This is a genomic window from Arthrobacter sp. B0316-1-20, from assembly GCF_059091865.1.
The window spans coordinates 1-55,756 of record NZ_JBNHHC010000024.1 but is presented as its reverse complement, the minus strand read 5'-3'; the positions used below and the strand labels follow the sequence as shown (position 1 = coordinate 55,756).

At 67.0% G+C, this 55,756-nt stretch carries 60 protein-coding genes (1 of these 60 cut by a window edge); 49 read left to right on the top strand and 11 right to left on the bottom strand.

Going from position 1 to position 55,756, the window contains the following annotated elements; genetic code table 11:
- Positions 1-484: the end of a proline--tRNA ligase gene (locus AC5RW2_RS28875; RefSeq protein ID WP_493964036.1), read on the top strand. 1,316 nt of this gene lie to the left of the window's left edge; the window shows 484 of its 1,800 coding nt (coding positions 1,317-1,800); its start codon lies off the left edge, out of view; it ends in the stop codon at positions 482-484.
- Positions 481-1,281 (top strand): sulfite exporter TauE/SafE family protein, encoded by an 801-nt coding sequence (locus AC5RW2_RS28870; RefSeq protein ID WP_493964037.1) that lies wholly within the window; start codon positions 481-483, stop codon positions 1,279-1,281. Before AC5RW2_RS28875 ends, AC5RW2_RS28870 begins: the two co-directional genes overlap by 4 nt.
- Before the next feature lie 69 nt (positions 1,282-1,350).
- Here the strand turns inward: AC5RW2_RS28870 and AC5RW2_RS28865 are convergent, their stop codons facing one another.
- The gene (locus AC5RW2_RS28865; protein WP_493964038.1) at positions 1,351-2,328 is read right to left on the bottom strand and encodes an aminoglycoside phosphotransferase family protein; all 978 of its coding nucleotides are present in this window, start codon (positions 2,326-2,328) and stop codon (positions 1,351-1,353) included.
- Positions 2,325-3,374 (bottom strand): DUF4439 domain-containing protein, encoded by a 1,050-nt coding sequence (locus tag AC5RW2_RS28860; RefSeq protein WP_493964039.1) that lies wholly within the window; start codon positions 3,372-3,374, stop codon positions 2,325-2,327. The genes AC5RW2_RS28865 and AC5RW2_RS28860 overlap by 4 nt, the downstream gene beginning before the upstream one ends.
- Before the next feature lie 127 nt (positions 3,375-3,501).
- Between AC5RW2_RS28860 and rimP the strand changes: the two genes are divergently transcribed.
- From rimP to rbfA, 5 genes are all read left to right on the top strand, one after another.
- Positions 3,502-4,116: a ribosome maturation factor RimP gene (gene rimP / locus AC5RW2_RS28855; RefSeq protein ID WP_494074804.1), complete on the top strand. Its 615-nt coding sequence runs from the start codon at positions 3,502-3,504 to the stop codon at positions 4,114-4,116.
- A gap of 1 nt (position 4,117) precedes the next feature.
- Entirely contained in the window at positions 4,118-5,101 is a 984-nt protein-coding gene (gene nusA / locus AC5RW2_RS28850) for a transcription termination factor NusA (protein WP_493952396.1), read from the top strand.
- A 76-nt stretch (positions 5,102-5,177) separates the two neighbouring features.
- Positions 5,178-5,534 (top strand): YlxR family protein, encoded by a 357-nt coding sequence (locus tag AC5RW2_RS28845; protein WP_493952395.1) that lies wholly within the window; start codon positions 5,178-5,180, stop codon positions 5,532-5,534.
- A gap of 162 nt (positions 5,535-5,696) precedes the next feature.
- Positions 5,697-8,552 carry a translation initiation factor IF-2 gene (gene infB / locus AC5RW2_RS28840; protein WP_493964041.1) on the top strand — a complete coding sequence of 952 codons (2,856 nt, stop codon included), beginning with the start codon at positions 5,697-5,699 and terminating at the stop codon, positions 8,550-8,552.
- 83 nt (positions 8,553-8,635) lie between these two features.
- Positions 8,636-9,097 carry a 30S ribosome-binding factor RbfA gene (rbfA, locus tag AC5RW2_RS28835; protein WP_493952393.1) on the top strand — a complete coding sequence of 154 codons (462 nt, stop codon included), beginning with the start codon at positions 8,636-8,638 and terminating at the stop codon, positions 9,095-9,097.
- A gap of 81 nt (positions 9,098-9,178) precedes the next feature.
- On the opposite strand, the gene AC5RW2_RS28830 is transcribed toward rbfA, so the two are convergent.
- Positions 9,179-10,300: a ScyD/ScyE family protein gene (locus tag AC5RW2_RS28830; RefSeq protein ID WP_493964042.1), complete on the bottom strand. Its 1,122-nt coding sequence runs from the start codon at positions 10,298-10,300 to the stop codon at positions 9,179-9,181.
- 218 nt (positions 10,301-10,518) lie between these two features.
- On the opposite strand from AC5RW2_RS28830, the gene truB reads away from it, so the two are divergent.
- The 7 genes from truB (at position 10,519) to AC5RW2_RS28795 (ending at position 17,658) form a co-directional block, all read left to right on the top strand.
- Positions 10,519-11,427 carry a tRNA pseudouridine(55) synthase TruB gene (truB, locus tag AC5RW2_RS28825; protein ID WP_493964043.1) on the top strand — a complete coding sequence of 303 codons (909 nt, stop codon included), beginning with the start codon at positions 10,519-10,521 and terminating at the stop codon, positions 11,425-11,427.
- Positions 11,427-11,798 carry a hypothetical protein gene (locus tag AC5RW2_RS28820; RefSeq protein WP_493952499.1) on the top strand — a complete coding sequence of 124 codons (372 nt, stop codon included), beginning with the start codon at positions 11,427-11,429 and terminating at the stop codon, positions 11,796-11,798. The genes truB and AC5RW2_RS28820 overlap by 1 nt, the downstream gene beginning before the upstream one ends.
- On the top strand, positions 11,795-12,268 hold the full coding sequence (locus tag AC5RW2_RS28815) for a hypothetical protein (protein WP_493964044.1): 474 nt from the start codon (positions 11,795-11,797) through the stop codon (positions 12,266-12,268). Before AC5RW2_RS28820 ends, AC5RW2_RS28815 begins: the two co-directional genes overlap by 4 nt.
- A 29-nt stretch (positions 12,269-12,297) precedes the next feature.
- Positions 12,298-13,299: a bifunctional riboflavin kinase/FAD synthetase gene (locus AC5RW2_RS28810; RefSeq protein WP_493952389.1), complete on the top strand. Its 1,002-nt coding sequence runs from the start codon at positions 12,298-12,300 to the stop codon at positions 13,297-13,299.
- 162 nt (positions 13,300-13,461) lie between these two features.
- Complete coding sequence (gene rpsO / locus AC5RW2_RS28805) at positions 13,462-13,731, top strand: 30S ribosomal protein S15 (RefSeq protein ID WP_136784120.1); 270 nt, start codon at positions 13,462-13,464, stop codon at positions 13,729-13,731.
- A gap of 310 nt (positions 13,732-14,041) precedes the next feature.
- Positions 14,042-16,282, top strand: coding sequence for a polyribonucleotide nucleotidyltransferase (locus tag AC5RW2_RS28800; protein WP_493952498.1), 2,241 nt, complete (start codon positions 14,042-14,044; stop codon positions 16,280-16,282).
- Positions 16,283-16,284: 2 nt separating this feature from the next.
- Positions 16,285-17,658: a M16 family metallopeptidase gene (locus AC5RW2_RS28795; RefSeq protein ID WP_493964045.1), complete on the top strand. Its 1,374-nt coding sequence runs from the start codon at positions 16,285-16,287 to the stop codon at positions 17,656-17,658.
- 74 nt (positions 17,659-17,732) lie between these two features.
- On the opposite strand, the gene AC5RW2_RS28790 is transcribed toward AC5RW2_RS28795, so the two are convergent.
- Positions 17,733-18,095, bottom strand: coding sequence for a MoaD/ThiS family protein (locus tag AC5RW2_RS28790; RefSeq protein ID WP_493964046.1), 363 nt, complete (start codon positions 18,093-18,095; stop codon positions 17,733-17,735).
- Positions 18,096-19,193: a GTP 3',8-cyclase MoaA gene (gene moaA, locus AC5RW2_RS28785; protein ID WP_493964047.1), complete on the bottom strand. Its 1,098-nt coding sequence runs from the start codon at positions 19,191-19,193 to the stop codon at positions 18,096-18,098.
- A 112-nt stretch (positions 19,194-19,305) separates the two neighbouring features.
- On the opposite strand from moaA, the gene AC5RW2_RS28780 reads away from it, so the two are divergent.
- The 10 genes from AC5RW2_RS28780 (at position 19,306) to AC5RW2_RS28735 (ending at position 26,517) form a co-directional block, all read left to right on the top strand.
- Complete coding sequence (locus AC5RW2_RS28780) at positions 19,306-19,710, top strand: TOBE domain-containing protein (protein WP_493952385.1); 405 nt, start codon at positions 19,306-19,308, stop codon at positions 19,708-19,710.
- A 1-nt stretch (position 19,711) separates the two neighbouring features.
- The gene (modA, locus tag AC5RW2_RS28775; protein WP_493964048.1) at positions 19,712-20,539 is read left to right on the top strand and encodes a molybdate ABC transporter substrate-binding protein; all 828 of its coding nucleotides are present in this window, start codon (positions 19,712-19,714) and stop codon (positions 20,537-20,539) included.
- A gap of 71 nt (positions 20,540-20,610) precedes the next feature.
- A complete protein-coding gene (locus AC5RW2_RS28770) occupies positions 20,611-21,444 on the top strand; it encodes an ABC transporter permease (protein WP_493952497.1) in 834 nt (277 codons plus the stop codon).
- Positions 21,441-22,493, top strand: coding sequence for a sulfate/molybdate ABC transporter ATP-binding protein (locus tag AC5RW2_RS28765; RefSeq protein ID WP_493952383.1), 1,053 nt, complete (start codon positions 21,441-21,443; stop codon positions 22,491-22,493). The genes AC5RW2_RS28770 and AC5RW2_RS28765 overlap by 4 nt, the downstream gene beginning before the upstream one ends.
- Before the next feature lie 112 nt (positions 22,494-22,605).
- Positions 22,606-23,817: a molybdopterin molybdotransferase MoeA gene (locus AC5RW2_RS28760; protein ID WP_493952382.1), complete on the top strand. Its 1,212-nt coding sequence runs from the start codon at positions 22,606-22,608 to the stop codon at positions 23,815-23,817.
- Complete coding sequence (gene moaC / locus AC5RW2_RS28755; protein WP_493952381.1) at positions 23,814-24,290, top strand: cyclic pyranopterin monophosphate synthase MoaC; 477 nt, start codon at positions 23,814-23,816, stop codon at positions 24,288-24,290. Before AC5RW2_RS28760 ends, moaC begins: the two co-directional genes overlap by 4 nt.
- Positions 24,287-24,820, top strand: coding sequence for a MogA/MoaB family molybdenum cofactor biosynthesis protein (locus AC5RW2_RS28750; RefSeq protein WP_493952380.1), 534 nt, complete (start codon positions 24,287-24,289; stop codon positions 24,818-24,820). The genes moaC and AC5RW2_RS28750 overlap by 4 nt, the downstream gene beginning before the upstream one ends.
- On the top strand, positions 24,817-25,245 hold the full coding sequence (locus tag AC5RW2_RS28745; RefSeq protein ID WP_493952379.1) for a molybdenum cofactor biosynthesis protein MoaE: 429 nt from the start codon (positions 24,817-24,819) through the stop codon (positions 25,243-25,245). The genes AC5RW2_RS28750 and AC5RW2_RS28745 overlap by 4 nt, the downstream gene beginning before the upstream one ends.
- Positions 25,246-25,261: 16 nt before the next feature.
- Positions 25,262-26,017, top strand: coding sequence for a 4-hydroxy-tetrahydrodipicolinate reductase (gene dapB, locus AC5RW2_RS28740; protein ID WP_493952378.1), 756 nt, complete (start codon positions 25,262-25,264; stop codon positions 26,015-26,017).
- Complete coding sequence (locus AC5RW2_RS28735) at positions 26,014-26,517, top strand: tetratricopeptide repeat protein (RefSeq protein WP_493952377.1); 504 nt, start codon at positions 26,014-26,016, stop codon at positions 26,515-26,517. Before dapB ends, AC5RW2_RS28735 begins: the two co-directional genes overlap by 4 nt.
- A gap of 31 nt (positions 26,518-26,548) precedes the next feature.
- On the opposite strand, the gene AC5RW2_RS28730 is transcribed toward AC5RW2_RS28735, so the two are convergent.
- Positions 26,549-27,733 carry a heparan-alpha-glucosaminide N-acetyltransferase domain-containing protein gene (locus AC5RW2_RS28730; RefSeq protein WP_493964049.1) on the bottom strand — a complete coding sequence of 395 codons (1,185 nt, stop codon included), beginning with the start codon at positions 27,731-27,733 and terminating at the stop codon, positions 26,549-26,551.
- 116 nt (positions 27,734-27,849) lie between these two features.
- Here AC5RW2_RS28730 and AC5RW2_RS28725 point away from each other — a divergent pair, with 116 nt between their 5' ends.
- From AC5RW2_RS28725 to AC5RW2_RS28695, 7 genes are all read left to right on the top strand, one after another.
- Positions 27,850-28,653, top strand: coding sequence for an alpha/beta fold hydrolase (locus AC5RW2_RS28725; protein ID WP_493952375.1), 804 nt, complete (start codon positions 27,850-27,852; stop codon positions 28,651-28,653).
- A 120-nt stretch (positions 28,654-28,773) separates the two neighbouring features.
- Positions 28,774-29,697, top strand: coding sequence for a 4-hydroxy-tetrahydrodipicolinate synthase (gene dapA, locus AC5RW2_RS28720; RefSeq protein WP_493952374.1), 924 nt, complete (start codon positions 28,774-28,776; stop codon positions 29,695-29,697).
- Positions 29,694-31,385 (top strand): ribonuclease J, encoded by a 1,692-nt coding sequence (locus AC5RW2_RS28715; RefSeq protein ID WP_493952373.1) that lies wholly within the window; start codon positions 29,694-29,696, stop codon positions 31,383-31,385. The genes dapA and AC5RW2_RS28715 overlap by 4 nt, the downstream gene beginning before the upstream one ends.
- Before the next feature lie 73 nt (positions 31,386-31,458).
- Positions 31,459-34,320 carry an FtsK/SpoIIIE family DNA translocase gene (locus tag AC5RW2_RS28710; protein WP_493964050.1) on the top strand — a complete coding sequence of 954 codons (2,862 nt, stop codon included), beginning with the start codon at positions 31,459-31,461 and terminating at the stop codon, positions 34,318-34,320.
- Positions 34,321-34,385: 65 nt separating this feature from the next.
- Positions 34,386-34,991 (top strand): CDP-diacylglycerol--glycerol-3-phosphate 3-phosphatidyltransferase, encoded by a 606-nt coding sequence (gene pgsA, locus AC5RW2_RS28705; protein WP_493964051.1) that lies wholly within the window; start codon positions 34,386-34,388, stop codon positions 34,989-34,991.
- The gene (locus AC5RW2_RS28700; protein ID WP_493964052.1) at positions 34,988-35,491 is read left to right on the top strand and encodes a CinA family protein; all 504 of its coding nucleotides are present in this window, start codon (positions 34,988-34,990) and stop codon (positions 35,489-35,491) included. The genes pgsA and AC5RW2_RS28700 overlap by 4 nt, the downstream gene beginning before the upstream one ends.
- Positions 35,492-35,614: 123 nt before the next feature.
- The gene (locus tag AC5RW2_RS28695; protein WP_493939756.1) at positions 35,615-36,052 is read left to right on the top strand and encodes a helix-turn-helix domain-containing protein; all 438 of its coding nucleotides are present in this window, start codon (positions 35,615-35,617) and stop codon (positions 36,050-36,052) included.
- Between the two features lie 105 nt (positions 36,053-36,157).
- On the opposite strand, the gene AC5RW2_RS28690 is transcribed toward AC5RW2_RS28695, so the two are convergent.
- Positions 36,158-36,640 (bottom strand): MarR family winged helix-turn-helix transcriptional regulator, encoded by a 483-nt coding sequence (locus AC5RW2_RS28690; RefSeq protein WP_493952369.1) that lies wholly within the window; start codon positions 36,638-36,640, stop codon positions 36,158-36,160.
- A 129-nt stretch (positions 36,641-36,769) separates the two neighbouring features.
- Between AC5RW2_RS28690 and AC5RW2_RS28685 the strand changes: the two genes are divergently transcribed.
- The 3 genes from AC5RW2_RS28685 to AC5RW2_RS28675 all read left to right on the top strand — a co-directional run bounded on the left by AC5RW2_RS28685 (position 36,770) and on the right by AC5RW2_RS28675 (position 38,793).
- Positions 36,770-36,991 (top strand): DUF3046 domain-containing protein, encoded by a 222-nt coding sequence (locus AC5RW2_RS28685; RefSeq protein ID WP_493952368.1) that lies wholly within the window; start codon positions 36,770-36,772, stop codon positions 36,989-36,991.
- A gap of 194 nt (positions 36,992-37,185) precedes the next feature.
- Complete coding sequence (gene recA / locus AC5RW2_RS28680; protein WP_493952367.1) at positions 37,186-38,238, top strand: recombinase RecA; 1,053 nt, start codon at positions 37,186-37,188, stop codon at positions 38,236-38,238.
- Positions 38,239-38,241: 3 nt separating this feature from the next.
- Positions 38,242-38,793 carry a regulatory protein RecX gene (locus AC5RW2_RS28675; RefSeq protein WP_493964053.1) on the top strand — a complete coding sequence of 184 codons (552 nt, stop codon included), beginning with the start codon at positions 38,242-38,244 and terminating at the stop codon, positions 38,791-38,793.
- 296 nt (positions 38,794-39,089) lie between these two features.
- Here AC5RW2_RS28675 and AC5RW2_RS28670 read toward each other — a convergent pair whose 3' ends face one another.
- On the bottom strand, positions 39,090-39,392 hold the full coding sequence (locus AC5RW2_RS28670; protein WP_493964054.1) for a hypothetical protein: 303 nt from the start codon (positions 39,390-39,392) through the stop codon (positions 39,090-39,092).
- A 9-nt stretch (positions 39,393-39,401) separates the two neighbouring features.
- Here AC5RW2_RS28670 and AC5RW2_RS28665 point away from each other — a divergent pair, with 9 nt between their 5' ends.
- From AC5RW2_RS28665 to dapF, 4 genes are read left to right on the top strand one after another with little or no spacing between them, the layout of a single operon-like run.
- Entirely contained in the window at positions 39,402-39,863 is a 462-nt protein-coding gene (locus tag AC5RW2_RS28665; protein ID WP_493964055.1) for an aggregation-promoting factor C-terminal-like domain-containing protein, read from the top strand.
- A 55-nt stretch (positions 39,864-39,918) separates the two neighbouring features.
- Entirely contained in the window at positions 39,919-41,439 is a 1,521-nt protein-coding gene (gene miaB, locus AC5RW2_RS28660) for a tRNA (N6-isopentenyl adenosine(37)-C2)-methylthiotransferase MiaB (protein WP_493952363.1), read from the top strand.
- A 5-nt stretch (positions 41,440-41,444) separates the two neighbouring features.
- Complete coding sequence (gene miaA / locus AC5RW2_RS28655) at positions 41,445-42,377, top strand: tRNA (adenosine(37)-N6)-dimethylallyltransferase MiaA (RefSeq protein WP_493964056.1); 933 nt, start codon at positions 41,445-41,447, stop codon at positions 42,375-42,377.
- Positions 42,374-43,306, top strand: a complete 933-nt coding sequence (dapF, locus tag AC5RW2_RS28650) for a diaminopimelate epimerase (RefSeq protein WP_493964057.1) — start codon at positions 42,374-42,376, stop codon at positions 43,304-43,306. Before miaA ends, dapF begins: the two co-directional genes overlap by 4 nt.
- Before the next feature lie 10 nt (positions 43,307-43,316).
- On the opposite strand, the gene AC5RW2_RS28645 is transcribed toward dapF, so the two are convergent.
- Entirely contained in the window at positions 43,317-43,928 is a 612-nt protein-coding gene (locus AC5RW2_RS28645; RefSeq protein WP_493952360.1) for a class I SAM-dependent methyltransferase, read from the bottom strand.
- Between the two features lie 428 nt (positions 43,929-44,356).
- Between AC5RW2_RS28645 and hflX the strand changes: the two genes are divergently transcribed.
- Positions 44,357-45,898 carry a GTPase HflX gene (hflX, locus tag AC5RW2_RS28640; RefSeq protein WP_493964058.1) on the top strand — a complete coding sequence of 514 codons (1,542 nt, stop codon included), beginning with the start codon at positions 44,357-44,359 and terminating at the stop codon, positions 45,896-45,898.
- The gene (locus tag AC5RW2_RS28635; protein ID WP_493964059.1) at positions 45,891-47,930 is read left to right on the top strand and encodes an ATP-dependent DNA helicase; all 2,040 of its coding nucleotides are present in this window, start codon (positions 45,891-45,893) and stop codon (positions 47,928-47,930) included. Before hflX ends, AC5RW2_RS28635 begins: the two co-directional genes overlap by 8 nt.
- Positions 47,931-47,998: 68 nt before the next feature.
- Here AC5RW2_RS28635 and lexA read toward each other — a convergent pair whose 3' ends face one another.
- Complete coding sequence (gene lexA, locus AC5RW2_RS28630; RefSeq protein ID WP_493952357.1) at positions 47,999-48,748, bottom strand: transcriptional repressor LexA; 750 nt, start codon at positions 48,746-48,748, stop codon at positions 47,999-48,001.
- 300 nt (positions 48,749-49,048) lie between these two features.
- On the opposite strand from lexA, the gene AC5RW2_RS28625 reads away from it, so the two are divergent.
- The 7 genes from AC5RW2_RS28625 to AC5RW2_RS28595 all read left to right on the top strand — a co-directional run bounded on the left by AC5RW2_RS28625 (position 49,049) and on the right by AC5RW2_RS28595 (position 53,704).
- Entirely contained in the window at positions 49,049-49,402 is a 354-nt protein-coding gene (locus tag AC5RW2_RS28625) for a LysM peptidoglycan-binding domain-containing protein (RefSeq protein ID WP_493952356.1), read from the top strand.
- Positions 49,403-49,473: 71 nt separating this feature from the next.
- A complete protein-coding gene (locus AC5RW2_RS28620; RefSeq protein ID WP_493964060.1) occupies positions 49,474-50,583 on the top strand; it encodes a histidinol-phosphate transaminase in 1,110 nt (369 codons plus the stop codon).
- Between the two features lie 57 nt (positions 50,584-50,640).
- Positions 50,641-51,258: an imidazoleglycerol-phosphate dehydratase HisB gene (gene hisB / locus AC5RW2_RS28615; RefSeq protein ID WP_493952354.1), complete on the top strand. Its 618-nt coding sequence runs from the start codon at positions 50,641-50,643 to the stop codon at positions 51,256-51,258.
- Positions 51,255-51,896, top strand: a complete 642-nt coding sequence (gene hisH, locus AC5RW2_RS28610; protein WP_493952353.1) for an imidazole glycerol phosphate synthase subunit HisH — start codon at positions 51,255-51,257, stop codon at positions 51,894-51,896. Before hisB ends, hisH begins: the two co-directional genes overlap by 4 nt.
- 2 nt (positions 51,897-51,898) lie before the next feature.
- Positions 51,899-52,060: a hypothetical protein gene (locus AC5RW2_RS28605; protein WP_169303872.1), complete on the top strand. Its 162-nt coding sequence runs from the start codon at positions 51,899-51,901 to the stop codon at positions 52,058-52,060.
- Positions 52,061-52,105: 45 nt separating this feature from the next.
- Positions 52,106-52,846: a bifunctional 1-(5-phosphoribosyl)-5-((5-phosphoribosylamino)methylideneamino)imidazole-4-carboxamide isomerase/phosphoribosylanthranilate isomerase PriA gene (gene priA / locus AC5RW2_RS28600; protein ID WP_493952352.1), complete on the top strand. Its 741-nt coding sequence runs from the start codon at positions 52,106-52,108 to the stop codon at positions 52,844-52,846.
- Between the two features lie 9 nt (positions 52,847-52,855).
- A complete protein-coding gene (locus AC5RW2_RS28595; RefSeq protein ID WP_493952351.1) occupies positions 52,856-53,704 on the top strand; it encodes an SseB family protein in 849 nt (282 codons plus the stop codon).
- A 99-nt stretch (positions 53,705-53,803) separates the two neighbouring features.
- On the opposite strand, the gene AC5RW2_RS28590 is transcribed toward AC5RW2_RS28595, so the two are convergent.
- Positions 53,804-54,223 (bottom strand): DUF1844 domain-containing protein, encoded by a 420-nt coding sequence (locus AC5RW2_RS28590; RefSeq protein WP_493939775.1) that lies wholly within the window; start codon positions 54,221-54,223, stop codon positions 53,804-53,806.
- Between the two features lie 338 nt (positions 54,224-54,561).
- Between AC5RW2_RS28590 and infC the strand changes: the two genes are divergently transcribed.
- Positions 54,562-55,536 carry a translation initiation factor IF-3 gene (gene infC / locus AC5RW2_RS28585; protein ID WP_493964061.1) on the top strand — a complete coding sequence of 325 codons (975 nt, stop codon included), beginning with the start codon at positions 54,562-54,564 and terminating at the stop codon, positions 55,534-55,536.
- A 145-nt stretch (positions 55,537-55,681) separates the two neighbouring features.
- A partial coding sequence (locus AC5RW2_RS28580) for a 50S ribosomal protein L35 (RefSeq protein ID WP_494074803.1) occupies positions 55,682-55,756 on the top strand: 75 nt, incomplete at its 3' end.

Here is a 55,756-nt window from a genome sequence, read left to right as displayed (position 1 = left end):
AATGGGCCACATCTTCCAGCTCGGCCGCAAGTACGCCGAAGCGCTGGGGCTGCAGGTGCTGGACCGCAACGGCAAACTCGCCACTGTCACGATGGGTTCCTACGGCGTCGGTGTCACCCGCGCGGTGGCGGCCCTGGCCGAGGCGAACCACGACGACAAGGGCTTGGTCTGGCCCCGCAACGTGGCCCCGGCCCACGTGCATATTGTCGCCACCGGCAAGGGTGAAGACATTTTCGAGGCGGCCAACAAGCTGGCCGAGGAGCTGTCCAGCGCCGGCGTCGAGGTCATCTACGACGACCGGCCCAAGGTGTCCCCGGGCGTGAAGTTCTCGGATGCCGAACTGATCGGCGTGCCCACCATCGTGGTGGTTGGCCGGGGCTTGGCTGACGGCGTGGTCGAAGTCAAGGACCGGGCCACCGGCCAGGCCGAAAACGTTCCGGTGGGCATGGCGGCTGCGCACTTGGCCGCCCTCGCCGGGAAGTGATTTCAGGACTCGAAGAACTGCAGCTTGCCACCCTCGCCCTCGTGGTGGTGGCTGGCTTTGCTGCGGGCTGGGTGGACGCCGTGGTGGGAGGCGGCGGCCTGATCCAGCTGCCGGTCCTGCTGCTGGTCCCCGGGATCAGCCCCGTCCAGGCGCTGGCCACCAACAAAATGGGGTCCATTTTCGGCACCACCACCAGCGCGGTGACGTACTACCGCAGGGCGCATCCCGACCTGAAAACGGCCCTGCCGATGGCCGGCATCGCGCTGGCGGGCAGTTTCGGCGGCGCCATCGTGGCCACCGTCCTGCCGGCCGAGGTCTTCAAGCCAATCATCGTGGTGGCGCTGATTGCGGTGGCAGTGTTTACCGCGCTGCGGCCGACGGCCGGGACCTTGACGCAGCTGCGGTACAAGGGCGTCCGGCACCTGGGCGCCGCGGCGGGGATCGGCCTGGTCATCGGTTTCTATGACGGACTGATCGGGCCCGGCACCGGCTCGTTCCTGATCATCGCGATGGTGGCGGTGCTTGGCTACAACTTCCTGGCCTCCAGTGCCAAGGCCAAGATCGTCAACATGGCGACCAACCTCGGCGCCCTGGCCTTTTTCCTGCCCAGCGGCGCGCTGCTGTGGGGGCTCGGGCTGGTCTTGGGCCTGGTGAACATGGCCGGCGGCTACGTCGGCGCCCGGATGGCCGTCTCGCAGGGCAGCAAGTTCATCAGGATGGTTTTTTTGTTCGTCGTGGCCGCGTTGATCCTCAAGCTTGGCTATGACGTGCTGCAGGAGAACGTGCTCGGCCGTTGAGCAGCGCCAGCCGGGCCGCGCCGGCCGGGCCACGGCAGCCGGGCCGCGCCGGGACGACCGCTCAGCCGCTCAGGCAGGTGCCGCCAAGGCGTGCGCCGCCGGAAGATCCGGCAGCGTCCTGCCGGCCAGCGTGGATGCGACCCAGAGCGAGCGCTCGGCGCCGCCGGTCGCGCGGTGCAGCAGGTAATCCAGCGCGTTATCCACTTCGCGCGCCACGGCCCATTCCCGGGCGGTGTCCGGGTTTAGTCCGGCCGCCTCGGCCAGGTCCAGGCACCGGGCGTTGAGATGCCGCCCGGCGTCGGCGGCAGCCAAATCTGCGATCCGGTTCCAGAGCATCGGCGCGACGGCGAATTCGGCGTCGCCGATCAGTGGCTTGGGGTCAATGGCGGCAAAGCAGTCCGGGGTGTCAAGCCGGGCTAGGATGTTCCCATAGTGCAGGTCGCTGTGCAGGAGCACGTCGCGGTCCTCGCGCCGGCCAACGCTGCCACGGACTTGGCAGACTTCCAAGGCACACTCCAGCAACCAGGCCGGGAACGGCTTGCCCAGTTCAAGCCAGCGGGCCGGGAGGGTGTCCGTCCATTCTTCCGCCAGGGCCGACACCTGGTCGAAACTGCCGGCCGGGCTCGGCACCTGGGGCCGCTGCAACTGTCGGACCAGTCCGCCCCAGATGCCGGTGGTCTCGTCCAGTGCAACTGCGGAGAGCGGGCGGGCCGCGTCCAGGCGTTCCAGCAACAGCACGAAGGGGCCGCGTTCGTCCAGCAGCCGGACGGCTCCGCGGCCGTCCCAGAGTTTGAGGGCCTGGGCTTCGCCGTCGGCCTCTGGATGCGGGAATGTCAGCTTCAGCACTGCAGGCGAACCATCGGACGCCAGCACGGGGAAGACGGCCGCAGTCTGGCCGAACCACGGCCCGCCGGGCACAACCCGCAGGTTCCAGTCCAGCATGGTCTGGGCATAGAGGCTGTTGAAGCCCCGCAGCCACTCCCGGCCGGCAGCGGAACCGGCTGCGCTGCGGCGCAGTCCCGGGGGCAGGTCAACGTCGGCGTTCACGGGGCGGTGGAAGGAGCAGCCAGTAACTCGTCGTCCAGGCCCGGCGCCGGCAGCACCACTCCGGCTGAGGCTGCGAGTTCGGAGGTCGTCTCGGCGAGCCCGGCCACCGCGTGTTCCCGGATTGTCCCGTCACTGAGAGCGACCAGATCGGCCAGCGGGGCGAGCGCAGCGCCTTCCGCGTCCTGAAGTGCCGGAAGCGGGTCGCCGGCGAACTCGTCACCCAGGACGTAGACCGGTTCGGGCAACGGCAGGTCAAGGCACTCGGCCGCCGCCAGCGACCGCCAGTGCGCCGCAGAGTCGGCATGCGCGGCCAGCCGTGCGGCGGCGGCCCCGCGCTCCGCGCCGGCGAGGCGCGGCAGCACCGTTTCGTAGGCGTAGGCCAAGCGTTCCTGGCTGAGTACGACGACGGCGATGGCCTCCGCCGCCGTCGGCGGAGCGGGCGTTGCCGACCCGCTTCCGTCATCCTCAGGGTTCGCCGCAGGACAACCGGCCGGTTCCAGCGGTATTTCCGGATCCTCCCAGGGCTGAGCCACGTCGGTTCCGCCGGGCAGCGTCTGCGCCTGGGCGTAGAGGGCAGAACCGATCGACGCGAGCAGCCGGGCGAGTCCCGGATCGGCCGTCCGGGCGTCCGCGAGCAGGCCGCCGGCCAGTTCGGCCAGGTCCTCGGCTCCGGGCTGTTGCGCCGCCGAAAGTGCGCCGGAGTCCGCCGCGGAAGGAACTGCGCTGGTCCCAGCGGCTGCCGGGGAGCCCGAAGGCCAGGACGTGGTCAACGTCAGCAGGTCCGCCTGGCTCCGGAGCAGGCCAGCCGTGCGGGAGCCGTCGTCGTCGTGCTCCTCAAAGGCAACCGCCAGGCCCTCAAGCCCTGCCAAAGCGTCCAGGCGCGCCTGCTCCATGCTGCTCGGCGGTGGGGCGGAAGCGGTGATGCTCGCCACCACGGTCCCGGTGCTGACCACGATCGCCGCGGTGAGCAGCAACAGCGGCAGCCGGCGCCAGGCCCGGGATGGCGTGGTTGGTCCGCTGTCCCGGCGCCTTGAAGTAGATCCCACAACTGTCGATGATGTCACGGGTTTGGCTTCGGCTGCACGGCCGGGGGCAGCTGCTGGCGGCGGGAGGCCACCAGTCACGGTAAAGTCGCTAGTCTAGAAGTCAGACTCACCAGGACAGGGAGACAGCATGGCCCAGCGGCGCAATCAAGGCGGCGTGCCCACTACCGGAGGGAAATTCGGTACCGACACGTTCGCGGAGGCCGCACGCCTGAAAGAGCTGCTGGAACAAGCCGTGGCATCCCACGGGCTGTTCCTTGAGGACGTGGAGATCCGGGTTGCCGGGGCCCTCCGCACCCTCCACGTCATCGTTGACCTGCCTGAGGACCAGACCGGCGGCGTGGGGCTGGACGCCATCGCCGAGGTTTCGCAGACTCTCTCCAAGACTTTGGACGAGGACCCGCAGGACGACGGCCGGCCGTACAGCCTGGAGGTCTCTTCGCCGGGCCTCAGCCGGCCGCTGACGCAGCCGCGCCATTGGCGCCGCAACGTGGGCAGACTGGTCAAGGTCAAGCTGGTGGCCGGCGACGACATCACCGGCCGCGTCTTGGAAGTTGGCACCGACGGCGTGACGGTGCGGCCGGAAGAAGCACCGAAAAAGGGCATGAAGCCCCGCCCCGGCGAACCGGTCCAGGTGAAATTTGCGAACATCCGCTCCGGCAAGGTGGAAGTGGAGTTTGCACGGTTGGACGAAGACTTGGCTGCCGAGGCCAACGGCGAGCCGGCGAATGAGGAGGAGGCCTGAGATGGATATCGATATGAGCGCCCTGCGGCTGCTTGAGCGCGAACGCGAAATTCCGCTGGACCTGCTGATCCCGACGATCGAGCAGGCGCTGCTGGTGGCCTACCACAAGTCCCCGGGCTCGATCGAGCCGGCCCGCGCCGAGCTGGACCGCAAGAGCGGCCACGTCACCATCTGGGCCGCAGAGCTTGACGACGACGGCACCGTGGTCGGCGAGTTCGACGACACGCCCAGCGGCTTCGGCCGGATCGCCGCGAGCACGGCACGCCAGATCATCCTGCAGCGCCTGCGCGACGCCGAGGACGACAACGTCCTGGGCGCTTTCCGCGGCAAGGAGGGCGAACTGGTCTCCGGCTTGATCCAGCAGGGCCACAACCCGCATATGGTCCAGGTGGATCTGGGCACCGTGGAAGCACTGCTGCCGCCGCCCGAACAGGTGCCGGGGGAGAGCTACCTGCACGGCACCCGCCTGCGTGCCTACGTGGTGGACGTCCACCGCGGCATGAAGGGTCCGTCGATCACGCTGTCCCGTTCGCATCCCGGGTTGGTCCGCAAGCTCTTCGAACTTGAAGTACCCGAGATCGCGGACAAGAGCGTGGAGATTGTTGCCCTCGCCCGCGAGGCCGGACACCGGACCAAGATCGCGGTCAAGGCCAATGTGCCCGGGCTGAATGCCAAGGGCGCCTGCATCGGCGAAATGGGTTCCCGCGTGCGGGCCGTGATGACCGAGCTGCACGACGAGAAGATCGACATCGTCGACTTCAGCGAGGATCCCGCGACGTTCATCGCCAGCGCGCTGTCGCCCTCGCGGGTCAGCTCGGTGACCATTACGGATGCCGAGAGCCGTTCCGCACGTGTCGTGGTGCCCGATTACCAACTCTCACTGGCCATCGGCAAGGAAGGGCAGAACGCCCGGCTTGCCGCTAAACTGACGGGTTGGCGGATCGATATCGTGTCGGACGCTGCCACCGCCGAACAGCGGCGGTAGAAGCGAAGACCAACCAGGCCACACGCCTGAAACTCGCCCGGTTCGTTGGCCGGGCACTGGAAGCGGTAGAATATCCATGGCCGGGTTTCCCGACAGTCACAAACCCCTGCAGGTGCACGCCCACGAGGGCGCGCCGCCACAGCGGACCTGCATAGGCTGCCGGCGCCGGGAAGACCAGGCCGTTCTGCTGCGGCTGGCAGTCGAGGAAATCGGTGGCGTTGCTACCGTGGTCGTCGATCCTGTCCGCCGCAGGCCCGGACGCGGTGCCTGGATGCACCGCGAACCGGAATGTGTGGAGCTGGCAGTCAAGCGGCACGCCTTCGGCAGGGCCTTCCGGGCCAAGGTCGACAGCACTGCCGTTGTAGACCAGCTCCGTGCTCACGACGAGGCCGCCATCACGGCCGGCCCTCGTCACCCCAACCGTCCAACCTGAAAGCGGGTCAGAAAACTGATGGAAACCCGATGAGTGCCAAGTGATGAGTACTTCATTGTGCTCCGCCCGCGGTATTTCAGCCGATTCTGCTGAAAGCCGCAGCAAGAAATAGACGGTTCGTGCCCGGCAGCCCTGCCTCGTGCGGACCGAGACAGGAGAAATGTGGCCAAGGTCCGCGTACACGAGCTGGCAAAAGAGCTCGGTATTACCTCGAAAGACGCAGTGTCGAAACTGCAGGAACTGGGCGAATTCGTCCGTTCCGCCTCATCCACCATTGAGGCCCCCGTCGTGAAGAAGCTTCGCGACGCCTTCCCCGCTGCCGCTCCGAAGAGTGAGCTGGCGGCCCCCAAGACAGCACCCAAGCCCGGCGCCAAGCCCGCTGCGAAGGCCGCTCCGGAAACCCCGGCGGCAGCACCGGCTCCGGCAGCGCCTTCACCGGCTCCCGCTCCGGCAACGCCCGCACCGGCTCCGGCGCCAGCACCGGCCAAGCCGGCACCGGCAGCTCCTGCTGCCGAAGCGGCCCAGGCGCCGGCTCCGGCTGAGGCTCGGGCTGAGGCTGCGGCCACCAAGCCCGCCTCTGCAGCTCCGCGTCCCGGCGGCCCCGCCGCTGCACGTCCGGGTGCTCCGCGCCCCGGTGGACCGCGTCCGGGCAACAACCCGTTCGCCACGTCGCAGGGCATGCCCCGCGGCCGTGGCGGCGACCGCGATGCCGAGCGTGCACCGCGTCCGGGCAACAACCCGTTTGCAACCTCGCAGGGCATGCCGCGTCCGGGTGGCCCGCGTCCTGCTGCCGGCCAGGGTGGTCCGCGTCCGGCGGCACCCCGTCCCGGCGCCGCCGCACCCCGTCCGGGTGCACCGCGTCCGGGCGCACCCCGCCCGGGTGCTCCGCGTCCCGGTGGCGGACCCGGTGGAGCCCGTCCGACTCCCGGCATGATGCCCAACCGCACCGAGCGCCCGGCCCCGGCCGGCCGCGGTGGTGCTCCCGGCCGTCCGGGAGCCCCGGGCAGCGCCCCTGGCCGTCCCGGTGCCGGCGGACCGCCGGCCGGCGGTGGCTTCGGTAAGGGAGGCCGCGGTCGCGGCGGTACCCAGGGTGCCTTCGGCAAGGGAGGCGCCGGTCGCGGCAAGCAGCGCAAGTCGAAGCGCGCCAAGCGCCAGGAACTGGAGCAGATGAGTGCTCCGTCGCTGGGCGGTGTCTCGGTACCCCGCGGCGACGGCAACACCGTTGTCCGGCTGCGCCGCGGCTCCTCCATCACCGATTTCGCCGACAAGATCGAGGCGAACCCGGCCGCGCTGGTCACCGTACTGTTCCACCTTGGCGAGATGGCCACGGCCACGCAGTCCCTGGACGAAGACACCTTCGAACTGCTGGGCGTTGAACTGGGCTACAAGATCCAGGTTGTCTCCCCGGAGGACGAAGAGCGCGAGCTGCTTGACTCGTTCGATATCGACCTCGACGCAGAGCTTGAGGCCGAGGGCGAAGACGACCTGGAGAAGCGCCCGGCCGTTGTCACGGTCATGGGCCACGTCGACCACGGTAAGACCCGCCTGCTGGACGCCATCCGCAACACCCAGGTGGGCGAAGGCGAGCACGGCGGCATCACCCAGCACATCGGTGCCTACCAGATCGACTTCCAGCACGATGACCGTGATCGCAAGATCACCTTCATTGACACCCCGGGCCACGAGGCGTTCACCGCCATGCGTGCCCGCGGCGCGAAGGTCACCGACATCGCCATCCTGGTGGTGGCCGCGGACGACGGCGTCATGCCGCAGACCGTGGAAGCCCTGAACCACGCGCAGGCGGCCGGCGTGCCGATCGTCGTCGCGGTGAACAAGATCGACAAGGACGGCGCCAACCCGGAGAAGATCCGTGGCCAGCTGACCGAGTACGGCCTGGTTCCGGAGGAATACGGTGGCGACACTATGTTCGTTGACGTGTCGGCCCGCGAGAGCCTGCACATCGACGACCTGCTCTCCGCCGTGCTGCTGACCGCGGATGCCGCCCTGGACCTGCGGGCCAACCCGAACAAGGACGCCCGCGGCATCGCGATCGAGGCGAACCTGGACAAGGGCCGCGGCGCGGTGGCAACCGTGCTGGTCCAGTCCGGAACACTGCGGGTGGGCGACGCGATCGTTGCCGGCAGCGCCCACGGCCGCGTGCGCGCCATGTTCGACGAGGACGGCGCCTCGGTCACCGAGGCCGAACCGTCGCGTCCGGTCCAGGTGCTGGGCCTGTCCACGGTGCCGCGCGCCGGCGACACCTTCTTGGTGACCGACGACGAGCGCACCGCCCGCCAGATCGCCGAGAAGCGCGAGGCTGCGGACCGCAACGCCGCGCTGGCCAAGCGCCGCAAGCGCATCAGCCTGGAGGACTTCGACAAGGCTGTGGCGGAGGGCAAGGTCGACACGCTCAACCTCATCCTCAAGGGCGACGTGTCCGGTGCCGTGGAGGCCCTGGAAGACTCGCTGCTCAAGATCGATGTGGGCGAGGACGTCCAGCTGCGGGTTATCCACCGCGGCGTCGGCGCGATCACGCAGAACGACGTCAACCTGGCCACTGTGGACAACGCCATCATCATCGGCTTCAACGTCAAGCCTGCCGAGCGGGTGGCGGAACTGGCCGAGCGCGAAGGCGTGGACATGCGCTTCTACTCGGTCATCTACTCGGCCATCGATGACATTGAGCTGGCGCTCAAGGGCATGCTGAAGCCGGAGTACGAAGAGGCGCAGCTCGGCACCGCCGAGATCCGCGAGATCTTCCGTTCGTCCAAGTACGGAAATATCGCTGGCTCCATCGTCCGCTCGGGCACCATCCGCCGTAATTCCAAGGCGCGAGTCACCCGCGATGGCAAGGTCATCGGTGACAACCTCACCGTCGATTCGCTCAAGCGGTTCAAGGACGACGCGACCGAGGTCCGCGAAGGATTCGAATGTGGTATCGGACTTGGGTCGTTCAACGACCTCAAGGAAGGCGACATCATCGAGACCTTCGAAATGCGCGAAAAGCCGCGCGTCTAGCAGTCGGCTTGCAGCGGGCGTCTGGTGGCATCGCCACCGGGCGCCCGTTGTGCCGCCATCATCACGAGAATTGAGGAGGGGTCATGGCAGACCCAGCACGCGCCGCCAAGATGGCCGACCGGATCAAGGTCGTGGTGGCCCAGGCGCTCGAGCGCCGGGTCAAGGATCCACGCCTCGGGTTTGTGACCATCACCGACGCCCGGGTGACCAACGACCTGCAGCACGCCACCGTTTACTACACGGTCTTCGGCAACGACGAAGAGCAGGACGGCACCCGTAAGGCACTTGAATCCGCCAAGGGCGTCCTGCGGGCGGAAGTAGGCCGGAACATCACTGCGCGGCTGACGCCCACGCTGGAATTCGTCCCGGACGAGATCCCGGTGAACGCCAGCCACCTGGAGGAACTGTTGCGGACCGCGAAGGCCAGGGATGCCGAGGTGGCAGCCATGGCCGAAGGGGCCGCCTTCGCCGGCGGAGAAGATCCGTACCGCAAGCCCGGTGACGAGGATGGCGACGAATCCGTCAGCGGGCCGCGCCCGGAGTAACCATCCACCGCACGACGACGGTGGGCCACCTGCAGAGCGCGGGTGGCCCACCGTCGTTGGTTGTCCCGGTTTTCTCCAGCGTCAGCGCAGCCTGATCTGGATGACCTTGCCTGCCGGCGGTGTTCCCCCGGCGAAGTCAGGCAGGGCATGCGTCGAGGCGTAGAGCCGGTTGTCGTGAATCTCCACGGCAGCTGGGGCAGTCGTCTCAAGGAACGTCCGCGCCTTGTGGTGCCCCTTCTTCACCACCGAGATCTTGTTGCCAAACATCTCGGCGACGTAGATGTCGCCGCGTGAACTCACGGCCAGGTTCGTGGCACCGGAGAAGCCGCTGGCCAGCTGCACCGCTTTGCCGGTTTTCGAGTGGACCTTAAACACCCGCCCCAGCGCGCCAAGGCTCCCGTCTTCCGGACCGCCCGGCAATGCCGTGACGTACAGCCAGCCGTGCTTGCCAAACTCCACATCCGTGGGCACCGGCTCCAGATAGTACTTCTCGCCCACCACACAGTCCGGCAGGCCCATGCCCGCCGCCAGCACCGCGCTGACCCGAACGGCTACCGCCGGCAGCACTGCCACGGTGCTGACCCGCCTGCTGCGCTTGTCCACCTTCAGGATGGTATTGGCACCGGCGTCGGCAACGTAGATGCTGTGCTTGTCGGCGGCGGTTGCGTAGGCATGGGAGTCAACCTGCCCTTTGTATTTGGCCAGGATCCCCGCGGGAATCTGGTCCAGGCACCGTTGGTCCCGCACATTGCGGAATCCGTAAGTGACACGGCCGTCCGGATTCCGTTTGGCCTCATAGGCGGCAACATCCGCGATCTTCTGCGGAGCGGCCTTGCGGTGGTTGCCCAGCGACTTGACCCACTGCTCGTTCGGCGCCCCGTCCATGCCGCCGGCGGCTTCGGAAAAGTAGACGGTGTCCCGGTAGAGCGAGACGGACCCGACCTCGGGTCCGCCGGAACTGTGCAGCACCTTGGGGCTGCCGTGGGACTGAACCTTGTGCAGGATGCCGGCGAAATTCTGGGTGACAAAGAGCCCATGCCGGCCGGCAGCAAGGCTCAGCGGGGAAAGCAGACCGTCGGACAGCGTGGTGGCTGCCGGTGGTCTATTACTGTTGCGGTCGGCTGATGACGCCGGCGGCAAACCGGTGCTGAGCGACAAGCCAAGCACCAAGGGCAGGGCAAGATAGAGTTTTGGGATCTTCACGGAGCACCTCAGATGTCTCGCAGGCCGATGAAATGACTGGAGGTATAGCGCAAGTGATGCCGAAAAAGGCGACCGTGCCGTAGGCCCTTTGACATTCCCCTCGGGCCCGAGAGCGGCACGCAGTGAGCTCAAGCTAGTGGGGCCCACAGGGGCTGTCAACGATTCATGCTTTAAGCCCGAGAGCAGACCCGCATCCGGGACGCCATATACTGAAAGGCGTGACTTCTGGCCTGCTCCGCTCTGGACTCATCCTCGTCGACAAGCCGCAGGGGTGGACCAGCCATGACGTGGTTGGACGCATGCGCCGGCTGGCCGGAACACGGAAAGTTGGCCATGCCGGCACTCTGGACCCGATGGCCACCGGCGTCCTGGTCATTGGCGTCAACAAAGCAACCCGGCTGCTGACCTACATCGTCGGTGCCACCAAGACCTATGAGGCGACCATCCGCTTGGGCCAGTCGACGGTGACCGACGACGCCGAGGGCGACGTGACGGCGGAAACGATCGCCGCGGCCGTGACCGAACAACAGATCCGTGAGGGCGTCGCTGCACTGACCGGAGAGATCCAGCAGGTACCCAGCAGTGTCTCGGCCATCAAGGTCAACGGCCAGCGGTCCTATGCCCGCGTCCGTTCCGGCCAGGACGTGTCGCTGCCGGCCCGGCCGGTCACCATCCACCGGTTCGACATCCACGGCATCCGGCGCGAGCGCGGCGGAAAGGTGCAGGACGTGGATGTGACCGTTGAATGTTCGTCGGGGACCTACATCCGTGCCCTGGCACGCGATCTAGGGCAGCGACTGGGCGTCGGCGGGCATTTGACCGCCCTGCGCCGGACGCGGGTGGGGCCATTCCGGATTGAAGACTCATCGACGCTGGAACAACTGGCGGAAGACCTTCAGCTAACGGCTCTGGACGAAGCAGCCAGAGTGTTATTCCCTGCCCGTGAACTCAGCGCTGCGGAAGCCGACAATGTCTCCCACGGTCGGCGGATTCCGGCTGGGGGAGAAGCGGGTGCCACCGCGGCGTTCGCCCCGGACGGGTCACTGGTGGCGCTGCTGGAAGACACCGATGCGCAAGCCAAGCCGCTGCTGGTGTTCGCACCGGGAAACGAGGCGGCAAACAAGTGATGATCGATGGATTCTTCATCGCCGGCGCGGTGGTCACGCTGCTGGCTGCCATCATCTGCGTGGTTGCGGCCGTTCTGAAGCACGGGCCGAACGATATTACGATTCTCTCGCTGGCAGCCGTGGAGCTGTTTCTGCTGGTCTATGCCGTGGCCGGTATCATCCGGCAGTTGACCGGTGAGCCCGTTGCCGGGGAGACCTGGGAATTCTGGGGTTATCTGATCACCGCGCTGCTGGTGCCAGTGGCGGCCTTTTGGTGGTCCATCACGGACCGCAGCCGGTGGAGCAATCTGGTACTCGGCGCCGCCGCCGTGACTGTCTTCGTGATGCTGGTAAGGATGGAACAGATTTGGGACGGACCAATCGTCGTATGAAAACCGATAGGGAACAGCAGCCAGCCCGGGGGGCCCAGGACACGAACGAGGTAGCACGCCGGGCCACCGGGTTCGGCCGCCTGTTAGTGGCGGTCTACGGAGTCTTTGCGTTGTCCGCTACTGCCCGGGCGGGCTACCAGATCGCCACCAAGTTCGACGAAGCACCGGTGGCCTACCTGCTCTCCGCCTTCGCCGCCGTCGTCTATGTCCTGGCGACCATCACGCTGGCCAAGTCCGGCCTCCGTTCTTACTGGTTGTCCGTGGCCGCCGTGGGCATCGAACTGCTGGGGGTCGTCGCCGTCGGGCTCCTCAGCCTGCTGGATCCGGAACTGCTGCCGCAGGACACCGTGTGGTCAGGCTTCGGCCAAGGCTACGGTTACGTTCCGTTGGTGCTTCCGGTGGTCGGTCTCTGGTGGCTGTGGCGGCACCGGCCGGGCGCCGGGCAGACGCCGTCGGAAGATCGTCCATAATGGAAGGGGCCCGGGGCGGGGCCGCAACTATGCAAGGCCCAACCGACGAGGAGTTCACTGTGCACTACTGGAAAGACCTGGCCGACGTACCCCGTGGCTTTGGTCCATCAGTGGTGACACTGGGCAACTTCGACGGCGTGCACCGCGGCCACCAGCAGGTGCTGCGCCGGCTGGTGGAGACGGCTGCCGCCCGTGAGGCGCACGCCGTGGCCATTTCCTTTGATCCGCATCCCTCCCAAGTGCACCGGCCGGACGCAGCCCCGCAGCTGATCATGGGACTGGAAGACCGGGTCGAGGCGTTGGCAGCCAGCGGACTGGATGGCCTCCTGATGATGACCTACACGCTGGAGCTAGCCGGCGAAACACCCGAGCAGTTCGTCCGCAACGTCTTCGTGGAAACGCTGGGCGCAACGGCCGTCGTGATCGGACACGATACGCGCTTCGGCAAGGACAACGCCGGCGATGTGACCACGATGCAGGAACTCGGGCGCCAGTTCGGCTTCGCAGTCGAGGTCGTCGAAGAATACGAAGCCGATGCGGACGGCGGCGCGGACGGCAGCCGTCGTTGCTCGTCGTCCTGGGTGCGTGAGGCACTGGCAGCCGGTGATGTGGCGATGGCGGCGGAAGTGCTCGGACGGACCCACCGGATGCGCGGCGAAGTGGTGCACGGCGACGCCCGCGGCCGCGAACTCGGCTTCCCCACCGCGAATCTCTCCAAGCATTCATCCGGGCTGATCCCGGCCGACGGCGTGTACGCCGGCTGGCTGGTGGACCAGCGCGGTACCAGATGGCCCGCCGCCATCTCGGTCGGCTCGAACCCCACCTTCGAGGGCGCCAGCCGACGGGTCGAGGCGCATGTCATCGACCGGCCGCAGGAGAGCACCGACGACTTCAATCTCTACGGCCAGCAGGTAGTGGTCGAATTCGTGCAGCGGCTGCGCGGCATGGTGGCCTACACCGGCCCTGAGGCGTTGATCGCCCAAATGCACGACGACGTAGCGCGCACCCGCAGCCTGCTTTCGACAGACTGAGTCCGCAACAGGTAAACTTGCCGGTGGATTCGGCTGCGGTCCGTGGCGGCTGTATCCCTCTGTGCGCGGCATCCGACAGTCTCTGGCTGCCGGCGCAAGGTACGGAGCCCCCGGCAGCGAAGTGCTGACTCGGGCCTCACGGCACAACTTCTAGGAGTTATTGTGGCATTAGACGCCGCGCTGAAGCAGGAAATCATCAAGGAATACGCCACGCACGAGGGCGACACGGGTTCACCCGAGGTACAGATCGCTGTTCTGTCCCGTCGCATCTCCGACCTGACCGAACACCTGAAGATGCACAAGCACGACCACCACACCCGCCGCGGCCTGATGGCCCTGGTCGGCCGTCGCCGTCGTATGCTCACCTACCTGCGTGAAACCGACATCACGCGCTACCGTTCGCTCATCGAGCGCCTCGGCCTGCGCCGCTAGTCAGTGAAGGAGGCGGCTCTTCCGTTCATCGCAACAGGGACAGAAGAGCCGCTTTTTTCCTACCTCGTCCATTCGGGCGCGGCGGGAGACGGCCAGCGGGAAACCGCTGGGCGATAACTACATCAACTGGAGACTTCCGGTATCGCGGCATTCGCGGTCCTCGGTAGTGGCTTCCGGGACGCCCCTCGGGCAGCCCGTAGGTCTCGATCGAAGACCGGGTGGCGTACAGGCAGGCTGGCCGTCAAGCGGCCTGCTGGTCTGGGCAGATACCGGCAGCCTCCGCACACTCGAAGAAACGGAGGTGACTCTCTTGGAGGGTCCCGAAATTCAGTTCTCAGAAGCAGTCATTGATAACGGCCGCTTCGGCCAGCGCGTCATCCGGTTTGAAACCGGCCGCGTGGCCCAGCAGGCGGCCGGTTCGGCGATGGTCTACATCGACGAAGACACCGCCCTGCTCTCCGCCACCACGGCGGGCAAGTCTCCGCGCGAAGGCTTCGACTTCTTCCCGCTGACCGTCGATGTGGAAGAGCGCATGTACGCCGCCGGCCGCATCCCGGGCTCGTTCTTCCGCCGCGAAGGCCGTCCGTCCACGGAAGCGATCCTGGCCTGCCGCCTGATGGACCGTCCGCTGCGTCCGGCCTTCGTCAAGGGGCTGCGCAACGAGGTCCAGATCGTGGTCACCGTGCTGGCGATCAACCCGGATGTGCTGTACGACGTCGTGGCCATCAACGCCTCGTCCATGTCCACCCAGTTGTCCGGCCTGCCGTTCTCCGGTCCGATCGGCGGCGTCCGCGTGGCCTTGGTGGACGGCCAGTGGGTGGCCTTCCCGAAGCACTCCGAGCTGGAACGTGCCGTGTTCAGCATGGTGGTGGCCGGCCGCATTGCCGGAGACGACGTGGCGATCATGATGGTCGAGGCCGAGGCGACCGACAATGCCTGGAACCTGATCAAGGAGGAGGGCGCCACCGCCCCCACCGAAGAGGTTGTGGCCGAGGGCCTGGAAGCGGCCAAGCCGTTCATCCGCGCGCTCTGCGACGCGCAGGCCGATCTGGCTGCTCGCGCCGCCAAGCCGACCGTCGAGTTCCCGATCTTCCGGGACTACGAGGACGATGCCTTCGCCGCCGTCGAAACCGCCGCCGCTGCCAAGCTGACCGAGATCTTCTCGATCGCCGACAAGCAGGAGCGCAACGACGCCGCCGACGCCTTCAAGGCCGAGGTCGTGGCGCAGCTCGCCGGCACCGAAACCGCCGAATTCGCCGGCCGGGAGAAGGAAATCTCCGCAGCCTTTAACTCGGTGACCAAGAAGGTAGTGCGCCAGCGCATCCTCACCGAGCAGGTCCGCATCGACGGCCGCGGCCTCAGCGACATCCGCAAGCTCACCGCTGAAGTGGAAGTCCTGCCCCGCGTCCACGGTTCGGCCATCTTCGAGCGCGGCGAGACCCAGATCCTGGGTGTCACCACGCTGAACATGCTGAAGATGGAACAGCAGATCGATTCGCTGTCGCCGGTGACGCGCAAGCGTTACATGCACAACTACAACTTCCCGCCGTACTCCACCGGTGAGACCGGCCGGGTGGGCTCGCCCAAGCGCCGCGAAATCGGCCACGGCGCGCTGGCCGAGCGGGCACTCGTGCCGGTGCTGCCGTCGCGTGAAGAGTTCCCGTACGCCATCCGCCAGGTCTCGGAGGCGCTCAGCTCCAACGGCTCCACCTCGATGGGCTCGGTCTGCGCCTCGACGCTGTCCATGCTCAACGCCGGTGTGCCGCTGAAGGCCCCGGTGGCGGGTATCGCCATGGGCCTGGTCTCCGACCAGGTGGACGGCGAGACGCGCTACGCGGCGCTGACCGACATCCTGGGCGCAGAGGACGCGTTCGGCGACATGGACTTCAAGGTCGCCGGTACCTCGGAGTTCGTCACGGCCATCCAGCTGGACACCAAGCTCGACGGTATCCCGGCTTCCGTGCTGGCCGCCGCGCTGAAGCAGGCCCGCGAGGCCCGGCTGCACATCCTCGGCGTGATCAATGCCGCGATCGACCAGCCGGACGAAATGAGCGAGTTCGCCCCGCGGATCATCTCGGTCAAGATCCCCGTGGACAAGATCGGCGAGGTCATCGGCCCCAAGGGCAAGATGATCAACCAGATCCAGGAGGACACCGGCGCGGACATCTCCATCGAAGATGACGGCACGGTGCTGATCGGCGCTACCGACGGTACGGCCGCCGAAGCCGCCCGTGCGGCGGTCAACGCGATCGCCAACCCGCAGATCCCCGAGGTGGGCGAGCGGTACCTGGGTACGGTCGTGAAGACCACCACCTTCGGTGCCTTCGTGTCGCTGACCCCGGGCAAGGACGGGCTGCTGCACATCTCCGAGCTGCGCAAGCTGGCCGGCGGGAAGCGCGTGGACAACGTCGACGACGTGGTCTCGGTGGGCCAGAAGGTCCAGGTCGAGATCACCAAGATCGACGATCGCGGCAAGCTGTCGCTCGCTCCGGTGGTCGCCGAGGAGGCTGCAGCTGACGAAGCAGTAGCCGAAGAGGCCGCGGCCGAGTAAGAATGGCCGTTGTCGCCCTGCCGCTGACCGGCAGCATGCAGCATGCCGATGCGACCGAGCTCGGCGGGTCCGACCCGACGCTGATCCACGGCGAACCGGGCGGCGCCATCGTGCGCCGCTCGGTGCTGCCCGGGGGAGTGCGGGTCCTGACCGAAGCAATGCCCGGCCAGCGGTCGGCGACGATTGGTTTCTGGGTCGGTGTTGGCTCGCGGGATGAAGCCGCGGGCCAGCACGGCTCGACCCACTTCCTGGAACACCTGCTTTTCAAGGGCACCAAACGCCGCACCGCACTGGACATCGCATCCGCTTTCGACGAGGTCGGGGGCGAATCGAATGCAGCCACGGCCAAGGAAAGCACCTGCTATTACGCCCGGGTCCTCGATTCCGACCTGCCGATGGCCATTGACGTGATCGCCGACATGATCACTTCCGCGGTGCTGGACCCGCAGGAACTCGAGCAGGAACGCGGAGTCATCCTCGAAGAGATCGCCATGGACAATGACGATCCCGCGGATGTGAGCCACGAAAAGTTCGTTGAGGCAGTGCTCGGCGATCATTCGCTGGGCCGGCCGATCGGCGGCACCCCCGAGGCGATCAAGGCCGTGGCCCGCGACTCAGTCTGGTCCCATTACCAACGCTACTACCGGCCCGACGAGCTGGTGGTGACCGCCGCCGGCGGGCTGGACCACGACACGGTGTGCACCCAGGTGCTCGCCGCGTTGGAAACTGCCGGCTGGCACCTTGAGGACGGCGCAGTGCCGGCGCCCCGGCGGGAGACGGCCGCAGCGGCGGTCACCCCGGCCGCCGGTACCTATGTGCACCGCCGTCCGGTGGAACAGGCGAACATCGTGATGGGCTGCCCGTCCATCAACGCCACCGATGAACGCCGCTTCGTCATGAGCGTGCTGAACGCGGTGCTGGGCGGCGGCATGTCCTCCCGGCTGTTCCAGGAAATCCGGGAAAAACGCGGTCTGGCCTACGCCACCTATTCCTTCTCCGGCGCCTACGCCGACGCCGGCTACTTCGGCATGTATGCCGGATGTTCACCGGCGAAAACCGGCCAGGTCATCGACCTGCTCGGTTCCGAACTGGACCGGCTTGCGGCTGACGGCATCAGCGCGGACGAACTGCGCCGTGCCGTCGGCCAGCTATCCGGAGGCATTGTGATGGCGCTGGAAGACAGCGGCTCCAGGATGTCCCGGTTGGGCCGTGCCGAACTGGTGACCGGGGAGTTCCTGGACATTGACGAGTCGCTGGCCCGGATCAAGGCGGTCACCGTCGAGCAGGTCCGGGAGCTCGCCGTCGAATTGGCAGCGGCACCCCGCGTCATTACCGTCGTCGGTCCGTTCGATTCGGCGGCAGACTTCGGCAGATAGGCCCGGCCGGCCGGGCCGCGGCCCCGGCACCTGCGGTTAGCCCGGGCGCTGCTGCTTAGCCCGGGCGCTGCTGCTTACCCGCCGGCAAACGGCGGCAGGATGTCAATCACGTCCGTTGCCTGCAGCGGCGCCTGCCGGTCTTTCCACGCCACTTCGTTGCGCAGGAAGCTGCTGCGGGCGATGACGGACTCCATGGACGGGGCGGACGAACGGGCAGGCGTCGTAGTGGCGGCCGTGCCTCGGGCAGATGCCCCGCCACCGGACGCGGCTGCCGCCAGGACCCGTTCCTGGTTCGCCACCTGTTCCCGGTTCGCCGGACTATGGCGTGCCACGACCTCGCGCAGCAGCATTTCCAACGTAGTGCCGTCGGGCAGCTCCAAGTTTTCCTCCTCGAGGCCCGCCGCGGCCTGGGCCGCGCCGAAATACCGGACGATCATCTATCCGCCTATCGCACTCATGGTCCGGTCCGGCTGGACGAAGTCCGCGCCGCCCAGACCTGCATGGTCCATACCGTGGGCCTTGGGTTTGGCCCACATTGCGCCCCGCCAGTGTTCCGCCACGGCCTCATCGCCCGCATCGCTGCGCAGCAGGGCCAGCAGGTCCGTTTCCTCGTGCGAGAACAGGCAGGAACGCACCTTGCCCTCGGCGGTGACCCGGGTGCGCCGGCAATCGGCGCAGAACGGCTCCGTCACGGAGGCAATGATCCCCACCGTGCCGGCGACGACGCCGGGGGAGCGCCGCCGTCGTACTTCCCACCGCTGGGCCGGTGCCCCGTCGCGTTCGCGCGGATCCGGCGAGAGCAGGAAATCGGTTTCCAGCAGGGCGCGGATCTCGGCTGCCGCCAGCATGTTCTGCCTGGTCCAGCCGTGATCGGCGTCGAGCGGCATCTGTTCGATGAACCGCAGCTCGTAGCCGCGGTCCACTGCCCAGTCCAGCAGCGCGGGAGCCTCGGCATCGTTGATGCCGCGCATCAGCACCGCGTTGATTTTCACCAAGCCCAGGCCGGCGGCATCGGCGGCCTCGATGCCGGCGAGCACCCGGTCCAAAAACGGACGTCGTGTCAGCTGGGCGAAGGTCTCCGGGTGCAGCGAGTCCAGCGACACATTGATCCGGGTCAGGCCAGCCGCCTTCAGCGCGGCGGCCTTCTTCTCCAGCCCCAAGGCATTGGTGGTCAGCGACACCGGCAGATCCGGGTGGTTGTTCCGGATGGCGGCGATGATGTCCACCAGTCCGGCGCGGACCAGCGGCTCGCCGCCGGTGAGGCGCAGCTCGCGCACGCCCAGGTGCTCGACGGCGATCCGCACCAGCCGGACCACCTCCTCGTCGCGGAGGATCTGCTCCTTGGACAGCCAATCCAGGCCTTCGGCCGGCATGCAGTAGGTACAGCGGAGGTTGCACTTGTCCGTCAGTGAGATCCGCAGGTCCGTCGCCACCCGGCCGAAGCGGTCCACAAGGGACCTGCCGGCGTCCGCGGGGCGCGCAGGTCCCGCCGCCGCGGCGCCGGGAACCCGCGGCATGCCCAAGTCAACGCTCATACCACGAGGGTACGCGAGGAAGCCGCTTGGTGCAGGGCCGTCCCGCCTGCTGAAAGGGCCAGCCGTTCGGCGGCCTACCCCTTGTCGCATTTGAGGAACTAAACTGCTTACTGTGACGCAAATACGAATTTCTGATGCTGCGCGTTTCCTGGGGGTCAGTGACGACACCGTCCGCCGCTGGATCGAGGCCGGCACCTTGGCCAAGCACAAGGATGCCTCCGGCCGGGCCACGGTGGACGGTGCACAATTGGCTGCCCTGGCGCGCGAGCAATCGGCCCTGCCGCAGGACCCCACCGGCATCGGCAGCTCGGCCCGCAACCGGTTTGTCGGCATCGTGACAGAGATCCGGCAGGACACGGTCATGGCGCAGGTGGAGATGCAGTGCGGTCCGCACCGCGTGGTGTCGCTGATGAGTTCCGAAGCCGTGCGCGATCTGGGGATCGAGCCCGGCTCCGTTGCGGTCGCCGTCGTGAAGGCCACGATGGTGGCCGTTGAGACGCCGTTAGGAAAGGACTGACGTGGGACGTGGTGAACTTCCGTCCGGCCCAGATAAGCGGACCGGACGCAGCCGCCTGTTGGCCGTCTTGATGGGCGGGGCGCTCCTGCTGGCCACGGCTTGCTCGGCTGCAGGCCAGGAGCCGCGTCAGACACCGGGGTCAGGGTCCGCACGCTCCGGCGAGGTCATTGTCTTCGCCGCCGCATCGCTGAACGGGGTGCTGACGGATCTCGCCGCCGACTTCGAGGACGACCATCCGGATGTGACCGTCCGGCTGAATTTTGCCGGTTCCTCCGATCTGGCCACCCAGATCCTCTCCGGCGCACCCGCGGATGTGTTCGCCTCCGCCAACCCGGAGAACATGGACAAGGTCACGGCCGCCCACCTGGCTGCCGGGCAACCGGTCAGCGTCGCCACGAATCGGCTCCAGATCGTTGTTCCGGCCGGGAATCCGCAGGGCATCAGGTCGCTCGCAGATCTCTCGGACAAGCGGATCAAGACCGTGGTCTGCGCCCCGCAGGTGCCGTGTGGCGAGGCTACGCAAGAGGTTTCCCGGCGGGCCGGAACAGAGATCCCGGCGGTGAGCGAGGAATCATCCGTCACCGATGTGCTGGGCAAGGTGGTATCCGGTGAAGCCGACGCCGGCCTGGTTTACGTCACCGATGTGAAGAACGCGCGGGGCGACGTCGAGGGTATCGACTTCGCCGAAGCCGGTGCCGCGGTCAATGACTACCCGATGGTGCGGCTGGCCGAGGGCGCCAACCCTGATGCTGCCGAGGCGTTCGTGGCGCTCGTGACGGGACCGGAAGGGCGCAAAGCGCTGGCGGACTACGGCTTCGGAGCGCCGTGACCACAACGCCCGAAGGCACGACGCCGGTGCAGGCCCACCACGGCGGACCAGCAAAGGACTCACGAGGGACGATGGACACAACGACGGCGGTGCGGGATACGACGACGGCGGTGCGGGCCCCGGTGCCGTCTTGGGTCTACCCGCTGGCCGCAGCCGGCGCTATCTTCGTTCTGCTGCCGCTGGTCGGGATGGCTGCCCGCGTGAATTGGCAGGAGTTCCCGCAGCTGGTCACGTCGGAGGCGTCGCTGGCCGCGCTCAGCCTCAGCCTGCGGACTGCCACCGCCAGCACCGCATTGTGCATCGTGCTGGGCGTCCCGATGGCGCTGGTGCTGGCGCGCAGCAGGTTCCCGGGCCAGCAGGTGGTCCGCTCGCTGGTGCTGTTGCCGCTGGTGCTGCCGCCGGTGGTCGGCGGGCTGGCCCTGCTGTACACCTTTGGCCGGCGCGGGTTGCTCGGCAGGACCTTCGAGGCCTTCGGGCTCGAGATTGCCTTCTCCACCACCGCCGTGGTGCTGGCGCAGACGTTCGTGGCGCTTCCGTTCCTGGTGTTGAGCCTGGAAGGGGCGCTGCGCACGGCGGGCACCCGGTATGAAGCGGCCGCGGCAACGTTGGGCGCCCGGCCGACCCGCGTTCTGCGCACCGTCACGCTGCCGCTGGTGCTGCCGGGGCTGCTCTCCGGCGCGGTCTTGTCCTTCGCCCGGTGCCTGGGCGAATTCGGGGCCACGCTGACGTTCGCCGGCAGCCTGCAGGGAGTCACCCGCACACTGCCGCTGGAGATCTACCTGCAGCGGGAAACCGATGCCGATGCAGCGGTGGCGCTGTCGCTGGTTCTGGTGGTGGTCGCCGTCGTGGTGGTCACGCTGGTCCACCGCAGGTCAGGGCTGCCCCTGGCGATGGGCGTCCGGTGAGGCTGGAACTGACCGCACGGCTCCCAGCCCGCGGCTTCGAGGCGGACTTCAGCGTTGCCGACGGGGAAACGGTGGCCGTGCTTGGCCCGAACGGCGCCGGCAAATCGACGCTGCTTGGCCTGATATCCGGCCTGTTACGCCCGGCCTGGGGCCGCGCGCAGCTGGACGAAACCGTGCTCTTCAGCACCGGGCAGCAGCAACCCGACCGCTGGATGCCCGCCCACGCGCGCGGCATTGGACTGATGGCGCAGGACCCGCTGCTGTTCCCGCACCTGAGCGTCAAAGCAAATGTTGCCTACGGACCGCGCAGCCGCGGAGCATCCCGGGCCGAGGCCGACAAGACCGCGCGGCATTGGCTGGCCGAACTTGACGCCTCCGAACTGGCGGACCGCCGGCCGGCTGAACTCTCCGGCGGCCAGGCGCAGCGCGTGGCGGTGGCCCGTGCCCTGGCCGCCGAACCGTCACTGCTGCTCTTCGACGAACCGATGTCCGCCCTGGACATCACCGCGGCTCCGGCGCTGCGCAGGCTGCTGCGCCAGGTCTTGGCAGGACGCAGCGCCGTGATCGTCACGCATGAACCGCTGGACGCACTGCTGCTGGCCGACCGGGTGGTGGTGATGGACGGCGGACGGATCGTCGAGCACGGGCCGGTGCGCGAGGTGTTCGCCCGGCCGCGCAGCTCTTTCGCGGCGGGGATGACAGGCCTCAATCTAGTTACCGGCGCCGCCACCGAAAACGGGTTGACGGACGCCAACGGGGTGCACTGGAGCGGCGAGACCGAGGCCGGCCTGCGTCCCGGCGACGCGGCGGCGGCCGCGTTCCGGCCCGCCTCGGTGGCGCTGTTCACCGATCTTCCGGCCGGTAGCCCGCGCAACGCCGTGGCGGCCACCGTGACCGAACTGGTGCCACACGGCGGCCTGGTCACCGTCCGGGCCGGTTGGCTGGCAGCCGAGGTCACGCCGGCAGCGGTGTCCGAGTTGTCGCTGGCGCCGGGGGAGCGCGTGCACTTTGTGGTCAAGGCGGCCGAGGTGTCGATCTACCGCCGTTGAACCGCGCAGGCGTCCCCTAGGATGGCAGCAGACCATGCACCGCGGCGGGCCGGGCGTGGCGGTATTGCACGGCCGCCAGCCGCCAGTCCCGTCGGCATACCAAGGAGGGCCCGTGGCCAAGAGCGTAGCCGAGCACCGCGCCGACGTTGAGGAACTGCTCCGCTACGCTGCGCGGGCCTGCCTGGCCGGCAGCGAGGCGGTGGCACTCGAATCAGCCTACGGCCGTGTTCTGGCCGCCGACGTTGCGGCGCCGATGAGCCTGCCGCCGTTCGCCAACTCGCAGATGGACGGCTACGCGGTCCGCAGCGAGGAGACCTCCGGCGGGGCGGAGCTCGCGGTGGCGGCCACGATTCCCGCCGGGTATGCGGCGCCGGCGCTGCCGCCGGGCTCGGCCGCGCCGATCATGACCGGGGCCATGCTGCCCGAGGGGGCGGACGCCGTCGTACCGATCGAGGAAGCGGCGCCGGACAGGTTCCTGACCGAGCGCGACGGACAAACGGTCAGGCTGCCGGAGACACCGGCCGGGCGGTATATCCGCGCCGTCGGCAGCGATATTGCCGCCGGCAGCCTCGCGCTGACCGCCGGAACGGTGCTGAAAGCACCGCAGCTGGGGCTTCTGGCGGCCTTGGGCCTGGCCTCCGCCGAGGTGCGGCCGCAGTTGCGGGTGCTGCTGCTGAGCACCGGGGACGAGGTAGTGGCCGCCGGTGGACGGTTGGACGCCGGCCAGATCTACGACGCCAACAACGCCATGTTGGCCGCCTCGCTCCGGGAAGCCGGCTGCGAGGTGGTGGAGACCCGGATCCTGGCCGATGCGGCACCGGAATTCCGCCGCCTGCTGGACGCCGAGCTGCGCCGCCAGCGGGCGGATCTGGTGCTGACCTCCGGCGGCATCTCCAAGGGGGCCTTCGAAGTGGTCCGGCTGGCGCTCGAGCCCGAAGGCGTGGCTTTTTCCCCGGTGGCGATGCAGCCGGGCGGCCCGCAGGGCGCCGGCCGGATCGGCGGAGCCGTCTTCCTCGGCTTCCCCGGCAACCCGGTCAGCTGCCTGGTCTCCTTCGAGATGTTCCTGCGCCCGGCGCTGACCAGCGTGCTGGGCACCCCGGCGCCGCGCACCGTGCTGCGGGTCCCGCTGGCCGAAGCCGCCGAATCGCCTGGGGCCAAGCATCAGGTGCGGCGCGGCCATTACGACGGCGGCCGGGTGCGGTTGGTGGGCGGAGCGGAGTCACATCTGGTGCACGCGATGGCCCAATCCAACGCGCTGGTCCACCTGCCCGTGGGGATCGAGCACGCGGAAGCCGGCCAGGACGTGGAAATATGGCTGCTATGAGCGATGCAGAACGACTGACCCATGTCCGCGAGGACGGCACGGCCCATATGGTCGATGTCAGCGGCAAGGACGAAACCACCCGGCAGGCCACCGCGCAGGCCGTGCTCTCCACCCGGCCGGAGGTGGTGGAATTGCTGGTCGCCAGCTCGCTGCCGAAGGGCGATGCGCTGGCTGTCAGCCGGGTGGCCGGCATCATGGCGGCCAAGCAGACACCGCAGCTGATCCCGCTGTGCCACCCGCTGCCGATCAGCAAGGTCACCGTGGACTTCTTCCCGGCCGCGGACTCGGTGCGGATTGAAGCGACGGTTAAAACCCGTTCCGTCACCGGCGTCGAAATGGAGGCGTTGACGGCCGCCTCGGTGGCTGCGCTCAGCCTGTACGACATGGTCAAGGCGGTGGACAAGCATGCGGTGATCTCCGACATCAAGGTGCTGGCCAAATCCGGAGGCAAGAGCGGGGACTGGGTCCTGTGAGCGCCAGGACCGCCGGCATCATCATCGCCTCCACCCGCGCCGCCGCCGGGGCCTACGAGGACGAATGCGCGCCGTTGATTTCCGAGTGGCTGGCCGGCCACGGGCTGGCAGCCGGAGTCCCTCAGATCGTCGCCGACGGTGAGCCGGTCCGCCGCGCGCTGCGCACGATGCTGGCCGCCGCCCCCCGCGTCATCGTCACCAGCGGAGGAACCGGACTTGCTGCCGACGACCGCACCCCGGAAATCACCGCCGTCGCACTGGAACGCGAACTGCCGGGCGTAATGGAAGCCATCCGCGCCTACGGGCGCAGCAAGACGCCGCTGGCGGCGCTGAGCAGGGGGGTGGCCGGGACCGCCGGATCCACCTTTGTGGTCAACCTGCCCGGATCTCCCGGCGGCGTGCGCGACGGGTTGGCTGCCCTGGATCCGCTGATCGGCCACATTTGCGCGCAGCTGGAAGGGGATACCGACGCCGGCCACCCGGGTCCGGGGGATACTGGAAGCACCCAGCGGACGGAAGGACAACCATGACCAGCACGGTGTTGTATGCGGCGGTGACCGGCAACGCGATCGACGTCGCCGAAGCGGCTGCCGCGGTGGACTCGGCCGAGTGCGGGGCCGTGGTCAGCTTCAGCGGCGTGGTCCGCAACCACGACGGCGGCCAAGCCGTGGCTGCGCTGTCCTACTCGGCCCACCCGAGCGCGCAACGCGTGATCGCCGAGGTGGCCGGCCGGATTGCCACGGAGCACGACGGCGTCCGGATCTGGGTGGCGCACCGCACCGGACCGCTGGCGATCGGCGATCCTGCCCTGGTCGCCGCCGTCGCGTCGGCACACCGCGCCGCTGCCTTTGCCGCCTGCTCCGACCTGGTGGACCGGATCAAGGAAGAGGTGCCGGTGTGGAAGGAACAACACTTCGCCGACGGCAGCACCGAATGGGTCGGCATCGGCCAGTAGCGATACGCTGGAGGGCATGACTGAGCAACTTGCGGTGGCCGTGCTGGGCGCCGGCGGACGGATGGGGAGCGAGGCCGTCATGGCCGTCGAAGCCGCCCCTGACCTGGAACTGGTGGCGGCGCTGAAGCGCGGCGACTCCCTCGAAGAACTGGTCTCCGCCGGAGCCCAGGTGGTGGTGGACCTGACCACCCCGGAGAGCACCGAGGCCAACGTCCGGTTCGCCGTCGAACGCGGCATGCACGCAGTGGTCGGCACCACCGGCTGGGACGAGGCCAAGCGCGCCTCGCTGGCGCAGCTGCTGGAGCAGCACCCCGGGGCGGGCGTACTGATCGCGCCCAACTTCGCGCTCGGTTCGGTGCTGGCATCCTCGTTCGCCGCCACGGCGGCCAAGTACTTCGAATCGGTGGAAATCATCGAACTGCACCATCCGGACAAGGTGGATGCACCCTCCGGGACCGCCATCCGCACCGCGCAGCTGGTGGCCGCCGCCCGCGAGGCCGCCGACGTTCCCGCCGGTCCGGACGCCACCACCAAGGCACTGGACGGTGCCCGCGGGGCGGATGTGGACGGCGTGCGCGTGCACAGCGTGCGGCTGCGCGGCCTGGTGGCGCACCAGGAGGTGCTGCTCGGCGGGCCGGGCGAACAGCTCACCATCCGGCACGATTCGTTCGACCGCGCCTCTTTCATGCCCGGCGTGCTGCTGGGCGTCCGGACCGTCACAGGACGGCCCGGACTGACCTACGGACTGGACGGGTACCTGGAACTTTCATGAGCCACACTGAAGACACGGCCGCCGAGCCCGACGGCAACGGCGGCGTCGGCTGGTACGCCCGGCACGGGGCAAAAATCTGGGTCGGCGTGATCATCGTCCTGCTGGTGGGCTATCTGATAGCCACCCTGCAGCGCGCCTGGCTGATGCTCAGCGAACCGGATCTGGTGGCCAAAGGACTGGGCGTGGCCCTGGTGATCCTGCCCGTCGTCGGTGCCTGGGCGCTGAGCCGGGAATTGCTCTTCGGCTCCAGGATGTCCAAGCTGGCCCGGACGCTGGAAGCCGAAGGCGGCCTGCCGGTGGACAATCTGCCGCGCACGCCCGGCGGGCGCATTGTCCGGGAAGCAGCCGACCAGGAGTTCCTCAAATACAAGGCCGAGGCCGAAGCAGCGCCGGACGACTGGCGCAGCTGGTTCCGCCTCTCCTGTGCCTACGACGCGGCCGGGGACCGCAAGCGAGCCCGCGAGTCGATGCGCCACGCGATTGGACTCAGCCGCTCCTAACGGAGAGTGCGCCGGCTGCCGGTACGTCCGCTCAGCGGGACCGGCTGCCGGCAGGCCGGAGCGCGTCGCGGGTGAGCCTGGACGCGGTGGAGGTCACCAGTTCGAACGGTCCGCGCCAACCCAAGGCGTGGAAGACCATCCCGATGGCTATCGCTGCAACCGCCTGCCACAGGTACACCGGCAAATCCGGGGCGTCCGGGGGCAGCGCGCTGAGGACCCAGACATGGGCGGAGTAGAGCGTCAGGGTCATGGCGCCGGCGCCCGAGAGCGGCAGCAGCAGCCACGGCAGCCGCGAGGTCAGCAGCAGGCATACCGCCAGGACCACGGCCGAGGTGCCCACCGTGTGCAGTAGATCGAAGCTCGTTCCGGAGTGCGGCGAGGCACCGCCCAGCCACCACCACGAGCCGCGCTGCTCGACCCAGCTCATGTTCACCTGGTACACCAGGTCGAAGTCCGCCCGTTGCGCCGGCTCGGTGGCCGCTACTTCGGCATAACCGCCCAGCCGGTCCATCACCAGCCAGGAGCCGGCTTTGGCTGCCACCGCCAGCACTGCGCCCACGGCCAGCAGCCCCAGCTGCACGCCGGTGCGCTGCAGTGCCAGCCGGCCGATCAGCAAGCCGGCGAGGAGGTAGCCGAGCCATTGCACCACCGGGTAATAGCCGGTCAGGAAAAGGTCGCTGAGCAGCGTAGCGGGCATCAGCAGGTCGTAGACCATGGGATTGTGGCCCAGTTCAGCCGGGTCCACGGCCGCCTCCGCCACTGGGCGCAGCAGATGCGCCAGCGCCGGGGAGAGGATGATCCATCCGGCGGCCCATAGCGCCAGCACCCCTCGGCGCAGCTGGAGGAACGGCAGCGCGCACAGGAACAGCACCGCATAGTGGACCAGGATCACCGCCACGTTCACTTCCAGCGTGCCCAGCATCATGCCGACCGCAGCGATCAGCAGGGCGCGCACGGCAATGCCGCCGCGGTCGGCAGCCAGGCTGCCGCCCTGGTGGCTGCGGCTGCCGCCGGTCAGCAGCGCCAGCCCCACTCCGGCCAGGACCGCGAACAGCGCCGAGGACCGCCCGGACAACACCAGGCCAACAAAATTCGGCTCCGGATCCGTCCCGGCAGTCCACGGCGCAAAGATGTGCGTAGCCATCATGCCCAGCAGGGCGATGCCGCGGGCGGCGTCGATCCCGGCAATCCGTTGGCCGGCGGGAGCAGAGGGCATGCACCGATATTCTCACAGCCGGCCGGAGGGCCGGTGGGGAAATCCGCGGCCGGCACACGATACCGTGAGGGAATGGACACCTTCGCAAACTGTTCTCCGGCGGCCAGGGAGCGGCCATGATGGGATTCGCCGTCAATGAGTACGACGGCGTGCGGCTGGCTTATGAGGACACCGGCACCGGCGAACCGCTGCTGTTGGTCCACGGCACGGCGTTGTCCAAGGCCGCCTGGCGGGGACTGGGCTACCAGCGCGCGCTGAAGCCGCAGTACCGGGTGGTCTCGCTGGACATGCGCGGGCATGGCCGCAGTGACAAACCGCACCATGATGACGCCTACACGATGGAGCGCTTCATCGGCGACGTCGAAGCGGTGCTGGACGCCTGCGGGCTGCAGAGCACGCATTACTTCGGCTACTCCTTCGGTGCACGGGTCGGACTGGCGATGGCCGCATCCCGGCAGCACCGCCTCCGTTCACTCACCATGCTCGGCGGAACCCACCGAAGCATGGCCGGCCAGGTCGGCAAGCTCTTCTTTCCCGACTATCTGGAAGCGCTCGAGACGGGCGGCATGGAAGAGTTCATCCGGCGCTGGAACGATCGCCGCACCGTGGCGGTGGACCCGGCCACCCGGCACGCCTTCCTGGCGAACGACCCGGCAGCGCTGGCAGCCTACTTCCGCGCCGGCGAGGCGCTGCCGGGCCTCGATCCGCGCGACGTCCAACAGATCCAGTTGCCCGTCCTGCTGCTCGCCGGCAGCAAGGACCACCCCCGGGCCGAGGAATCGCGCCAGGCCGCCGCCTTGCTGCCGGACGGACACTTTGTTGAACTGCCCGGTTTGGACCACGCCGGCTGCCTCTCCGCCCAGGAAGAGGTCACCGCACTGCTGACGGGTTTCCTGGAACGGGTCCACGCAATCCGCTGAGGCACCCGCGCCGGCTGCCGGACACAGGCCGGCGCCGCCACCTCCTGCGCCCGGCCGCCCTGTGCCGCCGCGTGTGCGCCATTGCCTGATCCGGCCGCCGAACACGGTAACGTTTTCCCTATGGCTGAGTCTGACGTTCGCGAGTATCCCTTCGGCACCCTGGTCACCGCTATGGTCACCCCCTTCACCGAGGAGGGCGAGGTGGACTACGGGAAGGCGGCGGAACTGGCCGACAAACTGGTCCAAGACGGCTGTGACGGGCTCGTCGTTACCGGCACCACCGGCGAAACATCAACGCTCACGGATGACGAGAACGAAGCGATGTTCCGCACGGTCGTAGAGGCAGTCGGTGGACGGGCCAAGGTCATTGCCGGATCCACCACCAACGACACGCGCCACTCCATCAACCTGTCCCGGCGTGCCGCCGCCGTCGGCGTGGACGGCTTGCTCATCACCGCTCCGTATTACAACAAGCCGAGCCAGGCCGGCGTCCAGGCCCACATCGAAACCATCGCTTCCGCCATCGGCCTGCCGGTCATGGTGTACGACATCCCCGGCCGCGCGGGCATCTCGATCGCGACGGAGACCCTGATCCGGCTGGCAGAGCACCCGCTCATCGTGGCACTCAAGGATGCGAAGGCGGACTACGGCGAGACCACCCGCGTCCTGGCCAACACGGACCTGGACGTCTATTCGGGCGACGACGGGCTGACCCTGCCGCTGATGGCGGCCGGAGCCGTGGGCGTGGTGAGCGTGACCGCCCACGTGGCCACCCGGCAGTTCCGCGAACTGGTCGATGCCGCGCTGGCGGGGGACTTCGCCACCGCGCGCCGGCTCCACTTCGAATTGGACCCGGTGATCCGGGCCGTGATGACCCACGTGCAGGGCGCAGTCGCCGCCAAGCAGGTCTTGAAGTGGCAGGGTGTCCTGCCCAACTCGGTGGTCCGGCTGCCGCTGGTGGAACCGTCGGAGGCCGAGCTCGCGCCCGTCCGCGCTGACCTGGTCGAGGCCGGCTGGGCGCTGGAGGCCCTGAACGCCCGATGAGCGAATCCACGCTGACCCAGCTGCGCACCCCGCCCGCCCTCGAACCGGGCACGCTCCGGATCGTTCCGCTCGGCGGACTCGGAGAGATCGGCCGCAATATGGCCGTCTTCGAGATCGACTCGAAACTGCTGGTGGTCGACTGCGGCGTGCTTTTCCCGGAAGAGCACCAACCCGGGGTGGACTTGATTCTGCCGGACTTCTCCTACATTGAGGACCGGCTCGACGACGTCGTCGGCGTGGTCCTGACCCACGGGCACGAGGACCACATCGGTGCCGTCCCGTACCTTTTACGGATGCGGCAGGACATTCCGCTGATCGGTTCGCAGCTGACCCTGGCCCTGGTCGAGGCCAAGCTGGTTGAACACCGGATCAATCCCTACACGCTCACCGTTGCCGAAGGGCAAATCGAGCAATTCGGGCCCTTCGAATGCGAATTCGTAGCGGTCAACCACTCGATCCCGGACGCGCTGGCGGTCTTCGTCCGGACCGCTGCCGGCACCGTACTGCACACCGGCGACTTCAAGATGGACCAACTGCCGCTGGACGGGCGGATCACCGACCTGCGCGCTTTCGCCCGCCTCGGCGAGGAGGGCGTGGACCTGTTCATGTCCGACTCCACCAACGCCGACATTCCCGGCTTCACCACCGCGGAAAAGGAAATCGGCCCGGTACTGGAGCGTCTCTTCGGCCAGGTGCAGAAACGCATCATCGTGGCCTCCTTTTCCTCCCACATCCACCGCGTCCAGCAGGTGCTCGACGCCGCTGCCGCGCACGGCAGGCATGTTGCCTTCGTCGGCCGCTCCATGGTGCGCAACATGAACATCGCCGCCAAACTGGGCTTCCTGAATGTTCCCGAGGGCATCCTGGTGGACCTGAAGAACGTGGAGGACTTTCCGGACGACCGGATCGTGCTGATGTCCACCGGATCGCAGGGCGAGCCTATGGCTGCCCTGTCCCGAATGGCCAACGGCGACCACCGCATCCAGGTCGGCAAGGGGGACACGGTGATCCTGGCGTCGTCGTTGATTCCCGGCAACGAAAACGCTGTCTTCCGGGTCATCAACGGCTTGTTGAAGCTCGGCGCCGACGTGATCCACAAGGGCAACGCCAAGGTCCACGTGTCCGGACACGCTGCTGCCGGCGAGCTGCTGTACTGCTACAACATCCTGCGGCCTAAGAACGCCCTGCCGGTGCACGGCGAGACCCGCCACCTGATTGCCAATGGACGGCTGGCCGAGCAGACCGGCGTGCCGGCGGAAAACGTCCTGCTGGCGGACGACGGATCGGTTGTCGACCTGAAGGACGGCACCGCACGGATCGTCGGCCAAATTGAATGCGGCTACGTGTACGTCGATGGATCAAGCGTTGGCGAGATCACCGACGCCGACCTCAAGGACCGGCGGATCCTGGGCGAGGAGGGGTTCATCTCCGTCATCACCGTGGTCAACCGCAGCACCGGCCAGATTGTCTCCGGGCCGGACATCCACGCCCGCGGTTTCGCCGAGGATGATTCGGTCTTCGACGACATCAAACCGAAGATCATCAGCGCGCTCGAAGAGGCAGTGGTCAACAACAAGGACCACACGACGTACCAGCTGCAGCAAGTGGTGCGCCGGGTGATCGGCACGTGGGTGAACAAGCGGCACCGCCGCCGGCCAATGATCGTCCCGGTGGTCCTGGAGGCCTGACCGGGTCCGGCGCAGCTGCTCCTCGCGGGCCAAATCCCGCGGATGGGCAGCTTCAGCCGGTAACCTTGCGACTATGGCGACTCGTACTTCCCCTGCCCGAAAAGGCACCCAGCAGTCGCGCGGTAAGGGTACAGGCACTACTGCGCGCTCCTCAGCGGGGCGTTCCAGCAAGACCAAAGTGCTGGCTGTGCAGCCCCCCGAGGAGCAGCTGCCGCTGCTGCCAAGGATGATCCACGGGCTGTGGATGAGCCTGGCCCGTCCGGTGGCAGCGGGCGTACGGAAACTGGGTCCCGATGTCCGGCCCGACCACGAATTGCGCCGCGACGGCACCGGATTCTTCCTGCTGCTGCTGGCCGCCTGCGTGGCCACCGTGGAGTGGTGGGCCCTGGACGGCTGGTTCGGAGACGTGGTGCACGCGGTGGCCGGCGGAACCTTCGGCTGGATGGCGCTGGTGCTGCCGGTACTGCTGCTGATCATGGCCGTGCGCCTGATGCGCCACCCGGAGGAGTCCCAGGCCAATAGCCGCATCTCCATTGGCCTCGTCCTTGCCCTCGCATCGGGCTCCGGCCTCGCGCACGTGATCGGTGGCCAGCCCGCCCTGGCGGACGGCTTCGACGCGTTGTGGGCAGCCGGCGGGATGGCCGGCTTCCTGCTCGCGGCCCCGCTGGCGGCGGTCAGCTTGTGGCTGCCGGTCGCCGTCTACGGACTGCTGGCCTTCACCAGCATCCTGATCATCACCGCCACGCCGTTCCGCCATATCCCGGTGCGTCTGCGGATGCTCTACGAGCGCCTGATGGGCCAGGACCCGTCCGCCGAAGCAGCGCCGTACCAGCCGCGCGACTCGCACGATCAGAGCTACCTCTACGCCGCCGAGGCTCCGGTCAAGGAACGCAAGCCGCGGCGCAAACTCTTCGGCAAGCGCAAGGCCGAAGAAGCCGGCACCGACGATGAGGGTTTCTACTTCGACGAAGCCTTCGAGACCGCGGTGATCGAGGACAAGGAGGAGCCGGAGGACCAGGCCCCGCCGGAGGAATCGGCTCCGGCCGTGCCGCCGGGAGTGCGGCGGCCCACCCAAGCAGAGCTGGCGGTCGAGAAGATCAAGCGGGACCAGGGACTGGTCCCCGAAGGTGCTACCGAAGCGCTGCCGGTACTGCCCGCCGCCCCGCCTGCCTCCGCCGCCCCCTCGGTGCCGTCCAATCCGGTGCAGCCGCAGCCGCCGACCACCCCAATCCCGCAGCGCACCGAACAGCTGCAGTTGGCCGGTGACGTCGCGTACACGCTGCCGCCGTCCGATTTCCTGCCGCCCGGACCGCCGTCGAAGGAACGCTCGGAGGCGAACGACGCCGTCGTCAACGCCCTGACCGAGACGCTGGACCAGTTCAAGGTCGATGCGAAGGTGACCGGGTTCTCCCGCGGGCCGACCGTGACACGCTACGAAATCGAGCTCTCGCCAGGGACCAAGGTGGAGCGCGTCACGGCGCTGTCCAAGAATATTTCGTACGCCGTGGCCAGCTCCGATGTCCGCATCCTGTCGCCGATCCCGGGCAAGTCCGCGATCGGCATCGAGATCCCGAACACCGACCGCGAGACGGTGTCCCTGGGCGACGTGCTGCGCTCGAACAACGCCCGCAAGACCGACCACCCGATGGTCATGGGCGTGGGCAAGGACGTGGAGGGCGGCTTCGTGCTGGCCAACCTGGCCAAGATGCCGCACCTGCTCGTCGCCGGCGCCACCGGTGCGGGCAAGTCCTCGTTCGTGAACTCGATGATCACCTCCATCCTGATGCGGTCGACGCCGGACGAGGTGCGGATGGTCATGGTGGACCCCAAGCGCGTGGAACTGACCGCGTACGAGGGCGTGCCGCACCTGATCACACCGATCATCACCAATCCGAAGAAGGCCGCCGAGGCGCTGCAGTGGGTGGTCCGCGAGATGGACACGCGCTACGACGACCTGGCCAACTTCGGCTTCAAGCACATCGACGACTTCAACAAGGCCGTGCGCAACGGCAAGGTAGTTCCGCCGGCCGGCTCCAAACGCGTGGTCAAGCCGTATCCGTACCTGCTGGTGATCGTGGACGAGCTCGCCGACCTGATGATGGTCGCCCCGCGGGACGTCGAGGACTCGATTGTCCGCATCACCCAGCTGGCCCGTGCCGCCGGTATCCACCTGGTGCTGGCCACCCAGCGCCCCTCGGTGGATGTGGTCACCGGCCTGATCAAGGCCAACGTCCCGTCCCGGATGGCCTTCGCGACCTCGTCCGTGACCGACTCCCGCGTGGTGCTGGACCAGCCCGGCGCGGAGAAACTGATCGGCCAGGGCGACGCCTTGTTCCTGCCGATGGGTGCCAGCAAGCCGATGCGTGTGCAGGGCGCCTGGGTTTCCGAGTCGGAAATCCATAGGGTCGTTGAACACGTCAAGGGGCAATTGCAGGCGGTCTACCGCGACGACGTCGCCGTCGAGGCGCCGAAGAAGCAGATCGACGACGATATCGGCGACGATCTGGACGTGTTGCTGCAGGCCACCGAACTGGTGGTCACCACCCAGTTCGGTTCCACCTCGATGCTCCAGCGGAAACTGCGCGTCGGGTTTGCCAAGGCCGGCCGCCTGATGGACCTGTTGGAATCCAGGGGAGTAGTGGGTCCGTCCGAGGGCTCCAAGGCACGCGACGTGCTGGTCAAGCCGGACGACCTCGCCGCGACGCTGGCCGCCATCCGGGGCGACGAGCCGGCAGCCGCTGCCCCCGGCGAGGCCGGGGCTGCGGACCCGCTGACCGAGGCGCTGGCGGACAATGCCAATGCCAACCATGGGTTCGAGGGCCCGCGCGACCTGGTCGCTGAGGACCTCGACGCCCGGCCCCAGGCGGTGGATTATTACGACGGCGACGAGGACGATGCCGGGTCCGAGGACGCCTGGAACCTGACCGGGAGGTGACGTCCGCGGGCTGCTGCGAGTCGGCCGGCGGCCGAAGCGATCGGCAGGCGGGTAGCCTTGAACGCGTGACTGATTCAGTGTCCCGGCCCGTGCCCCTGCTCAACATCGCCAATGTCCTGACGACGGTGCGGATCCTGCTGGTTCCGTTCTTCATCTGGTTTCTGCTGGCTGACGGCGGCGCCGGGGGAGTGTTCCGCTGGCTGGCGGTGTTGGTTTTCGCCGTCGCTATCTACACAGACAAGCTAGATGGCGATCTGGCCCGCAGCCGGGGCCTGATCACCAACTTCGGCAAGATCGCCGATCCGATCGCCGACAAGCTCCTGATTGGTTCGGCCTTGGTCCTGCTATCGGTGTTGGGCGACCTGCCGTGGTGGATCACCATCGTTATTCTGGTCCGCGAGCTGGGCATCACCGTGCTGCGTTTCGTCGTGATTCAGTACGGGGTCATGCCGGCTTCGCGCGGCGGCAAACTGAAGACCGTACTCCAGACGCTGGCGATCTTCCTCTATCTGCTGCCGCTGGACACCTGGCTGGGCCCCTGGGCCGTCTGGGTTGCCTTCGCCGTCATGATGCTGGCGGTCGCTGTCACCGTGGTGACCGGCGTCGACTACGTCGTGAAAGCCCTGAAGTTGCGCCGCGCTTCCCTCGCAGGCAGCGAGGGCCAGCGATGAACACCAGCCCGGCCGCGGCCGTGGTTGCGGCAGCCATCGCCCGGAAACTGACGGTGGCCACGGCCGAATCATTGACGGCCGGAATGGTCGCGGCCGAACTGGCCACCGTGCCCGGGGCGTCGGGCACGCTCCAAGGCGGTATCGTGTCCTACCAAAGCCAGATCAAGGCGGCCGTGCTCGGCGTCGACGCGGACCTGTTGGCGCGCGAGGGGGCAGTCACCGAAGCCGTCGCCTGCCAAATGGCCGAGGGAGCCAGGCGCGTGCTGCAGGCGGACATCGCGGTATCCACCACCGGCGTTGCCGGGCCGGAACCGCACGGGGGCCGGGAGGTGGGAACCGTGTGGATCGGCGTCGCAGCCCCCCAAGGAACACGGGCCGTTGAATTCCGCTTCGACGGGGACCGCGGCCGGATCCGGCAGCAGGCCTGCGAAGCCGCCATCACTGAACTGGGCCGGGCGGTCGACGCTGAGGAGGCAGTTCCATCGGGATTGCAGATTTGAGCCCGGGGAACAAAAATATTGATCCAGTAGTTATCAAAGGTGTCAGCAGCTGTTAGGTTGTTGGCCTAGGCTTGAAACCAGCGGCAGATGCCGCCCACCTTAAGAGGGAGCAAGGCGATACAGATGGTAAAGCAGCCCGTGTCCGTAAACGGTGTAGTCCGTTGGCGTGATGTGGGATTGGCCGAAGAACCCCGTAGGGAGCAGAAGGAGCGCAAAATGGTAGTGCTGCGACACGAAATTGGCGATGTCCTCCGTGATGTCCGGCAGCGGCAGGGACGAACCCTGCGTGAAGTGTCGCACAGCGCCCGCGTCTCCCTTGGCTACCTGAGCGAAGTCGAACGCGGCCAGAAGGAAGCGTCGTCTGAACTGTTGTCCTCGATCTGCTCGGCACTGGACGTCCCCCTGTCGCACATGCTGCGGGAAGTGAGCGACCGGGTCGCAGACGCCGAGGGCGTGGTCATTCCCGATACCGTTCCGCAGGAGCTCTCTCGCGAGTTTGTCGGCGATATTCCCGACGAACTGCCCGAGGAACTCCGCGGTTTGGCTTCCGCCCGATACTGACCAAAGACCCTAACGGGCCGCTTCCGCCACTACGGCTGAAGCGGCCCGTTTCATTGTGCCTGCAGTGTTCGCTGTGCCCGGCCGTGCCTGGCCGGACGGCTGCCCTTAATGGAACGGCGGCTCGTTGGCGTAGGAGGCGTTCAGCCGGTCCAGCAGCTGTCCCAGCGTTGACAGGTCTTCGACGGACCAGTCGCCCAGTCGCTCGTGAAAGGCGATTTTGCGGGCGGCCTGCGCCTCGGCCAGTTTTTCCAACCCTGCGGGTGTCAGGGTGATTGACTGCGCCCGCCCGTCCAATGGATCCGCCTGCTTGCCCACCAATCCCAGCTGCTCGAGCATGGCAATTTGGCGGCTGACAGAGGGCTTGCCGACGCCAATGGCCGCCGCCAGTTCCGTGAGCCGCAACGAATGCTCCCGCTGAAGGATCAGCAGAAGCCCGTAGGCGGCCGGCTCCATGTCCGGGTGCACGGTTCGCGCCACCCGGTGGGAGTTCGCCCTGGCCCGGCGCCAGAGCAAGCTCAACTGCCGTTCAAGAGCTTCGATGGCATTATCGAACGCTGCATCTGCGCTGTCCGCGGCATGGTCTGTCATGGCCTTATTCTAATGAGCGCCGGGGCCGGCGCAGAGAATCTGCTGCGGACGCGCCGCAGGCCGCTTGCAGCTTCGCAGAATCTTGACGCGGGCCGTCCGTGTAGGAGGGACACGTGAGAAGATGTACGCGTGCGAATCAGTGACTTCTGGCGGTTGATGGACGACGAATTCGGGTCTGCCTATTCGCATGTCCTCGCCGCGGATTTGGTGCTGGGGCAACTCGGCGGGCGGACCGCCACCGAAGCGTTGGCCGCAGGAATTCCACCGAAAACGGTGTGGCTCGCCGTCTGCGATATTCAAGATGTTCCGCAGGAGCGGCGCTGGGGCAAGGACCGCGAGCCACGCGGCTGAGCGGACACGCCCTGACGAAAACAACGATATGTTCGAAAGTGTGTTCGGGTCCCGCTAAACTTCTACACAGAGCGCCGAGAGGCCGGATTATCCACACGCTCCGCTGCCGATCCCGATTTTGTCCGAGCCGGACGCTACGGTCGGAAGAGTCAAGACAGACAAGGCCCGAGGGCCGCAAGAGACTGAGGTGAACAATGGCCGCACCAGCTGACCGCGAGAAGGCACTGGAAGCTGCACTGGCGCAGATCGACAAGCAGTTCGGCAAGGGCTCGGTGATGCGGCTCGGCGACGACACCCGCGCCCCCATCGAAACGATCTCCACCAGTTCGATCGCCCTTGATGCCGCCTTGGGCATCGGCGGCCTGCCTCGGGGCCGTGTGGTTGAGATCTACGGTCCGGAATCCTCGGGTAAGACCACTGTGGCGCTTCACGCCGTCGCCAGCGCCCAGCGCAACGGCGGAATTGCTGCCTTCATCGACGCCGAGCACGCGCTGGACCCGGAATATGCCAAGAAGCTCGGTGTGGACACTGACGCGCTGCTGGTATCACAGCCGGATACCGGCGAGCAGGCGCTGGAAATCATGGACATGCTGATCGGCTCCGGCTCGCTCGACATCATCGTGATCGACTCCGTCGCAGCCCTGGTACCGCGTGCGGAAATTGAAGGCGAAATGGGCGACAGCCACGTCGGCCTCCAGGCCCGATTGATGAGCCAGGCGCTGAGAAAAATTACCGGGCGGCTGAACCAGTCGAAGACCACTGCCATTTTCATCAACCAGTTGCGCGAAAAGATCGGCGTGTTCTTCGGCAGCCCGGAGACCACCACCGGCGGTAAGGCGCTGAAGTTCTACGCCTCGGTGCGCATCGACGTACGCCGCATTGAGACCTTGAAGGATGGAGCCAATCCGGTGGGCAACCGGACCCGGGCCAAGATCGTCAAGAACAAGATGGCGCCGCCGTTCAAGCAGGCAGAATTCGACATTCTGTATGGCCACGGCATCTCGCGCGAGGGCGGTCTGATCGACATGGGTGTGGAGCATTCACTCGTGAAAAAGTCTGGCGCCTGGTTTACCTATGACGGCGACCAGCTCGGCCAAGGCAAGGAAAACGCCCGCAAGTTCCTGATCGACAACCCGGACCTGGCAGATGAGCTGGAGCGCAAGATCCGGCAGAAGCTCGGCATCGACGCGGTCCCGGACAACGGAGAAGAGGGCGGGCCGAAGCTCAAGGCCGTCGACGGATTCTAAGTGGTGCCCAGGCACGGACAAGGCGGCCCGACGCCGGGCAGCCCAGCGGATCTAGGCCCGGACGCCGACCCTTACGGCGTCGCCCGCTCGGTGGTCCTGCGCTCACTGACACAATCCCCGAAGAGCCGCGCCCAGCTGGCTGCGAAGCTGGCTGAGCGCGGCGTCCCGGGTGACGTCGCCGAGGCAGTACTCGAGCGGTTCGAAGAGGTCAACCTCATTGACGACGCCGAGTTCGCCCGAATGTGGGTGCAAAGCCGGTCACAGACCCGTTCGCTGGCACGGGCAGCGCTCAAGCGTGAGCTTGCCGATAAAGGCATCGTCGGCGATATGGCCGAGCAAGCGCTGGACCAGCTGTCGGCTGACGACGAGCTGGAAGCAGCCCGCAGCTTGGTCCGCCGCAAAATCCGTCCCGATTGGCAACTGCACGACCGCTCCGAACGGGACAAGCACCTGCGCCGGCTGGTTTCCATGCTGGCCCGCAAGGGTTACTCTGCGTCGCTGGCCTTCCGGGTTGCGGATGAAGAACTCGGAGCTGCAGGCACCCCGGACTTCTGACGCGGCACGGCGTCAGGCGGAGGACCGGCCGCCATCAGCGTCGTTATCGTTTTGAGACTTTTCCCGGGTTCGATTACCGTAGTGCGACTGTGAGTGCACCGCAGAACGAACGTCGTCAGAAAACCCAGCAACGCCGGCGTGGCCGCAGGCAACGCCGCCTCAGGATCGCAGCAGGCCTGACACTATGTTCTGTTGCCGCGGTGGGCACAACTGGAGTTGTCAGCGGCGTCGGCACAGGGCAAGACGCCTCGGAAGTCGTGAGATCGATTACAGCACCCCTCATGGAGTTTGTCGGCTTAGCTGATCCTGCCGAACGGCGTGGCCAGGTAGCGGGTGATGACCTCCACCAGCAAGCTGCGGGGGCACCTACAAGTACCGCCGCCGGGAACAAGTCCGCGAAGTCGGGTCAGGCGGGCCAAGAGGCAGCGGGCAAGGATGCCGCGCGGCCGGGTCAGGCACGCCAAGAGGCAGCGGGCAAGGATGCCGCGCAGCCGGGTCAGGCACGCCAAGAGGCAGCGGGCAAGGATGCCGTGCAACCGGGTCAGGCGGGCCAAGAGGCCGCAGGCAAGGATGCCGCGCAGCCGGGTCAGGCACGCCAAGAGCCAGCAGTGAAAAAGACCGCTGCCGCGAAAGCTGAAGGGGAAGCACCCGCCGGTGGGAAAGAGGCAGAAAAACCGGCAGCCGCCGAAACGCCAGTACAGCGTGATACCCAAGGGGGGAGCGCTGGCCAGCGGGCTGCTGAAGCAAGGGCGGCCCAAGAGAAAGCTGCCGTCGAGGCGCAAGAATCGCGGAACGATCCGAGCCTTGCCAAGGCCTACATGGAAAGGGCGCTGGCCTCCTTCGGCTGGGGTGCCGGACAATTGGGCTGCCTCGAAAGGCTCTGGGACAGTGACCAATCCCGCGGCGCACATGGCATTCCTCAGAGCCCGTTCCATGACAAGACGGCCGCCGGCGCCGACTGGCAGACAAACTTCGAGACACAGGTCGATTGGGGGCTGGGCTACATCGAGTCCCGCCACGGCTCCCCGTGCTCGGCCTTGAACTTCCACCTGGCCAACAATTGGTACTAATTCCGGACCGGCTGCAGATTGTGGCTAGTCCGGCCGCAGGCCGTACCCTTGTAAGGTGAGTTTGACTGTCCCCGCCCCCATCATCGAGAAGCAGCCGGAAGCCCGCACCTATCAGGTGCGCACCTTCGGCTGTCAGATGAACGTGCACGATTCCGAGCGGCTTGCCGGGCTGCTCGAAGCCGCCGGGATGGTCGAAGCCCAAGCCGGGCAGGCCGACGTCGTGGTCTTCAACACCTGTGCGGTTCGGGAGAACGCGGACAACAAGCTGTACGGCAATCTGGGCCAGCTGGCCCCGGTCAAGGAACGCCATCCCGGGATGCAAATCGCCGTTGGCGGCTGCCTGGCCCAAAAAGACCGCGAGACGATCCTGAAAAAGGCGCCTTGGGTAGATGTGGTCTTCGGCACGCACAACGTGGGTTCGCTCCCGGCCTTGCTGGAGCGTGCCCGGCACAACAACGAAGCGCAACTGGAAATCCTGGAATCGCTCGATGTGTTTCCCTCGACGCTGCCCACCAAGCGCGATGCGGTGTACTCCGGCTGGGTCTCCATCTCCGTCGGCTGCAACAACACCTGCACGTTCTGCATTGTCCCGTCGCTGCGCGGCAAGGAACGCGACCGCCGGCCGGGCGAGATCCTGGCGGAGGTCCAAGCACTGGTCGACGACGGCGCCATTGAAGTCACGCTGCTCGGGCAGAACGTGAACTCCTACGGGGTGGAGTTCGGTGACCGCGGAGCCTTCGCCAAGCTGCTGCGCGCCTGCGGCAGCATTGACGGCCTGGAACGGGTGCGCTTCACCAGTCCGCACCCGGCCGCCTTCACCGACGACGTCATCGACGCCATGGCCGAGACCCCCAACGCCATGCCGCAGCTGCACATGCCGCTGCAGTCCGGCTCGGATAAGGTCCTGAAAGACATGCGCCGGTCCTACCGCTCCAAGAAGTTCCTGGGCATCCTGGACAAGGTGCGTGAACGGATTCCCCATGCGGCCATTTCCACCGACATCATCGTCGGGTTCCCCGGTGAGACCGAGGAGGACTTCCAGGCAACGCTGGCGGTGGTGGAACAGGCCCGTTTCGCCAGCGCCTTCACCTTCCAGTACTCCAAGCGGCCCGGCACCCCGGCCGCCGAGCTGCCGGACCAGCTGCCCAAGGCCGTGGTCCAAGAACGCTACGAGCGCTTAACCGCCTTGCAGGACAGGATCGCCGCGGAAGAAAACGCCAAACAGCTGGGCAGCCAGGTTGAGGTCATGGTCACCGCGCAGCAAGGACGCAAAGCAGGGGAGACCCACCGGCTCTCCGGCCGGGCCCGCGACCAGCGGCTGGTGCACTTCTCCGTGCCCGATGGCGCGCAGGCACCGCGTCCTGGCGACTTGGTTACGGTGACGGTCACCGAAGCTGCCCCCTTCCACCTGATCGCCGATCCGGTTTCCGCCTCGGACTACCAACTGCGCCGCTCGCGCGCCGGGGATGCGTGGGACCGCTCCCAGGCGGACTCCTGCGGGGTACCCGCGGCCCCGGGCAGCAAACCGGCCCAGGTTTCGCTGGGCATGCCCGCGCTGCCGGTCCGGCCCGCCTGAGCGCGATGCCGGCCGACCAACACAGCCAGCAGGACAGCCCGGCGGTTATCGCCGTCGTCGGCCCCACCGGATCCGGAAAATCCGATCTCGCCGTCGAGCTGGCCCAACGGCTGGACGGAGAAGTGATCAACGCCGATTCCATGCAGTTCTACCGCGGAATGGACATCGGGACGGCCAAGATGACGGTGGCCGAACGGCAAGGGGTGGCCCACCACCTGCTGGACATCCTCGACGTCACGGAAGAAGCGAGCGTCTCGGCCTACCAGCAGCGGGCCCGCGACGCGATCGAGGCCATTCACAACCGGGGCCGCCGGGCCATCCTTGCCGGCGGGTCCGGGCTGTATGTCCGCGCGGCCATCGACGCGATCGAGTTTCCCGGCACCGACCCGGCCCTGCGCCGCGCCTTGGAGGAAGAGCTGGCCAGCCGCGGCCTCGAGGCAATGCGGGAACAGCTCCGGGACGTTGATCCGGTCTCGGCCGGCCGGCTGGGCGACGCCCGGCGGGTGGTTCGTGCGCTGGAAGTGCGGCAGCTGACTGGGCGTCCCTTTAGCTCCTACATGCCAGAACGGCAGTACGTCCGCCCCACCGTGCAGATCGGCCTCCAAGTGGACCGCGAACAGCTCAAGCACCGCCTTGCCCGCCGCGTTCATGCGATGGTCGAGAGCGGCCTGCTGGACGAAGTCGCCGCACTGGACCGGCGGGGCCTGCGGCAGGGCCGGACGGCCTCGCGCGCGCTCGGCTACGCCCAGTTCCTCCGGGTGCTCGACGGCGAATGGAGCCAAGACACCGCCGTCGAGGACACCATCACCGCCACCCGCAAATTCGCCCGGCGCCAGCTGACCTGGTTCCGGGCTGATCCCCGGATCCACTGGCTTGACTCGCAGGATCCACTGTTGGCGGATAAGGCAGCCGGGCACCTCGCTAAGCTGGAAGCGTGATCACACCCCTTCCTGACCATTTGTCCGCCCTGTCCGGGCTGTCCTTTGCCAAAGGGCATGGAACCGGCAACGACTTTGTGCTGATTGCCGATCCGGAAGGGGTCAAGGACATTACGCCCCAGGCCGTGGCTGCGCTGTGCCACCGACATCTGGGCATTGGTGCGGATGGGCTGATCCGTGCCGTCCGTTCAGAGCACCTGCCCGAGGGCAGGGAACTGCTGGCGGCGGCGCCCGAGGCCGAGTGGTTCATGGACTACCGCAACGGTGATGGCTCAGTCTCCGAGATGTGCGGCAACGGCGTCCGCGTCTTCGTGCATTTCCTGCTGGCCGAGGGGCTGGTCGAGCTGGCGGCGGGGGAGTCTTTGACGATAGGGACCAGGGCGGGGACCAAGGTCATCCGTCGGTCTGCCAATGGCTACGCGGTGGACATGGGTCCTTGGGAATTCATTTTCCCCGCCGAGGCTGCAGCCAGGGCCATGGACTCCACCGTCAGCGCCGGCGGCCTGGAAGTACCGCGGCCGGCCCTGTCCGTGAGCATGGGCAACCCGCATACCGTCGTGGCTCTTGCCGGACTCGAAGAACTTGCTGCCACCGAACTGTTCGCAGCGCCGGCAGTGGATCCGCTTCCCGCACACGGAACCAACGTGGAATTTGTGGTGCCGGCAGAACCCCTCGTCGCCGACGGAGCCGGGCACATCAGCATGCGGGTGCACGAGCGGGGGGTGGGGGAGACACAGTCCTGCGGGACAGGTGCCTGCGCTGCCGCCGTTGCCATCCGCTACTGGGCCGGTAACGGAGCTCCCGATGACTGGCAGGTCGGAGTCCCCGGTGGGACAGTCCGCGTCCGGTTCCTCCCGGCGGCGGACGGGCGCGAACATGTGGAGCTGAGTGGTCCGGCCGTGCTGGTGTCCCGCGGCACCGTGGTCTGAGGGAAGCGGTTCAGCCTGCGCGCCGGACGCAGAGCACGCGGAAGGCCTTGGCGGTGCTTTCCCGGCTGACGGAGAAGTCCGGCGGCAGTTCGTTCGAGAGCCAGCGCTGCAGCGAGTCCGACCCCAGATTCTTCTGGACCACCAGCCAGGCGGTGCCTCCCCGCGCGAGCCTGGGCAGCCACAGCAACAACAGCTCGTGAAGTTCACTCTTGCCGATCCGGATCGGCGGGTTTGACCAGATGGTTTCGAACTGCAGCGACGGGTCCACTTCGTCCGGCAGGCAGGCATGCACGTTGTCCAGACCCAACGACGCGGCGTTGTCGTTGGTCAAGGCAACGCTGCGCTCGTTGACGTCGACGGCCCACACCGTGGCTCCGGGAGACTTCAGGCCCATGGTCAGCGCAATCGGGCCCCAGCCGCAGCCTATGTCCAGCAGATTGCCTGCGGCAGCCGGCGGCGGAACCTCGGCCAGTAGCACCGCCGTGCCCTTGTCGACACCGTCCGGACTGAAGATGCCGCCAGCCGTCTGCAGCTGGCGCGGGCGGCCGTCCAGCTCGACCTCCAGGGTGCGACGAACCTCGGGTTTGCCTGGTTGCGGGCTGAAGTAGTGCTCTGTTCCCATAATCGGCCAGATTAGTGCGCGCATAGCGGAATCGGTATCAAGGCGGACCTAAGCTGCTCCGGCTCTGGTAGCGTTTCCACCATGAAGAAGTAATGATTGCGCCGCAACAAGCTGGCCCGTTCACCATGGGACAGCGCGTGCCGTTGGTTGAGAATCCATTCTCCCCGGACGCCGGGCAATCACCGTTCCTCGAAACTCTTGTGGAACGCCTCACCTCCGCAGCCGCGCGATACCGGCTGCTTCACGGTCCCGGTGCCGGGTATGCCGGCCGCACCTGCAGGCGCCAGCAGCCATGCATATCCTGCCCCGCACCAATGGGGCCCATGCCAGGAGGACTTTTGGCCAATCATCCACAAACCGCATCTTCGGGCTCTGCCGGACGCACCCCGGAGGACTACGATAAGACCACGGACATTTCGAAGGAGAGCATGACCACCAACAGCCCCCAGCCGTCCCCGGAACCGGAAATGACGCCGGATGAGATTCAGGCCGTCATTGACCGCATTCTTGCCCGAGACACTGCGGCACGCAGCAACCCGGGCATCGCCGGACGAGCGCAGGCCCTGTCCGAACTTGATTCCGAGCATTCCGAATTCGACGGCGACCAGCAGGACTTGGCCGAACGTCGTGCCCTCCGCCGCGTCGCAGGCCTCTCCACCGAGCTGGAAGACGTCACCGAGGTCGAGTACCGGAAACTGCGCTTGGAACGCGTGGTTCTGGCCGGTCTCTGGACCGAAGGCACGGCCGACGACGCAGACAACTCCCTGCGGGAACTGGCGGCGCTGGCGGAGACCGCCGGGTCCGAAGTGCTGGACGGCATTGTGCAGCGCCGAATGAAGCCGGATCCGGGCACTTTCCTCGGTTCCGGAAAAGCCCAGGAACTGCGGGACATCGTGATGTCCACTGGTGCGGACACAGTTATTGTCGACGGCGAACTCTCGCCTTCGCAGCGCCGCGGCCTGGAAGACATCGTCAAGGTCAAGGTCATTGACCGCACGGCGCTGATCCTGGACATCTTTGCGCAGCACGCGAAAAGCCGCGAAGGCAAGGCCCAGGTCGAGCTGGCCCAGCTGGAGTATCTGCTGCCGCGGCTGCGTGGCTGGGGCGAGTCTATGTCCCGCCAGGCCGGTGGCCGGGTTGGAGCTGCCGGCGGCGGCATCGGTTCGCGCGGACCCGGTGAGACCAAGATCGAACTGGACCGCCGTCGTATCCGCACCAGGATGGCCAAACTGCGCCGCGAAATCGCGGGCATGAAGCCGGCCCGGGAAACTAAACGGGCCAACCGCCGCCGCAATGCCGTGCCGTCGGTGGCCATCGCCGGCTACACCAACGCCGGTAAGTCGTCGCTACTCAACCGGCTGACCGATGCCGGCGTGCTGGTGGAGAATGCGCTTTTTGCCACCTTGGACCCCACCGTCCGCCGCGCGGAGACGCCCGACGGCATCGGCTACACGCTCGCCGACACCGTCGGTTTCGTCCGTTCGCTGCCAACACAGCTGGTGGAAGCCTTCCGCTCCACGCTGGAAGAAGTAGCCGACGCCGATGTGATCCTGCATGTCGTCGACGTCTCACACCCCGACCCGGAGGGCCAAATCGCCGCGGTGCGGGAGGTGCTCACCGAGGTGGAGGCACGGCATATTCCCGAAATCGTGGTGCTGAATAAGGCCGACGCCGCCGATCCTTTTGTGGTCGAACGCCTGCGCCAGCGCGAACCGAACCATGTTGTGGTGTCGGCACGCACCGGCCAAGGCATGGATGCGCTGCTGCGAAAGATCAGCGAGACCATCCCGCGGCCAAGTGTGAAGCTGCGGCTGCTGGTGCCCTACGACCACGGCGAAGTTATCAACCGTTTGCACAACGAGGACGCCGAAATCCTCGCGATGGAGCACGGAGAAGACGGCACACGGCTCGATGTGCTGGTGCGTGAGGGCCTGGCCGCGGAGCTGGAGCGATTCCTGCGACATGACTGATACCCGGGTTCCGGCCGGCGAGGCATTGCGGCTGCTTGATGTCGCAGTCCAAGGCATGGGCGGCCAGCATCGCGCCGGCCAGCATGAGATGGCTGCCAAAGTGGCCGAGGCTTTCGACCGCCGGCAGCATCTGTTGGTGCAGGCGGGCACCGGCACCGGCAAGTCCTTGGCCTATCTGGTCCCGCTCCTGGTGCAGGCGCTGGAGGGGGAGAAGCCCGCCATCGTCTCGACCGCGACCCTGGCCCTGCAAGCGCAAATCGTGAAACGGGATCTTCCGCGGCTGATGGAAGCCGTCGCCGATGAGCTTCCCCGACCGCTGGACGTAGCTCTGCTCAAAGGGCGGAACAATTACGTCTGCCTGCATAAACTGGCCGGCGGCTTTCCGGACGAAGACGCTCCCGCCACGCTGTTCAGCCTGGGCGAGGACGCCGTCCCGCACCCGGCTCCTGCCGCCGGAGGGGCTTCCACGGGGGCAGCGAGTGCGTTGGGCAAGGAGGTGCTGCGCCTGCGCGAATGGGCGCAGGAGACCGAGACCGGTGATCGCGATGAACTGGTACCCGGTGTCAGCGACCGGGCGTGGCGCCAGGTCTCCGTGGGATCGATGGAATGCCTCGGCGCGCAAAAGTGCCCCCTCGCCGCTGAATGCTTCAGCGAACTGGCGCGAGGGCATGCGGCAGAGGCGGACATCGTGATCACTAACCATGCCATGCTCGCTATCAATGCCTTCGAGGGCGTCGCAGTGCTCCCGGACTACGACGTGGTGGTCATTGATGAGGCCCACGAACTGCAGGACCGCGTGACCAGCGCCGTGGCCGGGCAGCTGTCCGCGGCCATGGTCCGCACCGCGGCTTCCACCGCGCGCAAGCACACCGGGATCAGCGTGGAGCCTCTTAACTCGGCTGCCGGTGCGCTGGAGGATGTTCTGGAGCCCCTGCCGAGCGGATTACTGGCCTCCGGCCTGCGCGAGGAGCATGAACTGGTGCTCATGCAACTGCGGGAGGCCGCCCGCGCAGCGCTATCCGATTCCAAACCCGAGGGATCAGGCGCGGCGGACGGCGGGAGGCAAATGGCCCGTTCCCGTCTTTCTGCGGTGCTGGAAATGGCTGAACGGCTGCTCTCGGCAGCCGATTCCCGCGAGGTTATTTGGGCAACCCGCCCCAGCACGTACGGCGAGACCGGCGACTACGTCGCCAGCGATGACCAACCGGCAACGCTCAACATTGCTCCGTTGTCTGTCGCGTCCAGGCTGCGCGAAGGGCTGTTCGACGAACACACAGTCGTGCTGACGTCTGCCACGCTGTCGGTGGGGGGAACCTTCGACGCCGTTGCCGGTTCGCTCGGACTGTTGGGGGCCGGGGCGCCGGCCTATTCGAGCGCCGATGTGGGCAGCCCTTTCGATTACCCCCGCCAGGGGGTGTTGTATGTGGCATCGCATTTGCCCAAGCCGGGCCGCGGCACCAGCCCGGAGCAGCTCGACGAACTCGAGGAGCTGCTGCAGGCCTCACGCGGCGGTGCCCTCGGGTTGTTCTCCTCGCGACGTGCGGCAGAAGAAGCTGCCGCTGAAATACGCAAACGCACCGACCTGACCATCCTGTGCCAGGGCGAATCATCAATGGGGGCCTTGGTCCGCCAATTCGCCGATGAACCGGACACTTGCTTGTTCGGCACCATGACGCTGTGGCAGGGGGTCGATGTTCCGGGCGAGGCATGCCGGCTGGTAGTCATCGACCGCATTCCGTTCCCGCGGCCCGACGACCCCTTGACCACCGCCCGTACCCGGTCGGTGGCCCAGGCCGGAGGAAATGGTTTCATGACGGTCTCGGCCACCCACGCCGCGGTGCGGCTGGCACAGGGGGCCGGCCGTTTGATTCGTGCCGCCAATGACAAGGGTGTTGTGGCCGTGCTGGATTCCCGTCTGGCCAACGCCCGCTATGGGAATTTCCTCCGCAGCGCCCTGCCGCCGTTTTGGAGCACAAAGGACGGCGCGATCGCCCGCCAGATCCTGGAGCGGCTGGCGGCTGCCGCAGCCTGAACCGGCGGCGGGGACCGGGTCACCGCCGCCGATTCAGGCGAGTTGAACCGGGGATCGCGACCTACCGGTCAGAGTGCGCGCATGACGGAGACAACTTTGCCCATGATGGTTGCGTGGTCCCCCAGAATCGGTTCATAACGCGTGTTCTGCGGTAGCAGCCAGGTGTGCCCATCGCGCTGCCGGAACGTCTTCACCGTTGCCTCGTCGTCGAGCAGCGCCGCCACAATGTCGCCGTTCTCGGCGGTATGCTGCTGCCGAACCACCACCCAGTCGCCGTCGCAGATGGCAGCGTCAATCATCGAATCGCCGGAGACCTTAAGCATGAACAACTCACCGTGCCCCACCAACTGCCGGGGCAGGGGCATAACGTCTTCGACCGCCTGATCAGCCAGAATCGGTCCGCCGGCGGCGATCCGGCCCACCAACGGCACCATCGCCGTATCCGATGACGTGGTGAGTTCGGACACTGCGACGCCGCTGGAGCTGCGCAGCTGTTGCGGCTCGTCGACGCCCACTATTTCCACGCCACCGTGCTCGAGTGTCAGCGGAGTGAGGATCTCCATGGCCCGCGGGCGCTTCGGATCCCGCCGGATGTAGCCCATCTTCTCGAGTTGAGTCAGCTGGTGGGTGACGCTGGACAAGCTTGCCAAACCGACAGTGTCGCCGATCTCGCGCATGGACGGAGGGTACCCGTGGGCAAGAACGGAGCGCTGAATGGTTTCCAGGATCTTCTTCTGCCGCGGGGTCAGGCTGCGCCCGACCTTGACGGGACGGCCGCGTCGCCGTGCTCCGGCAGTGGTGGTGGTCTCTTCGGACATGTCCGGCCCCGGTCTTCCCATGATGGTCCAGGTGCCGTTCCGGCTGATACGGAACCGGCACTCGGAATGCTGTCTCGACTGTTCTGTCAGTGGCGGCTGATGCACTGCAACTCACAGCCGCTTATGCCTCCAACGCTAGGCGAGGTGGTGAGGAATTTCAAACATTTGTTCGACTGAGTCTCGACAACAGTCGATCACCAGTGCTAGAACTGTAGAAGACAGATTCGAAGATGTGTTCGAACGCAGTGGTTTGATGATCGAAACCAGTCGAAATAGATCGAAAATCGGAAAGGTGGCACCATGTCCGCCCAGCTCGCACCGCAGACCGCAGACTTTCGCGCTTACACCCGCCTCCGGCTCACCCGCCGGGGCCGTTTGCTGCTGATTGGCCTGCCGCTCATGCTTGCCGCGGCCACTGCGCTCACCTTGATCGGTTTCTTCACTGCACCGGCAATGGCCACTGCCGGGGGTTTGGGGCCCGGGCCCGCTGTGACTGTTACGGTCGGCAGCGGGCAGACACTGTGGGACGTGGCAGTGCGCTCCGCCCCCAACCGCAATCCGCATGATGTCATCTTCGAGATTGCGCAGCTGAACGGTCTGGGCGGGGACATTGTGCATGCCGGCCAGCAGCTGCTCGTGCCGTCGACGCGGTGAGCAACCGTAATATGAGCCGCTTTGGTCCGCCCGATTCCTGCCCCGGGCGGACCGAAGCTTAAGCTGGATCGGTGAGTGAGCAGCTAGAACGCCTGAACCGTCTGCCGTTACGGGAGAATCTCCGGGGCCTGGAGCCCTATGGCGCACCCCAGTTAGAGGTGCCCATTCTTCTCAATGTCAACGAAAACACGCACGGGCTGCCCGAGTCGGTGCATCAGGCCATCGTCTCTGCCGTCAGTACCGCTGCTGCTGGCTTGAACCGGTATCCGGACCGCGAGTTTGCCGAACTTCGGACGGCCTTGTCCCGCTACCTGGGACATGGCCTCACGGCAGAGAACATTTGGGCGGCCAACGGCTCGAATGAAGTGCTGCAGCAGATCCTCCAGGCCTTCGGCGGACCGGGCCGGACCCTGCTGAGTTTCCCACCGACGTATTCCATGTACCCACTGCTGGCCAGCGGAACCGACACCGAGTATGTTGCCGTCCCGCGGGGAGCAGACTTTACGCTTTCTCCGGAAGCGGCGGCCGCCGCCGTCTCGGAGACTGCCGCGAACGTCGTCGTCCTTTGCTCCCCGAACAACCCGACGGGCACCGCTCTGGGGCTTGACGTTGTCGAGGCCGCCTACGAGGCGGGGGAGGCGTCCGACGCCATCGTGATCGTGGACGAGGCTTACGCCGAATTCGCCCACGCTGGAACGCCGAGCGCGCTGACGCTGCTGCCCGGCCGCGAGCGGCTCATAGTTTCCCGCACCATGAGCAAGGCTTTCGCCCTGGCCGGCGCCAGAGTGGGATACCTTGCCGCTGCGCCGCAGATTGCCGATGCCCTGCGCTTGGTTCGCTTGCCCTACCACCTGTCCGCCGTCACCCAGGCGACGGCGTTGGCCGCACTGGAACATGCCGATGCGCTGCTGGCCAACGTTGAGGACATCAAGACCCAGCGGGACCGCATCGTCGACGAGCTGGCCGACCTGGGGCTGAAACCAGCACCGTCCGATTCCAACTTTGTGTTCTTCGGCGGCCTGGAAAACCCGCACGCGGTGTGGCAGGGACTTCTGGAAGCCGGTGTGCTGATCCGCGACGTCGGAATTCCCGGACATTTGAGGGTAACCGCGGGCACTGAGGCCGAGACCACAGCCTTCCTCGACGGCATCAAGGCTCTGATGTCGAGCCGGGTCTCCTAAACTTGTAGTAAGAGCGCACCGGCTTCGGCCGGTCGACCATTTCGTCAAAGGACTCCCATGACCGTGGACACCACCACCGGACGTACCGCACGCCTCGAACGCATCACCAGTGAGTCGTCCGTGCTGGTTGAACTGGATCTCGATGGCACTGGCCGTTCCGAGATCAGCACCACCGTGCCGTTCTACGACCACATGCTGACGGCCCTGTCGAAGCATTCGCTGATCGATTTGACCGTGCAGGCCACCGGCGACACCCACATTGACGCCCACCACACGGTGGAAGATGTCGCCATCACGATCGGCGACAGCTTGAAGCAGGCACTGGGCAACAAAGCCGGCATCCGCCGGTTCGGCGAAGCGACGGTGCCGCTGGATGAGGCGCTGGCCCATGCCGTCGTCGACATCTCCGGCCGCCCCTACCTGGTGCACTCGGGAGAACCGGCGGGCCAGGAATACCACCTGATCGGCGGACACTTCACCGGATCGCTGACCCGCCACGTTTTCGAATCCATCACGCTGCACGCCCAGATCTGCCTGCACATGCGCGTGCTGGGCGGCCGCGACCCGCACCATATCGTTGAGGCCCAGTTCAAGGCATTCGCCCGGGCACTGCGCGCCGCCGTTGAACCCGATCCCCGAGTCGAGGGCATTCCCTCAACGAAGGGTGCCCTATGACGGCTGGCCCCAAAGTCACGGTACTGGACTACGGATCCGGGAATGTGCGCTCGGCGGTCCGGGCGCTGGAACACGTCGGTGCCAACGTCACGCTCAGCCATGCTTCCGAGGATGTACTCAACGCCGACGGCCTGTTGGTGCCCGGTGTCGGTGCGTTCGCCACGGTTATGGAAGGGCTGAAGTCTGTTGACGCCCTTCGCTGGATCGGACGCCGGGTGGCCGGCGGCCGGCCGGTACTGGGCATTTGCGTGGGCCTGCAGGTCATGTTCGAAGAAGGCGTGGAACACGGCGTCCGCACTCAGGGGATCGGGGAATGGCCCGGAGTCGTGGAAGCGCTGCCAGCGGAGGTGGTGCCGCACATGGGGTGGAACACCGTTGATGCCGCGGAAGGCAGCCGACTGTTCGCCGGCATCGAAGACGAGCGGTTCTACTTTGTGCACTCCTACGGGGTGCAGCACTGGAACTTTGATGTCACCCAGCCGGCGATGACGCCGCCGCGGGTGACCTGGTCCACCCACGGGGCCCCGTTCATCGCAGCCGTTGAAAACGGCCCGCTGAGTGCTACGCAATTCCATCCGGAGAAATCCGGGGACGCCGGCGCGGAGTTGCTCCGCAACTGGCTGAAGACGCTGCGGTAGCCGTGGGCAGCCTCCTCCTCATGGCCCTGGCCGGGCTGCTGGCCGGCGGGGCCATCTCGTTCCGGCAACAGCGGCTGCCCAAGTGGTCGGCCATCGTCTTCTGGATTTTGGCCGGTATGTCCCTGCTGGCGGCCTACCTGCTCACCCTCGGTCCGACCGAGTAACCACCCACAGCCCGCGCAGCTGACGGCGCAGAAAGCGGAATCACTATGACGAACCAAACGCCCATCCTTGAACTCCTGCCCGCGGTCGACGTAGCAGACGGCCAGGCAGTCCGGCTGGTCCAAGGTGAAGCCGGCAGCGAGACCGGCTACGGCGACCCGCTGGACGCTGCCATGGCGTGGCAGAACGACGGGGCGGAGTGGGTGCACCTTGTGGATCTCGACGCGGCCTTCGGCCGAGGCAACAACACCGAGGTGCTGCGCCGCGTCGCCGACGAGCTGAAGATCAAGGTGGAGCTTTCCGGCGGCATCCGCGATGACGAGTCCTTGGAACGGGCGCTGGAGTTTGGTGCCGCCCGCGTCAACCTGGGCACCGCTGCTCTGGAAAACCCGGAGTGGACCGCGCGCGCCATTGAACGGCACGGGGACGCCATCGCTGTCGGCCTTGATGTCCGTGGCACGACGCTTGCGGGCCGCGGCTGGACGAAGGAAGGCGGAGACATCTGGGAGGTCCTGTCCCGCCTCGAAGATGCCGGTTGTGCCCGGTACGTGGTGACCGATGTGACCAAAGACGGGACACTGCGCGGGCCGAACATCGACCTTCTGCGGCAAATGTGCGAGCGGACGGACAAGCCGGTGGTGGCTTCCGGCGGCATTTCCAGCCTGGAGGACCTGCGCGCCCTGCGTGAACTCGTTCCGACGGGAGTCGAAGGAGCGATTGTCGGCAAGGCGCTCTACGCGGGCAAGTTCACCCTTCCGGAAGCCCTCGACGTCGCCGGACGGCGCTGAGGAACCAGCGTGGGAAAGAAGGAGCTGCCCGCCCACATTGCTGCTGCTTTGGCGGGAGCGGGCGGTGCGAAGGATTCGGCGGGCCAAAGCTGGGCCGGGCGGGACCTGAGCGGCACGGGAAATCCGCTGCACCAGTTCGATCACGACGACGGCGGCACCGATCCGGCCTATGAGGCTGCGCTTCAGTGGCTGGCCGCCGGCACCGGCGGGGAAGCGGAAGTGGTGGCCGCGTTGGCCAACGCCCGGGTCTTCGTCCCCATCGTCGCCACGCTCGGAGAAGCGGCGGAGGGCGCCGATGGCCTGACTGCGGACAAGCAGGCGGATATGGCCTTGGTGACCCTGCAAGCCCCGGACGGGCGCCGGGCGCTTCCCGCGTTCAGCAATACCGCCGCCCTTGAAGCCTGGCATCCCGAAGCCCGACCGGTCGCCGTCTACGCTCCGCGGGCGGCTTTGGCGGCAGTGTCGGAAGACGCAGAATTGATGGTCATGGATCCGGGCGCAGACCTGACCTTCGTGGTCCGGCGGCCGGCCGTGTGGGCGTTGGCCAAGCAGCACGAATGGGTGCCCTCCTATCGCGATCCGGCGCTGCTGGACTGGGTGGCCGAAGCGACCAGCACCGAAGAAGCTGTCATGGCCGCTTCCGTTGCACCGGGCGCCGGCATCGCGGTCCGGACGGCGGATGGATCGGTGGTGGCAGGCGGAGGCCACGGCCCGGAGCTTCGCTTGGTGCTGCAGGTGCGTGACGGCCTCGGCCGCGAGCAGTTGGCTGACATGGCAAGGCGGATCCAAGAGCGGCTGCAGGCACGGCCGGAGTTTGCAGAGCGCGTGGATTCGCTGGAGCTGAAGTTCACCCGCTGAGCTTGGCGGGGATCCGCCAGCACGCGTTGCAGGAAAGACAAGAACGACGCCGGTGCGCGCACCGGCGTCGTTCTTCTCAGTTCCGTAGTTCTTGCCAGGCTAGTTGACCGGACCGGTGAACTTCTCGCCCGGGCCCTTGCCCGGCTCGTCCTGGATGACGGAAGCCTCGCGGAAAGCCAGCTGCAGGGAGCGGAGGCCGTCGCGTAACGGGCCGGCATGCTGGCTGCCGATTTCCGGCGCAGCAGCGGTCACAAAGCCGGCCAGCGCGGTGATCAGCTTGCGGGCCTCGTCCAGATCTTTGAGCTCTTCCGCGTCGTCGCCGGCGGCCAAACCGCATTTAACCGCGGCGGCACTCATCAGGTGGACAGCCGCGGTGGTAATGACTTCCACGGCGGGCACTTCGGCGATGTCGCGCATCTGGCCCAGGACTTCCTGTTCCTGGGTGGAAGCAGAACCTTCGTCTGGCGCGAAGCTATGGCGGTGACCGTCGGTCTGCGGATTGTTATCTGAGCTGCTCATACTGGTAAGCTTGTCACAGACCAATTGGATCCGGTGACTTATGTGCCTGAGAGCACGTGGCGAAGCGGGGTCCAATCTGCAAGCGGAGACCTCTCCCACCCGTCGGTATGGCTAGCCAGAGCTGCCGGGTTTCGGTCGGCAGGGTGTGGCCGGCAACCTTCGAGAAGGTTGCCCAGCTCCAGTCCGGAACCTTCCAGTTCCTCCCTGCCGCCACTTCGAGGCCTTCGGTTGCGCTTGCAATGGGAGGCCTTCTTTCATTGCCGGCGGCAGACGAATATCAGTGACAGGAGCCACCCATTAGCGAGCCAAGAATCAACGATCGTATCCGTGTTCCCGAGGTGCGGTTAGTCGGACCGAACGGTGAACAGGTAGGCATTGTGCGCATCGAGGATGCGCTGCGTCTGGCCACCGAATCGGATCTTGACCTGGTTGAGGTCGCGCCGCAGGCAAAGCCTCCGGTGTGCAAGCTGATGGATTTTGGCAAGTACAAGTACGAGGCTGCGGTCAAGGCACGCGAGGCGCGCAAGAACCAGACGAACACCGTGCTCAAGGAGATCCGGTTCCGGCTGAAGATCGACAAGCACGACTACGAGACGAAGCGCGGCCATGCGCTGCGGTTCCTCGCGGCCGGTGACAAGGTCAAGGCCATGATCCAGTTCCGCGGCCGTGAACAGCAGCGCCCGGAAATGGGCATCCGCCTGCTGCACAAGTTCGCCGAGGACGTCGCCGAGGTCGGCGTGATCGAATCGACTCCGCGGATTGACGGCCGCAACATGGTCATGGTGATCGGCCCGACCAAGAACAAGGCCGAGGCTAAGGCAGAGGCCCGTCGCGCCGCGCAGAAGGCAGACGCCAAGGCAGCGAACGAGGCCGGCAAGCAGCGGGTGGAAACCTCCGCCCATGAGGAACCGTTCACGCAGAGCCTGGGCGACGTGGCACCGGGCCTTGCCGCCATGGCAAGCCAGTCGGAGGAAGCCGCCGAAGCACCTGTCGAGCAGGCCGCACCGGCTGTCGCCGAGCCTGAAGCCCAGGCTGTTGTTGAGCCCGAAGCACCAGCCGTGGTTGAGCCCGAGGCCAAGCCGGAGGAACAGCCCGAAGCGAAACCTGCAGCGGCGCCGAAAGCGAAGCCAGCGGAAGAGGCAAAGCCTGCCGCTCCGGCTAAGCCTGCAGCGGAGGCCAAGCCTGCCGCTCCCGCTAAGCCTGCGGCACCTGCCGAGGCCAAGCCCGCGGCGCCCAAGCCCGCAGCCCGGCCCAAGCCGGCAGCGCGGCCTGCCGCCCCCAAACCTGCTGGCCGGTCCGGTTCCAAGAGCTAAGACCGTCCAGAGAGCATCCGGCATCCCGCCGGGCACAGCCCTGTGCCCGGTGCCGGTAGACAAGTAAACCGCCGGTGCCCGTAGCGGCACCGCACGAGCCGAAGGTCCGCAACGACCTGAGGAAGACGTAAGGAGAACGGCAGCCATGCCGAAGCAGAAGACCCACAGCGGCGCCAAGAAGCGCTTCAAGCTCACCGGCAGCGGCAAGCTCAAGCGCCAG

Bases quoted from the DNA above. Each gene is read 5' to 3' on its own strand.
- rimP (WP_494074804.1), top strand. From the start codon at position 3,502: ATGGCCCAGCGGCGCAATCAAGGCGGCGTGCCCACTACCGGAGGGAAA.
- nusA (WP_493952396.1), top strand. From the start codon at position 4,118: ATGGATATCGATATGAGCGCCCTGCGGCTGCTTGAGCGCGAACGCGAA.
- AC5RW2_RS28845 (WP_493952395.1), top strand. From the start codon at position 5,178: ATGGCCGGGTTTCCCGACAGTCACAAACCCCTGCAGGTGCACGCCCAC.
- rbfA (WP_493952393.1), top strand. From the start codon at position 8,636: ATGGCAGACCCAGCACGCGCCGCCAAGATGGCCGACCGGATCAAGGTC.
- AC5RW2_RS28820 (WP_493952499.1), top strand. From the start codon at position 11,427: ATGATCGATGGATTCTTCATCGCCGGCGCGGTGGTCACGCTGCTGGCT.
- AC5RW2_RS28815 (WP_493964044.1), top strand. From the start codon at position 11,795: ATGAAAACCGATAGGGAACAGCAGCCAGCCCGGGGGGCCCAGGACACG.
- AC5RW2_RS28810 (WP_493952389.1), top strand. From the start codon at position 12,298: ATGCAAGGCCCAACCGACGAGGAGTTCACTGTGCACTACTGGAAAGAC.
- AC5RW2_RS28795 (WP_493964045.1), top strand. From the start codon at position 16,285: ATGGCCGTTGTCGCCCTGCCGCTGACCGGCAGCATGCAGCATGCCGAT.
- AC5RW2_RS28790 (WP_493964046.1), bottom strand. From the start codon at position 18,095: ATGATCGTCCGGTATTTCGGCGCGGCCCAGGCCGCGGCGGGCCTCGAG.
- moaA (WP_493964047.1), bottom strand. From the start codon at position 19,193: ATGAGCGTTGACTTGGGCATGCCGCGGGTTCCCGGCGCCGCGGCGGCG.
- AC5RW2_RS28770 (WP_493952497.1), top strand. From the start codon at position 20,611: ATGGACACAACGACGGCGGTGCGGGATACGACGACGGCGGTGCGGGCC.
- moaC (WP_493952381.1), top strand. From the start codon at position 23,814: ATGAGCGATGCAGAACGACTGACCCATGTCCGCGAGGACGGCACGGCC.
- AC5RW2_RS28745 (WP_493952379.1), top strand. From the start codon at position 24,817: ATGACCAGCACGGTGTTGTATGCGGCGGTGACCGGCAACGCGATCGAC.
- dapB (WP_493952378.1), top strand. From the start codon at position 25,262: ATGACTGAGCAACTTGCGGTGGCCGTGCTGGGCGCCGGCGGACGGATG.
- AC5RW2_RS28735 (WP_493952377.1), top strand. From the start codon at position 26,014: ATGAGCCACACTGAAGACACGGCCGCCGAGCCCGACGGCAACGGCGGC.
- AC5RW2_RS28730 (WP_493964049.1), bottom strand. From the start codon at position 27,733: ATGCCCTCTGCTCCCGCCGGCCAACGGATTGCCGGGATCGACGCCGCC.
- AC5RW2_RS28725 (WP_493952375.1), top strand. From the start codon at position 27,850: ATGATGGGATTCGCCGTCAATGAGTACGACGGCGTGCGGCTGGCTTAT.
- dapA (WP_493952374.1), top strand. From the start codon at position 28,774: ATGGCTGAGTCTGACGTTCGCGAGTATCCCTTCGGCACCCTGGTCACC.
- AC5RW2_RS28715 (WP_493952373.1), top strand. From the start codon at position 29,694: ATGAGCGAATCCACGCTGACCCAGCTGCGCACCCCGCCCGCCCTCGAA.
- AC5RW2_RS28710 (WP_493964050.1), top strand. From the start codon at position 31,459: ATGGCGACTCGTACTTCCCCTGCCCGAAAAGGCACCCAGCAGTCGCGC.
- AC5RW2_RS28700 (WP_493964052.1), top strand. From the start codon at position 34,988: ATGAACACCAGCCCGGCCGCGGCCGTGGTTGCGGCAGCCATCGCCCGG.
- AC5RW2_RS28695 (WP_493939756.1), top strand. From the start codon at position 35,615: ATGGTAAAGCAGCCCGTGTCCGTAAACGGTGTAGTCCGTTGGCGTGAT.
- AC5RW2_RS28690 (WP_493952369.1), bottom strand. From the start codon at position 36,640: ATGACAGACCATGCCGCGGACAGCGCAGATGCAGCGTTCGATAATGCC.
- recA (WP_493952367.1), top strand. From the start codon at position 37,186: ATGGCCGCACCAGCTGACCGCGAGAAGGCACTGGAAGCTGCACTGGCG.
- miaA (WP_493964056.1), top strand. From the start codon at position 41,445: ATGCCGGCCGACCAACACAGCCAGCAGGACAGCCCGGCGGTTATCGCC.
- AC5RW2_RS28645 (WP_493952360.1), bottom strand. From the start codon at position 43,928: ATGGGAACAGAGCACTACTTCAGCCCGCAACCAGGCAAACCCGAGGTT.
- hflX (WP_493964058.1), top strand. From the start codon at position 44,357: ATGACCACCAACAGCCCCCAGCCGTCCCCGGAACCGGAAATGACGCCG.
- AC5RW2_RS28635 (WP_493964059.1), top strand. From the start codon at position 45,891: ATGACTGATACCCGGGTTCCGGCCGGCGAGGCATTGCGGCTGCTTGAT.
- lexA (WP_493952357.1), bottom strand. From the start codon at position 48,748: ATGTCCGAAGAGACCACCACCACTGCCGGAGCACGGCGACGCGGCCGT.
- AC5RW2_RS28625 (WP_493952356.1), top strand. From the start codon at position 49,049: ATGTCCGCCCAGCTCGCACCGCAGACCGCAGACTTTCGCGCTTACACC.
- hisB (WP_493952354.1), top strand. From the start codon at position 50,641: ATGACCGTGGACACCACCACCGGACGTACCGCACGCCTCGAACGCATC.
- hisH (WP_493952353.1), top strand. From the start codon at position 51,255: ATGACGGCTGGCCCCAAAGTCACGGTACTGGACTACGGATCCGGGAAT.
- priA (WP_493952352.1), top strand. From the start codon at position 52,106: ATGACGAACCAAACGCCCATCCTTGAACTCCTGCCCGCGGTCGACGTA.
- AC5RW2_RS28590 (WP_493939775.1), bottom strand. From the start codon at position 54,223: ATGAGCAGCTCAGATAACAATCCGCAGACCGACGGTCACCGCCATAGC.